A 57671-nucleotide genomic window follows, 5' to 3' on the forward strand; every position below is an offset into this window, starting at 1 on the left:
GAGTTCCGCACGTTCTTCGTTGTACCATTCCAATAGACCTTTGTTCCTCAAATAATCCCCGACGTCCGGTGAAAGTCCGACGAGCGGATCGGTGTCCGTGTCGCCCGTTAGGTTTCCAAACTCCCTGCGGTAATAAAGTAACCATAAGGGGTCGGCCTCCGTGACCAGACCGGAATAATTGAGGGCTTCGGTCACCGCTACATTGCGGATGGTGTCCGTATGCTTTTTATAGGCTTCGTCCGTTTGTTGCATGGCCAGTACCATACCCATGCGCAGGGTCTGTGGCCCTGTACCGCTCAACGGTCGGCGGTCGGTCTTGGGGTAGTTTGGATGCCACGCCCAGGTGAGCCAATATTGATAGTTCAACCCCAAAAAACCTTTGGTCGGCGTAAACTTCTTTCGATCCCATTGCTTATGAACCATGCGTTCCTGTTGGTTTACGATATGTTTATCGGTCTGTCGCTTCACGTTCTGCGCCATCGTTCCCGTGATGGAAAATAGGAACAGCAGTAGCCCTGTGATGTATTTTGTTTTCATGTTCAATCCTTTAGTAGATAATAGTTCCGTATGATTTCGTCGGCTTTGCGTTTGTCCATATTGATGAAATTGCGGTAAGGGTTCGCCATTTTCAGTACGCCGTTGATCTTCGCCCAATACATTGACCTTTCCATACTGAACACCAATGCGCGTATGACTTTCAGTTCGAGAATGATCTTGCGCATGAGGTGGTCTCTTTTTTCGTAATCCATCAGTACGTTTTTGCCCTCTTGGAGAACAAACTCGGAGACTTCGGCAGCAAGGTTTATTCCCCTGTCTTTGAGCTGGCGGGTGACGTCCTCGGCAAAGAGCAGTAACCACAGTTCTCCTTTGGCGGTCTCCAACATTTTAGTGCTGTGTGTGGCAATGTCCTGAACGAGCCTTGCAATATGGAGCGCGGAGCGGCCGGACTTCAACGCCCGATCCACTTCGGTCAGTGATCGGTGTATCATGTTCTGTACCAATACCACGGAAGATAGGTTGACGTTAATGTCGTCGATCCGTCCACGGATGTTGCCCAGCATATTGTTATGGGCCTGTTCGGAAACCAACCTGACCGCACCGTTCTCGTTTACAATGGCAAGGTGCTTGGCATCATAGATAATGGTAACGTAGCTTTGTCCAAAGGCAAGTGTCGAAAAGCATATAAACAGCGTGGATATAAGTTGTTTCTTCATGGCTTAAATTCCTCCAATTGCCTTAGAATATTATCGACTATGCGCTTGTCCTCGTTGATGTAGGCCGAAAACGGATTTAGGGAATCGAGCAGTTTTTTGCGTGTTGAATAGTACATGGTAACTGCAAGCCCCCGTGATGCTCCGGCGATTGCCCTAAGCTCCTGCAGGACGTGTCCGTACAGTATTCTCCTGTCACTTGCTTTCATCTGGTTGAGGTCGCCTATACTGATAAAAAGCCCGGTCAGGTAGCGTGCCAACTGCATGGCTTTCTCTGCCATATCCTTTTCCGCATCGATGGCGAGCAATAGAAATTCGGGGTGTGCGGAAACGATGCCTACAATCCTTTTTTGTTGGTTTATGATCTCGGTTACGATTGGCGCGGATTCCAGCCCCATGCTAAGCCCCTGCAATGCCGTTCCCAAAACTTGAAAACGGCTGTGCAGTTCTCGGTAACGGGTTTTGAGTTTTGACGTTTCTTCTTTGTTTACTTCCTCGTTTGCTGTGGTAATGGCCTGTCGGTTCCGTGCGGTGATCTGGCGGTCGTATTCATCTTTGCTGTGTTCGACCAATTGGTGGATCAGTTCCACATTGAGCTGTGCGTTTGCTGTGGTCAAGATGACCAAAAGCAATAGGGTTAGGATAATGTACCTCATCGTTTGAGCAGTCTTGAATTACGGATAATGTCATCGGCAATCTGTTTGTCGATATTGATAAAACCTGCGTATGGATTGAGGGAATTAAGGATACCGCGTTGCTTCGCCCAATACATACTTCTGTGCATCCCAAAGGCTACGCCCCGCAGGATGGTCAGTTCCGTACGTATCCGGTTGAGCAGCTTTGCCCTTTCTCCCGAATCCATCAGGTTGTCCTTTCCACCTTTCAGCACAAAGGCGCTGACCTCGGCGGACAAATTGGTTGCCCGTGTCTTAAATTCCCGTGCGCCCGCTTCGGCGAACAGCAGGAGTACCGGATTTCCCCTTGCGATGTTCATTGCCTTTTCCACGTCGTTAACGATGTCAAGGGAAATATTGGCAATGTCCTTTACGGTCAGCAGGGAACGGACAACGCCGGATACCTCGCTCAATCCCTTGTAAATCTTATCCTGCAAATCGTTCACGATCAGGAGCTGGCCCGTTACGGCCATCTGGCCGCGCTGGATGAGCGTAAGATTACTATTCACATTGTTGAGCTGGCTGTTCATCACACCTGCATGGACACCCGTCGCGGCTGCCACGGCGGGGTCGATGTAAATCTGTCCTCTTGCATAAAAAACGGCAAAGGACAGGATCGTTATTGCAATAAATCGTTTCATGTAAAATCAGGTTTAAAATATTCTCTTTGTGTTTCAACGGGCGCGTTGTTCTCGTTCACCCTTTGCACAAAATCGCCCAATGCAAGACCGCTCTTTTCCATGTCGGAGACGAACGCCGTTAGGGCGGCCGGGTAGCTGCCATGATGTTTGGCGTAAATCTCCACGGCACTTTTTTCGGGTTTTTCGGTCGTGAATGCCAAGTGGTGGTAAATGCTGACCTCCACACCGTACACTTCGCCCGTATTTCCCCGACGGATATAGAACTCGTTGAAACGGGCACGTCCGTCCTTGTTGTCAAGACGGTTGATCGTAAAAATCTTTTTCTGTTCGGCCTCGTTGATGGAGAGCAGTTCGGCGACCTTTCTAAAATCGGCTTCGTTCTGTTGCAGCAGGATGATGGTGTCCGAATTGTTTATGATGCTGTCCTTGATGATGGGGTTGCCGATGATGTCGTTGATCTCCTGTGTCACCTCGATGATTTCCCCCCAGAATTTCCGTACGGTCTTGTTCAGGTATAAAAGGAAATTTGCCATCATGGGCGACGAAATGGCCCGCCATGCTTCCTCCAAGATCAGCGTTTTCCGGCGGTTCTTCCGGTGGCGCATCTTCTGCACGAACAGATCCATGATTATGAGCGTGACAATCGGCAGGAGCGTTTTATTATTCTGTATATTGTCAATTTCATAGACTATGAATTGCTCGTTGAACAATGATTGGTCGGCTTCTTCGTTCAATATGGCTTCGTATTCGCCCCCTCGATAAAACTTCTTTAACACAAACCGAAATTCCTCCACGTCAAAAGCAATGCTTTCTTCATTCCTTATATCGGGGATTTTCCGAACGGCAAATTCATAAAAGGAATTAAAGTCCAGTTTGGCTATTCGGTTTTCGGTGGCCTTATCGAAATAATGAGCGTAATAGGCTGAAATGACATTGGAGATTACATCGCGCTCCACGGTGGTAACGGTACCCTCGGCACCTTTCCAGAGCAAGCAGATCAGCGTTATCAAAAAATCCTTTTTCTCGATGTTGTATTCTTCCTCGCTGATCGCAAAGGGGTTCATCGTAATGGGCTTTTCTTCCGAATAGGTGATGTACTTGCCCCCGTAGGTACTGCAAAGGCCGGAATAGGAATGCCCCACGTCCACGATCACCACGTCCATGTTGTATTGCAGGTACTGCTGACAGATCGCATTTATGGCATAACTTTTACCCGTACCACTGCTCCCTAAAACGAAGCGATTGCGATTTTTTATACGGCCTGTCCTCATAACAAGGTCCGATGGGTCTATTGCCACGGGTACCCCTTGACGGTCGGTAAACCTTAGCAAAAACTCCGATGGTTCGTCGGTCGGCAGCCGTTCCTTGAAAAAGAAACAAAGGGCGGCATCGGCCGTAGTCAGGAACCAATCGTATTTTTTTAGTTCCACGCCAACACCCGGTAAGGTATACCGGAACAGCTCCAATTGGTTGTACGCATTGCGTGAGGGAATAATCCCCTGTTGGAAAAGTGCGGCTTCGATAAAATTGGCCGTCTTGTCGATCCTGTCCGTATCGGCACATACGATCATGGAGTAATGGGCGTGTACCAAGAGCTGGTTATCACGGGCCACGTCCACCAATAAACGATCGATGTCCTCCACGCACATCAGGTTGGCCGGATCGGGTACGCTCGAATGCCTTTTGCGCTTGACTTCAAGTTTGCCGAGCGTAATCTGTTGGCTGGGAATCTCCAATAGCTGGTTATAGATAATGGTGCGATAACCGGGAACATGGTGCAGGAAAAACAGGTTGTCCACCGGAAAATCGCGCATACCGTTCGTTTCATTTTTAGCCGTGAACGTTCCGACCTTTTCGGGCAGGTCAACCGAATCGGTGTTGACCATACTGATACAGCGGACGGCCCGGTCGCCGATCTGCAACTGACGGTCTCCGCAGCGGAGATTGTCCAATGCGATGTGTGGCTGCTCAAACTCCACCGCGAGCACCCTGTTTACAAAACGGTTTATTTCCGCTTCAGTAAGGTATGAGGGATTAAGTGCGGCACCGGAAAGCAGGTCAAATACTTTGGCCATGTTCTGCCCGAAAGTGGCCAATACTTTTTTGTCATAGGTATAGAACGCTCCTTTTTTGACCTGACGGGTTACCGTTAGGTAGGTTCTGATCTCGGTATATTCCCGACCCTTGAAATGTTCCTGATATTTCTGTTCCAAAAACTCGGAAGCGGGTTTGGGCCGGTATTTCCGCTTGATGAATACGTCGTGTTTTTGGATGATATGCCCCTCGCCGAGTATCTTGATGACGTTAAGCAATACCTGTTGGAATGTGGTATAGGCTTCGGGATCGGCACCATACTGTAAGACGGGATTGGTCAGTCGCATAACGACTGAAAAATCACCACGGTCGCCGTACAGTATGGACATTCCCTGATAATGGTCAATACCCACATAGGGCATTTCAAAGGCTGTCTTTCTCTCTTTTTTCATAGCTGATCGATAAATGGACGGGATGGATAAATGCGCCTCGGTGGCGGGTTTTGTCATGGAGACCGTTACCCTGTTTCATGAATGTGTAGGCAAGTCCTGCACCCATCAGGGCAAGGGTTGCGAAGCCGCCCAGGAACAGGTTGGTCAATGCGCCGATAAGTCCACCGATGGCCAGACCACCGATAAGGGAGCCTATGCCCCAATAGATAAACTTACCCTTGAAACCGCGGTAAATAAGGGGCTTTTGCAGCCCCTTATAGATCGGATAACGCTCTTGTGTCATACCCCGAAAAACGCTTTGATGACCACCGACACGAGCACCAAGAACAGGCAGGAACCGCCCCACGACATCAACTCTTTATTGATGTCCTGATCTCCGCTGTTCCACTTGATGTAAACCCGTATTCCCCCGATGAGCCCGACGACCGCGCCGATCGCGAGAATTAAAGTCGAGATGGGGTCTACATAGCTGGTGAGCGAAGATGTGGCGGCATCGATACCCACGGTACCGCCCTGTGCGAATGTTGATTGGACCGCGGAAAGGCCAAGCGCGGCCATTGCAAACAGTTTTTTAGTGTTTACTGTCATAGAGATAATGGATAAAAAGTGAATGAAAAATGATTTGGCTGTTAGTGTACCCCGAAAAGGGCCTTTAGTGCGGCACCGACGAGCGACAGGAACAGGCAGGAAAAGAACCACCCCATGACCTGCACATCGATGTGGTGCTTGCCGGACTGCCAATTGCTGTACACCCGTAATCCACCGAGCAGTCCGCATACGGCGCCGATGACGAGCGCAAGATCAGAGAAGCTGAAATAAAAACGGTTGACTTCTCCGCTGACCTTATAAAACTCGTCAAGGCCGGGCTGGGCGGTGGCGTACAGGGCAAAAAAAATGACAGTAAGGAATACTGTCAAAAAACGGATTGGTCGCATAACGGATTTAATAAGGAATGGCTTTGGTGTACTCTATTACGTTGTTTTGGGCGAACGAAACAAGCTCCTTTATGGTTATGCCTCCCGTGGATTGCAGGGGGCCGGACGATATAACGGATTTTCCGTCTGTTACCATCGGTTCCCGTGCTGTTTTGGATGGCTTGGAAGCAACCTTTTCGGGCGGTGAATCTTCATCGAATACCAATTCGTTTCCGCCATCGCCCGTAGTCGGAGCACGGCGATGGATAAACAGGTCATACAGTACGTTTAGGGCATAGTAGATGCCATAGACGGCGATAACGCCGAGCAGGAATTGTGTCCAGTTCATAGATCAAGGGTTTTAATGTGTTCTTTGATGTATCGGGAAATTTCGGGATGGGTCTTTAGGAACAGGTGCAGGCTGTATGCGATGATCTTGTTCATGTCGATCCCTTTGGCGACTTTCAGTTGTTTGAGCAGGAAAAGGGTTTTGTCGTCCAGGCGGAGCAACAGTTTTTCCCGTCCGGTCAGCTCATGGTTTAGGATACTTTCAAACAGCCGATCCAATGCTTCCGCTTTTTTCTTTGGTGTATCCTTTGGTGGTTCTACCGAGGGGATTTCTTTTGCCTGTGGCGGTTTCCCTTTCCGCATGGAATCCCGGAGCTCATCGGCAAGGCTTTTTATTCCGCTCATGATGGTTCCTCCTTAGCAATGTATTGTTCATAGATCAGTTCTAAGAGCGGCAGCACAACGGGATACAGGATGATCGGTATCTGGAATGTATTTATCCGCTGGAAGTCTATGCGGTCTGGCAGACCGGGGGCGACCGTACCGAAGCCCCGCAGTACCTTTTCGACTTCCGTCCGGGTTTCGTATTTGACGGTGTTCTTGATACGGTTCGGCACGAATATAAGGGGCGCCCTCTTGTTGATCTTGCCGATGACCATTGCAAACAGCAATGTCGAATCCACGGAAAATTCGTCAAAGGCAAACGGACAGAGTACCGCATCGGCGGCGGCGAATATGGGTATCAACCCATCGTCGTCCATCTTGCCCGGCAGGTCTACGAGTACGATTTCGTTCCGTGATTTTTCCAGTTTCCGTTGCATTGCAGGAAAATGGCCAAGATCGGCAGGTACGATTTCGTACAGTGGTTCATTTTCCAAAATCTTTGCTTTTTCGGCTTTGGCGGAAAGTGATTGCTGATAGTCCATATCGAGCACCGTAACCCGCCGTTCTTGTTGCTGGGTCAGGTAGTTGGCGAGAAGCAGGGTGAGCGTACTTTTTCCCGCCCCGCCTTTTTGGTTTCCTATAAGTATGAGCATAGTGCATGGGGTTTAATGGTGTTGTTGATAAAGGGGTGTCAACGGGTATTTGTGCGGGCCTTGCGCTTACGTCTCCGGTTGCGCCCGTGGATCGCCTCGTCGTCGATGTCGTCGGAAATATCGATCTGGATATTCGGTATCCATTGATCGGCTGTCCCATGTACATGATCGGCAGCTATGGTGGTTTCTTCGGATACCGATTTCCGTTCTTTTTCGTTCGGTTCTGCGAAGTCGTCTTTGGCTGATTGCACATAACCGTTCTCGGTGACTGTTTCTTCGGGCCGGGATACCAGTCCTTTTACAGTCGGTTTCGTTATATCCGCTTTAGGCGATATTTCGTGTCTGTCTCCCGATGGTGTGATAAATTCTGCCAATTGCATGAGGTCTTTGCCTTTGTAGACCATTTTCCTCGAATGGTCAATGATCGTGTAGCCGTAGGGCGGTTTTCCGTCCTTACCGTGGAATATGATCTGTACCCCAAATTTGTCCGATAGCATTTGCGCCATTGCTGACGTATAACCTGATTGTGCGGATGACCTACCCGCGGGAAGTGGAGCCGAAGCGTGAACCACCGCCGGATCGTATTGGCTTTGATACTTCGCAAAGACAGCCCGGAGCTGTGCCAACCGATTAATGTCTTTGCTGAAAGTACCGATTTTGGTATCCACTTGTTCCAAAGAAACCGTGCCTTGTCTTTTGCCGAAACGGCTGATCTGATATTCCCCATCGGACAGTTTGAGCGAATAGCCCTGCGCTTCAAGCACCATCATGAATTGCGCCCGTGTGGAGAAACTATAATCCAGAGCCTTTTCGATGTCCTTATTGGCCTGTTGCTTTTCGTCCACGCCAACGACACGGTTTAACACTTCGTAAGCACGGATTTTCTCAAAACTGTCGTTTATCTTTTTGCCGTCTCGGCCTACCCGTGTGGAGACGATATGGATATGGTTGTTTGCGGTATCCTTATGGAATACCAATAGGTAAGGCTGTTCACCGTAGCCCATACCGCTCAACCATTGCTCGGCGATGGTGGTTAATTCTTCCTTACTATGGGAACGTCCTTTGCAGGAAATGACCGCGTGGAACTGTGGGTATTTCGTGCGGCTACTGGCTGCGGATTGGGCTTCCAGATAATTGACGTAATCCATTGGACGGAGATTTTGCAGGGCCTGCAAAGCACCGAAATTTGCCACTTTCATCAGTTCGCCTTTATCCTTATCCACTTTGTCCGTGTTGTAACGCACTCCTTTGAACGTGGTGGACGGGTCGAGTATCTTAACGATCATGTCTGCCCCCTTATAAGCCTAATGAGCTGCCGGATGGATTGTTCCAATCTCCGTTGCAATCTGATATATTCTGTTAGTAACGGGGCAAGGTCGCGGATCAGCGCGGAGTGAAACATTCCCTGTTGTTGCAGGGTATTGACGTGCTTCGCCAATTGGTTGATGTTGTTGCCGGATCGGCCGATCTCTGTACCGATACTGTCCAACAGTTTCATGATTTCGGTGGTATTGACCAGCATCTTTTTGGAATTTTGGAGTACCCGGATACGCACGATGTCCGCACGGCTTAGACCAAGTGATTTTTCAAGATCAAGAAACTGCGTGCGTTCTGCTTCGCTCAACCGGAGTTCAAAACGTCGGGATCGTTGTTCATGGGATGCGGGCTTTCTCTTTTTTATGCTGTTCTTCATGGTGCTTTGTGGTTTAGGGTGACGGACTGTATTGCCCTAAAGATTTCAAGGGCGACCTGCGGAACAATGGCATTGCCGTAGGCTTTTATGCTTTCGGCACGCCATGTCGGAAAGGTAACTCCGTCCAGTCTTTCGGGAAGCCCATCATCTCGGCCACAAAACGGGGATTCAATTGGCCATCCCGACCAGACGGGAACCTGGTGCCATCGATCCGCTCCGCTGTGGGCAATACCCGGAGCAGGCGCTGCTGGATAGGGCTCGGCATTGCCAGCGCCATTTCCTCCGGCGGTGTCGCTATGGCCAGCAACGTATGGTAGACCAGAAAATCCGTCAGGGATACCTGTCCGGCGTTGCCCTTGTCGTTCTTCCTGTCCTTTAGCTGCCGTCCGTCCTTGACCTGTTGTATGGTCATTTTCTGGTTGCTGATCTCGGTGGCGGTCGGTGTGGGCAACAAACCAAACCCGATCCCGTTGGTGTGGAGCGCCAACGGCAGCAGCCGGAATACACAGAACGATTGGCGTGCCGTCTTCAAGTGTCGGAAGTACATATCCTGCTGATCCGATTTCTGAAATGATGCTTCCGATGACCCGTCGTTGGAGTCGGATGATGGTGCTTGTTGCAGGTTGTTCACCGTCCTGACTAAAAAGCTCAATCGCTTTGATCTCCATTTCAGAAAGACTATCGGGTTCGAGAATGGTGAACAGTCCAGTAACGTTTTCAAGAACGATCCACTCCGGCCGTGCTTCCTTAATAATTCGGATAGTCTCCGGGAAGAGGTAACGGTCATCTTTCGCCCCCTTTCTCCGTCCGGCCTGACTGAATGGCTGGCAGGGAAACCCTCCGCTAATGATGTCGATATGTCCTCGATAGCGAGCTGCCCGAAAATCGTAGATGTCTTCATAGTGTGTTGTATTTGGCCAATAATGTTTGAGAACAGTTCGGCAGAACGGGTCTTTCTCGCAAGAGAAAACGTTCTGCCAACCCATCCATGAAGCGGCGATGTCAAAACCGCCGATGCCTGAAAAAAGGCTACCGTGTCTTAGCATGGTAATGGTTTTAAAGGTTTATGGATGTGTCGTCGCCCTGCGGCGATATGGTGCGCTTTGCAGGAGAAAAAGGGAGTTGCGACCTTTTTCCTACCCTGGTACAGACCTGCTCCATCGGAGTTTGTCTGTTCCGGGGCAAGTTGGTTTTTGTGGGTACGGCGAGAGCCGTACGTACAAAAACACAACTTGCACAACACGAAACAAAAAAGTGGGGTTATACCGCAAAGGGCAAAAAAGTGGGTTTAGGCGTGTTTTTAGCACATGGGTTCAGGGATGGTCAATATATATCTGAACATCGGGATATTTATGTACCCATATATCTGAACAGCTACATATCTGAATATCTGTGTATCCGTACACACCTGAACACCTACATATCTGAATATCGGGATGTCTATGTATCTGTGTATCTGAACAGCTACATATCTAAATATCTGTATATCCATGTATCTGAACACCTACATATCTAAACATCGGGATGTCTATGTATCCGTGTATCTGAACACCTACATATCTAAACATCTGAATATCTGTGTATCCATGTATCTGAACACCTACATATCTGAATATCGGGATGTCTATGTATCCATATATCTGAACAGCTACATATCTGAATATTGGTGCCTATACCCTGCAACTTGTCCGCTCCCTCCGAAAGTCACCGTCCGGGGCCTGCCCGTTGGTGCTGGATTTCCTGCTCGTTTAGGACAGCCCTTAGCATATCGTTGTAATCCTTGTACGCGCCATAAACACCGGAACGGTCTTTGGCGTGCGGGATGGCTTCGATCAGCCTTTGGGCACAGTTGCGACCGGGGTCATCGTTGTCGAAATACACGTCCACGATGGGTACGTTCTTGACCCGCTCGATGGCGTTCTTCAATTGGACAATGGAGTTCAGTACAATGGCGGTGGGTGCAGGATCCGGGCGGTTTACTTTGAGCCAGCTCAGGTAGTCCATATAGCCCTCAAAGAGAACGGCATGGTCTGGGTTGCCGGGCACCACGGATATTCCCTTTTTGCCGATACTGCTCTTGAAACCTTTGGCATTGGTAAACTCCCAACCCGCCTGATCGTTCTTCCAACCGATGGCATAGAAAGTGTTTTTATTTTCGTTGTCAAGGCGGTTTCTGTAATAGATTTCGTGCAGGTGGCCATGTGCAACGTCCAATACCCCCCGTTCTTCGAGGTATTTGGTCAGGACAAATTTTCTGCCGATAGGCTGTGTTCGGACGAGCTCAAATGCGTAGCCTTTTTGTTCCTGTTCCGTAGCCAATTGGACAGGTTTGTAGGCCGGGATCATGGCGACCTGCATATCGCACGTTTCCTTTATTTTATTGAGCACTTCGACAAACGAGAGCTGGGGCCAATAGGCAAGGCCGAGCTGGACGATGCCACCGCCCTGGATGCCCGTTACGTTCGGGCCACCCCGGTCAAGCCATTTGCCCCCCTCATCCCAAACGGTCAGCGATGGGGTGTCCTGCCTGGTTTCCCGCAGCATACTGTGGTAGAAAAGTTCCTTGCCCGATCTGCGTACCGGATGGTGGCCGAGCCGGGCCAGAAAGTCCGAGATCGGGACTTCCCGCAGGTCGTCCACGTTTACATATTTTGACATAAGCAGGGATTGGATAATTAAAGGGGTATAACTTCGGCATGCGGTAGTTTGTCCGTGAATACGTCTCTCGCTGATTGGTATCCGTTCCTCGTTTCATCGAAATAGAATAGTACCTTTTCAAAATGTCTGGCACGTTTCAGCGCTGCGGATAAAAATTCGGTATGGTTCAGTATAAGCACGGATGCGTATTGCAGATGTTTGTCATTCCGTCTTTTCAGATAGTCCACGTATTCGGGAAATATGGCAAGCACGGACCCGCTTACCGAAATAAAGGTCATTCCCTTTGTACCGATACAGCCTGTATAATTTTGGGCGCGCACTTCCCAACCTCCGTTTTCGTTCATCCAACCTGCGGCACAAAAATCCTTGCGCTTTCCCTTTTGATCAGTGACATAATAATAGACTTCCCGGATATTCAGATCGGCAAGTTCCCAAAGACCGCTTTCCATCAGAAAATCGGTAACCTCATTGTTGTATCCCAATGGGCGGGTACGGGCGACACGATAATCGGGTATCTTGGTTGCTTTTCGTTTGCGCAGGGGTCTATCTTTTTTAACGGATTGAGTCTGTATATCCCGAAGTTTTTCTTCGATCTGTCCGGGGGATAGATCGGGCCAATAGGTACGGGCAAAGTCCATGAGGTTGCCACCTTTGCCAAGTAGACCGAGTGAGCTGTCAAACCAGGTGTTCAATCGGTTATTGACCGTTAGGACTGTTTTGTTGTTGGTCCCGCTTGCGAACACGCTTGCGTACTGATATTCATCGCTGCCAGTCGATACAGGTTCGTGCCCCAATGCTTTGAGCAGGGAAACGAGGGTTAACGGTTCGTTGGATGATGAGTTGCTTTTGTTGGATGTCATAAGGATTTTTTTCGATGTGATGGGTAGGTTTTTACAGGTAGCGCATGGCTTCACGGGATTTGCTCACGGCTTCGATCTCCATCCGGTCGATCCGCCATGCTGCGGAATGGTCGCCGTCCTTTCGCGGGGTGATCAGTCCCAGACCGATCCAATGCTCTACGTTTTTTCGTCCGTACCGCTTGAATGCTTCTGATTTTTTGAGGTATGGCCGGATGTGTCCGGTTTTGGACAGGGCCAGTTTTGCGCCCATTTCGGCGGCATAGGAAAGCAATGTCTGCAATTGCAGCGGTGTCAATAGTATGTTCATGGCTTCTTTGGGGTTTAATGGTTTACTGATAAGGGGAAAAGGGATTTCCCATAATGGAACCGGCAACGGGCAACGAACCCGAAATGATCCGCTCTTGCCGATTAGGATAAGTTGTCGGAGCTACTCACGTCAGTCCGTACGGACCGGGCTATCGCCTGCCAATGCGCTTTCAATATATTGTTATCGCCAAGTTTTCGGCTTACCTCACTTTCGCAAAATTTCCCGTTCCTCACGGGATAATGTTTCACTCCTCGATGTCAAAGACCGTTCTTGCTCCGCTATCGCAGCGGATGCGCTTACCTGTCCGCTACGGGCAGGTAGGTGATCCGATTGCTCGAAGCCGCGACGGCTTCGAGTTCCGATCTGTCAAAAAAGATTTGGGAAGTGTCGGTAGGTTGTTGTTTGGAGATCAGCCCCTCACGGAGCCATCTATCTACATTACTACGACCATACAGGCGGTAAGCGTCGGCTTTGGTCAACTGATCTGGAACAGGTTGTTCTTCTTTGATTGCGTTTGCTGTTCCTTGTTCGGCTGCATTTTTTAGCAGCGTTGCCAGTTCCGTGTACTTCATTCTTCCCGATGGATTTATTCTTCCATTCGGGTACAAAGCACGAAAACGAGCCAACGCAAAAACAGTGTATGGGGGTGAAAAAAACGTTTCACCCTTTCGTTAAAAAGTGGGTTTAAATAGTGTTAAAATCTGTTTTTAGGGGTTTTCAAAAGTGCGGTATTTTATAAGAAAAGGTTCTGAATTGACTGGAAAAGTGGTAGAAATGTGGAGACCTTTGGGAATGGTCTGGTATTGGAAAGAATGTAATATAATCCGCCATACTGCCGTTAAGAAATAGAAACGTCATCTTTCACATTTGACTTGAAAAAGTTGTGATGACAGGATATTTATTTTTAATTTACACCACGTAATCTAATTTAAAAAATGACATCAACAGACATATTCTTAACCCACATCCAGAGCGATGTTGAGTTTATACAGCGTGCTAAACGTATGGGGTTGGAAACCGTGGGCGACATTATGGAGATTAAGCTGCCCGACTTGCGAAAGAAAAAAGATTTCACTTATCTATGGTATGCCGATATGTTGGCGATGCTGGATGAACAAGGATTTCTCGAAGAATTTGAACGGAGACAGCTTTGAATTTTGAGCTATCCGGTAGGTGGTAAAAAAAGAAAAAGGCGAATTTTGATAAACTCGCCCTTGTTCTATATTGTCGTAATAAATTTAAAAACTCGTATTACTTTTCTATTTTGATGCTGTCATATTCATCATTTAAAAATCTAAAAAAGAAATACACATCACAGTTAGATGCTCTAAAAAAAACCAAAGAAAATAAAAAGTAATTCCCATCTATAACATTTCTATTCCGTATCCGTCTACTTATTTTAACGGGATCATAATATCTCCATATAAAAGAGGAAAAATCGACAAACTGGACGGATCAGTTTCAACGGAATCAATTGCGTATACCCTCAAATTTATTTAAGTTTAAAGAGCGCATTAATAACGGAATGCTATATTGTTGAAAAAGTCAAAGTACAGGGTATATACCGACAATGAACTTGCTGAACTTATGTTTCAGGGAGACGGGAATGCCTATGCAGAATTGTATGACCGCTATTTCGCCGTTATTTATTCCTTTAATCGCAGGATGTTGCGAGATGACAGTCAAGCAGAGGATCTTACTCAAGAGATTTTCATGGCTTTGTATGAGAGTGCAACAAGTACTCCAATAGGCTCAATTCGATCATATCTTTATCAAAGTGCACGATATGCATTAATAGACTATGCACGCAAACAAAAAAGCCGAGATGACTATTTGACCAGTCTTCAGGATTACTACAACAAAGGTGTCTGGTCTACAGACGATACTGTGATCGAGCGTGACCTACAACAACAAATCGAAAGAGAAGTCGACAAGCTACCTTCCAAGATGAGGGCTATATTTGAATTAAGCCGAAAGCATTATCTAAGTAACAAGGAAATAGCGAACAATCTCAACCTGTCCGAAGGTACTGTCCGGCAACAGATACACAATGCGCTTGTGCGTCTGCGTTCTCGTCTAACCTGCTTCTTGCTCCTGCAAATAACCGGTCTCCTATCGTGGATTGGCCATAGCTGATAAATTATTTTACAGGCTATCTATAACATTACCCTGTCCTGTACGACTACACTATATATCAATGGGATCACTTTATGGAAAGTAACCAAGACAAAATGCAACAACTGATTGACCGCTATCTTCGTGGAGAGTGTACGAAAGACGAAGCTCGTATAGTCAACAGTTATTTCAACAAAATGGCGGAGAAGGCTCCTGAGCAGAGTCCTGCAAGGGATCTGTCAAAACGTAAAAGACGTGTCTGGAAAAATATAACCCCCAGCCGCAATATCTATCGCGCCATCGCCAAGTACACGTCCATAGCAGCGGTTCTGGCTCTTATGTTTTTGACTTGGCGATTTGTTTACCAATCGGATCAGGATGATGTAAACCAAACAACATCACAAACAGAAGACGTTGCGCCGGGTAGTTATGGTGCGACATTGGTATTAGCAGATGGGCGAACAATCAAGTTGGATAGTGCCAGACAGGGTGCTATCATGGGGCAATCTTTGACATACGATGACGGAAGCCCGATCTTCGGCGCTGACGGATTGCCATTGGATGATGTCGTTGATATTGTCGCTACCACAGCTAAAGGACAGGTATATTCCTTCACCCTTCCCGATGGTACAAAGGTATGGCTCAATGCCGATTCAAGACTGACCTTTCCATCTCGCTTTGTGCATTCGGATCGCCGCGTTAACCTCGAAGGAGAGGGATATTTCATCGTCCACGACGATCCCAAAAGATCATTCTTCGTCGAGAGCAAGGGACAATTGGTAGAGGATCTTGGTACCGCATTCAATATACAAGCCTATTCTGGAGAGTCCAGCTTAAAAACTACACTGGTAGAAGGTGCGGTAATGGTCAACGGAAGGTCGCTGATGCCTGGACAGCAGAGCGTTCTTTCCTCTGGGGGTGATATGCATATATTGGATGCTGACATTGATCAGGTGCTTGCATGGCAACAGGGCGATTTTGTTTTTCGAGGTGAAACGTTGGAAGAAGTATTCCGTTCCGTAGCGCGATGGTACAATGTCGAGATTCACTATGAACGCAAAGAAGCTAAAGCCATTACGGTAGGTGGTACTGTTTCCCGCTCACGAAGTATCCGTGCGGTACTCGATCTTATGGAAACAACGGGAAAGGTTAGGTTTAAGGTATCGGGTGATGTGATCACTGTCATGTAAGCCCATCCATGCAAATCTTAAACAGTAAACAAGAAGTATAATAATCAATCTTTAACTTAAAAACGCTATGTATGAATAAAGAATTACGATCAACCACAGGCTAAGTGCCAGAGAGGTGAGGCTAAAAAAACAAAAGCCGGAAGTGTTGGAAGCACTACCGGCCGGAGTTTGAGTCAACCTATCCCGCAAAACGGGAAAAACAATTTGTGACAATCATTCTGTAAAACTCAAACCAAAGCAAAATTATGCAAATAAACGCTTATTACAAAGGTGTGCAGTTTCGGCGCGTACCGTTTAAAATACCGTTGATTATGAAATTGATCATGGTCATGATGACAATGCTGCTCGTACAGGTGCAGGCCGGTGTACTGGCCCAGCAGGTGAGCCTCAATGAAAAGAATACTTCCTTACAGAAGGTGATCGACAATATCCGGAAGCAATCCGGATATGATTTCCTTGTGCTGGATTACCAATTGGTCAGCCGGGCCACCCCGGTGACTATACAGCTGAACAAGGCGACTTTAAAAGATGCACTGGACAAAATACTACTTCCGAGAGGCTTGGACTATACCTTGCGGGATAGATCTATTGTTATTAAAGAGAGGGATGTGCTGGCTGAAAGTAGTTCTGTTGAAATAGAAGCTCCTCAACAACAATCCATCCGAGGCCGTGTCACCAACGACAAAGGAGAACCGTTAATCGGAGCAACTATTTACGTATTAGATGACAACGACAAACGGACATCGGTGCAGACCGTTACCGATGAAGCAGGCAATTTCCAGTTAAGCAATATCTCGGAAGGTACACAATTAGACATTACCTACTTGGGGTATTCATCTCAAAGACTTTCTGCAATATATCAGATGGGCTCTGTTGTGCTTTTTCCTTTTACTGCAGAAATGGATGAAGTGGAAATCGTCTCAACAGGGTATCAAAAAATACCCAAAGAACGGGCAACAGGGTCATTTTCGACGGTGAGCAATGAACTGTTTAACCAGCAAGTGGGTACAGATATTCTTTCCCGACTGCCAGTTATTGCAAATAGCATGGTGATGGACAACGGAAGGCAAGGCGCACCACAAATGATGATACGGGGATTAAGTACCATAAGTGGGCAAAAAGACCCTTTGGTAATTGTAGACAATTTTCCATACGACGGCGATATTAACAATATCAATCCAAATATTGTAGAAAATATAACAATCCTTAAAGATGCTTCGGCTTCCAGTATTTGGGGCGCAAGAGCTGCCAACGGTGTTATTGTTATTACAACGAAGACAGGAAACTTTAACAGACCCATTTCCTTAGATTTTAATTCCAACTTAACTATCGGGGCTAAGCCGGATTTAGGTTATATACGGCAGATGTCATCCCGTGATTATATTGACGTAGAGCAGGAATTGTTTAACAGAGGTTATTACGATAGCGATATTAATTCCCCAAGCCATCCGATAATCAGTCCAGTAATTGATCTTTTAGAAAAGGCTCGCACGGGGGCATTAACACAAGAGCAGGCACAAAAACAGATTGATGCATTAAGAAATGTGGATGCAAGAGATCAATTCAATCAATACACGTACAAGCCATCAGTTAACCAACAATACTTTTTAAGTGCGCAAGGTGGAGCACACAAGTTTTCTTGGACTTCTTCGGTGGGTTACGACAATAATAAGGATAATTTGGGAAGTACTTACCAGCGCATTAATCTTCGCTTTCAAAACATCTACCGTCCAATTGAGCGGCTTTCTCTTAGTACTGGACTATATTATACGCAAAACCAAAATAAGTCAGGACGTTACGGCTACAATAATGTGTATATGAAAGGTGGTAGTTTTGTACCCTACATGCAGATCGCTGATGCAAATGGGAATGCCATTCCCGTTGCAAGGGATTATAATCAAAGCTATGTTCAGAATCTTGGTGATGGAAAATTACTTGACTGGAATTATTATCCGCTAACGGATTGGCTGTACCAAACCTCAAACGGCAGAGTATCCGATATACTGGCAACGACTACCATCGATTACCAAATTATTAAGGGATTAAATGCTATTGTAAATTACCAATACGAAAGACAGGTTGGAACAAACACAAGCCTTGCTGACGAAAACAGCTATATGGCGAGGGATTATATCAATCGTTTTTCTCAAATTGTGAATGGGAATATAATTTACATTGTACCTAATGGTGGCATATTGGATAACTCCAACAATGTTTTAAACGCTAATAATGTGCGTGGTCAGTTGAATTTTGACAACACCTATGGCAAGCACAATATAACTGCCTTAATTGGTGGTGAAGCACGTTCCGCTCACACCCAATCAAATCAAGCACGTTTCTATGGTTATAATCCGAACACTTTAACTACGGGAAATGTGGATTATACAAAAACATATCCAAATCTTATACACGGCGGAGCCGATTTAGTCTATCGAGGTCAACACCTCGGCGAAACAAGTACAAGGTTTATATCTTATTTCGCTAATGCTGCTTATACGTTTGATAACAGATATGTACTTTCGGCAAGCGCCCGGCGCGATGCAAGTAACCTTTTCGGTTTAAAAACTAACGATCAATGGAACCCCTTTTGGTCGGCAGGACTTGCATGGAAATTATCCAATGAAAAGTTTTACAAAGTTGATTTTTTACCATATCTAAATCTAAAGGCAACTTATGGTTTTAGTGGTAATATTGACCCCGCTATGGTTGCAGTAAATACAATTTGGTATCCCAACAATGTAAACATTTTTACAGGGGCCGCGTACGCACAATTTAATAATTACTACAATCCTTTATTAAAATGGGAAACTTCAAAAATGCTGAACCTCGCCGTAGATTTTCGTCTGCGAAATGACCGTTTATCAGGTTCTATAGAGTATTATAAAAAAAAGGGTATAAATCTTTTTGGAATGGCTCCAATGGATTATACAACGGGTGTACCACCCACAATGATGCGAAATGTAGCCAGTATGAAAGGAAACGGTTGGGACGTTCAACTGAAAAGTATAAATATTGATCGTGCATTTAAGTGGAGCACCATACTGAATTTTAGTTTATACAAGGATAAAATTGTCAGCTATCGAATAGAAAGAACATTGGCACAACAATATGTCAATGTTTCCTCTCCTCCCATATCGGGCATTGAGGGAAATCCTGTATATGCAATTTATGCGTATAAATGGGGTGGACTTGACCCCAATACAGGTGAAGCGCAGGGATACCTAAATGGAGAGGTAAGTAAGAATTATAGCAGTATTGTTGGAACTGGTACTAAGGTGGAAGATCTTGAATATTTTGGTTCGTCAATTCCTACCAAATTTGGTTCTTTAATCAATGCAGTGTCCTATAAAAATATCAGTTTGCAAGTTGGTGTTTCATACAAATTCGGATATTGGTTTAGACGTAACTCGATTAACTATACCAACCTATTTTATAACTGGCAAGGACATTCCGATTATGCACTACGTTGGCAAAAGCCCGGTGATGAGACACAAACAAACATACCTGTAAATCCATATACAACAGACCTTAATCGGGATGCATTTTACAATGGTTCCAGCGTTTTAGTAGAAAAAGGCGATCATATCCGGCTCCAATATATAAACCTCGCCTATGACTTTACAATGGCAGGGAACAAAGAAAAGGGTATCAAAGGATTGCAGGTATTTTTCAATGCAAATAATCTTGGGGTGTTATGGCGAGCTAACAAGGCAGGGATTGATCCTGACTTTGGTTTAGGTTTTTTCAACATTAAAACTCCTGCAAATTATTCACTTGGTCTTAAAGCCAAACTATAAAAGATATTACGATGAAAAAGAACGCTCAAATAATTACATTATTATGGTTACTAACAATGCTTATTTCAGGATGCGAAAAGTTTCTTGAAGAAAAATCGGATAAGAGTTTAGCCATTCCTACAACTCTACATGACTTGCAATCCTTACTTAATAATGCTTATGATATTAATCATATATTTTGTTCAATAGGGGAAGCAAGCTGTGATGACCATTTTTTAAAAGATGCAGATTATAACGGTTTGTTTTATGAAAGTGATAAACGACAGTACACATGGCAACCAGATTATGTAAGTCGTCCGCTGTCTTCGGCAGGTGATGAATGGTATAATTGTTATAGAATAATTTATATCTGCAATTCGGTTCTGCAAGGACTTGAAGAAAACAATTTGAATGGACAAGAGGCGGATTATATAAAAGGACAGGCTTTGGTTTTTAGGGCAGCCCGTTATCTTGATGGTGTACAAATATGGGCTCCCGTCTATAACGAGTCAACGGCAAATACAGACTTAGGAATGGTATTACGGTTGGACCCTGATATGAATATTCCTTCTGTAAGGTCATCCGTACAAGAAACCTACGAACGGATACTGAAAGATTTAACGGATGCACTTCCATTATTACCGTCGACAATTATTTCGCCTACATTACCGACTAAAGCTGCTGTTTATGGATTGTTGGCAAGAACTCATTTGATCATGGGAAATTATGCCGATGCATTGGATAATGCAGAAAAGGCGTTTGAAATAAGTAACGACTTGATCGACTTTAATGGATTAGACTCAAATGCAAACTATCCTATTCCTGCAGTAAATCAAATAAGTAAAGAAATCGTATTTCAAACACGAATGTTTTCATCTAATATTAACAACTTTAATATAGCAAGAATATCGCTATCACTGTATAACCTGTATGATGATGGGGATTTGAGAAAAAATATATATTTCCGTGAAGTTGCTGACGGCGAGTATAGATTTAAAGGTACGCATACGGGTGGTACTGCTCTTATTACAGGAATTACTACAAGTGAGTTACTTCTCATTATTGCAGAATGTAATTCCCGATTAGATAACCTTAGCGAAGCTGCGAAAGCGCTGAATAAATTACTGATAAAACGATGGGATACCAATCAATTTATACCTTACTCTTTTACTAATAAAGATGTCGCATTGAACACGATTTTAAATGAAAGAAGAAAGGAATTGGTGTATCGTGGCCTTAGATGGTCAGACATTAAAAGGTTGAATAGGGACGGATACAATATAACATTAACACGAATGGTTAACGGTCAAACTATAACCTTACCACCCAATGATTTACGTTATGCCATTGCTCTTCCTGAAACTGTTATAGAAATTGGAGAGATAGAACAAAACCCAAGATAGTATTGGCTCTTTTTCGGAACTCCAATACATATTTATTTTTTAGGCTATGATAAAATACATAGAATATACATTGTCTATTTTTCTTTTTATGATAATGTTGTACATACCTGTTTATGCGCAGCAAACAATTACTCCCCTTAAAATCGGTGATCCGATACCAGATGCGCTTTGGAATACGCCTTTACAAGTAGTCAATCATCCCGATGGCAAAGCGACAATTACGCTAAATGAGTATAAGGACAAGCTAATTATCTTGGATTTTTGGGCGACGTGGTGTGTGCCATGTATCCGCAACTTTCCTAAACTACACGATTTACAAAATGAGTTTGGCGATAAGATCAAGGTACTTGCTGTAACTAATCAAAATACGGATGTGATTACCACGTTCTTTACAACAGGAGTTGGAAAGGAACATACCTATGTTCATTCAGTAATTAACGATAATATTCTTTCGCAATATCTTCCCCACAAAAGTGTACCCCACATTGTTTGGATTTCGCCCGATGGTATCGTACTAAATACGACACACGCCGATCAAGTCAGTCAAGCTAATATAGAAGCGGTGTTAAATGACCGGAAAACGAACATGGTCGCAAAGGTCGATATTGATCGCAATAGACCTTTATTTCTTTCGGAACACTTTAGTGACAACTTACAATTAAATAGCTATTCCATTTTTGCAAAGGGTTATTATCCTGGATTACCGTCAGGAAATAATTTTAAGAAAACGAAAGACGGTAAAGTTTACGGTAGACAAATGACCAATGCGACAATGATGAGTATATATAATCCGATATTATACGAATTGTTTAGTAAAAATGGCGAGCAATTTAATTCAAAACGCATAATAACAGAAGTCGCAGAACCTGCATTACTACACCTAATAAAAAAAGACGGAAAATCCGATAAGTCTAATTTTTACAATTACGAGTTGATTATTCCTGAAGATAAAGCAGACAGCCTCTATTATTATATGCTCGCTGACCTTAACCGTTATTCTGAATACACGGGAACTATCGAGAAACGTATGGTTGATTGCCTTGTGTTGGTAAGAACTTCTGAAAAAGATAAAATTAAGAGCAAAGGCGGAGAACCAAAGATTGATTTTTCTGCATCGCCAATCATCTTGACCAATCAAAAACTTATTGCTATGGTGAATATGCTGAGTGAAAGAGCCAATATTAAGTTTCCAATAGTGGATGAAACGGGCTATACTAATAATGTTGATATTGAAATAACGGGGTTTACCGACTTAGCAAGTCTAAAAAAAGAACTGAACAGGTACGACCTCGACCTCATACCCGCAAAAAGAAGCCTTAATATGTTTGTGCTAAGAGATAAATAGTTTCAAACCAAAACTTCTTTCTATGATGTTGTTTCATGTGTTTGTTAAGCCTTCTGCTTGTATAAGCAGGGGGCTTTCTATTATTGACCCTATTCTGGCAGTACGATAGACATCAAAATTACTTACCCACTTTTCTCACACGGTCACTTCCGTTCAAAAATATTTCATAAATATTTTTTAGATAATAAACTAACCCTAAACTTTAATATGATTATGTCCATCATTGAAAAACTCAGAGAAGCTGTTACGCCGATCTGTTGGCGATGCTGGATAAGCATGGACTTCTTGAAGAATTTGAACGGAGACAGCTTTGAGTTTTGTGCTATCCGGAAGGTGCTAAAAAAGAAAGAGGCGAATTTTGATAAACTCGCCCTTGTCTTGTATTGTTGTAATAAATTTAAAAAAGCATATTATTTTTCTAATTCGATGTCATCATATTCCTCATTGAAAAATTCTGAAAAAGACAACTTAATAGCATTCAAAACTCGTACTAATACCCGTAATGTCAAATTATATTTTCCTGTCTCAATTTTTCCATATTGAGACCTATCTAAATCATGGTCATAAGCAAAAGCTTCATGACTTGTATATCCAAGAGATTTTCTGATCTGTCTAAATCTTATCCCAATTTTCCTTTGCTCAATTTCCAAATCTATTTCAGTAAAGTCTTTACGTGTTGCCATTTAATAAAGTACCATAAAAGTATTTTTAGATACCACTAAATATAATTCCACTAAATATTTTTAGTTTTATTGTATTTGTTTTATATTTGTGATGCATAATTGTTTTTGTTTGGAATATTGACATAAAAAGCTTTTATAAAGACAGAAAAATAAATTGAAACTATAACGAACTCTCGTAGCAAGATCTGGCGGTTTTAGCAATACGAGTAGTGAGTAACGCGTCAATTTATCCTATCTTTGAAAATATTATTTTCTTGGGTAGGATTGACGCTTGCTTTATCTATGTATTGCTCCACGGTTTCACGACCGTTGGTACTGAAAGTTGACCCAAGACGATGAGTAAAGGTTCCGCCAGAACCTATGCTACAAAGATAAGCCGGCAGTCAATCCACTTTTTGACTTGTATAGCTTTTGGGGTTCGTTTTTAAGACGAGCTTATGAGCATAACAGTCAAAAGGATAAAGCACCAGAACGTAGACCGTTTAATAATGGTTTACTCTGGTGCTTTGTTGTTTTTCCAACATGAGAAACTGTTTTTAATAAACCTAATTTGTCCCCCCGAATAACGTCGTCCTTTAAAACAATAAAGGATTAATCAATAAATATCATGGATCATTCAATTCTGAAAAATGACGTTATTATACGCCGGGGCATTACTTTGCCCAAATCAAAACAAGAATATTTATCAAGCCTGTCCGCATGGAGCACTGGCCATGTGCGGCAGGCATTTTTTAATAACATTATGTTTCATGTTGTTTAGTATCGGGGCAACCCGGTCGCAGTCTCCCGATCACAGGGGGGCTGTGAACAACACTGCAGCCCTTAATATCGGTGATCCGATACCCGATGCTCTTTGGAATACGCCTTTACAGGTAGTCAATCATCCCGATGACAAAGAGACAATTAAGCTAAATGAGTATAAGGACAAGCTAATTATCTTGGACTTTTGGGCGACGTGGTGCGGAGCCTGTATTGGTAGCTTTCCCAAAGTTAAAGAATTGCAAAATGAGTTTGGGGATAAGATCAAGATATTGGCTGTGACTAAAGAGGACAGCGAAAAGATCAACCACTTCTTTAAAATAGGTATAGGCAAAGAATACCCTTATATAAACTCTGTATTTAATGATGTTGCGCTTTCCCAATATTTTCCACACCGGATTGTACCACATATAGCATGGATCAGTCCAAATGGCGAAGTATTGAATATCACAAGTTCAATAGAGATTAACCGAGATAATATCCAAACCATTCTGAATGACAATGCCCCACAAATGCGCACCAAAGCGGATGCCCCTCCCATAGATCGTAATAGACCTATGTTTATTTCAGAAAATTTTGATACAGATTTAAACCTGCAATTCTATTCTGTTTTCGTAAAGGGATACCATCCGGGGTTGCCAATGGGCAATAAAATAAAAAAAACTAAAGAGGGTAAAATCTACGGCAGACAGATGAACAATGCCAGTATGATGAATATTTACCGCGCAATTCTCAACCCAATATTTGAAAAAAAAGGAGAAAAATTTAGTTCAAAGCGGGTGGTTTTGGAAGTGAAAGAACCGAATTTACTTGTAAGTCAAAAAGATGATAGAGGATATTATAAGCATGACCATCTATACAATTATGAATTAATAGTTCCCCATGACAAAACAGATAGTCTTTTCGATTATATGTTGGCAGACCTTAACCGCTATTCAGATTACATAGGTACTATTGAAAATCGTATGGTAGACTGCCTTGTATTGGTAAAGATTTCATCGTTGGATAAAATCAAAGCTAAGGGAGACAAGTCTATAACTTCTAATACATCTGGTATTACTGTTAGCAATCGTCCAATAAGCCATTTTGTCAATATCCTTAATAGTAACACAATGATTAACCTACCTATTATCGATGAAACCGAATATTCAAAGAACATAGACATCACCATATCGGATTTTACTGATTTGGATAGTCTTAAAAATGAGCTTCACGGATATGGTCTTGATCTTATCCCTGCAAAAAGAAGCCTCAATATGTTCGTCATCAAGGACAAGTAGCCTTTAATATTTTTTAACTATCTAAATATTTTATGAATGAAAACTATTTTACTTCTTATCACATCGCTCGTTTCTATTTCGCTATATGCGCAAGAGCGTATCTCCGGCAGGATTATCACCGCTAATGATAGTACATCTATCGAGGGGGTAAGCATATCCATGCAAGGAACAAACCTATCAGTCAGCACCAATAACAAAGGTGAATTTACGATACAATCGGCAAGTGGTTCTACTGCTATTTTGTTGGTTAATCATGTAGGCTATGAGCCTACAAGTGTGACGGTAAATCTTCCGCAAAGAGAGGTTTTAACGATCTCTCTGATCGCATCCACACAATTATTAGATGAAGTGGAAGTTGTATCGACAGGGTATCAGCAAATACCCAAAGAAAGAGCTACGGGGTCATTTTCTACCGTAAGCAATGAGCTATTTAATCAACAGGTGAGTACGGACATTCTTTCGAGATTACCCGCCATTGCAAATAGTATGGTAATGGATAACGGACGGCCGGGAGCACCACAGATGATGGTACGAGGGCTAAGCACCATTAGTGGACCGAAAGACCCGTTGATCGTCATAGATAATTTTCCGTATGATGGTGATATTACGAATATCAACCCAAATATTGTGGAGAACATAACGATCCTTAAAGATGCGTCGGCATCCAGTATTTGGGGAGCGAGGGCGGCCAACGGTGTTATTGTCATTACGACCAAAACCGGAAATTTCAACCGTCCTATTTCCTTAGATTTTAATTCCAACGTAACCATTGGTGCAAAACCGGACTTGGGATACATCCGTCAAATGTCATCCAATGATTTTATTGATGTGGAGCAGGAATTATTTTCCCGTAATTTTTACAATAGCCAAATCAATTCGACAAGCCGTCCGGTAATCAGTCCTGTTGTTGATCTGTTGAACAAAGCACGTTTGGGAGAAATTACATATGCAGAAGCTCAGCAACAAATTGATGCACTACAAACGATAGATGTAAGGGATCAGTTCAATCAATATGTTTATAAGCCATCCGTCAATCAACAATACTTTTTAAACGCACAAGGTGGGGTAGATAAATTTTCTTGGACTTCGTCTGTGGGATACGATCATAATAAGGACAATTTGGGAAATACCTACCAGCGCATCAATCTAAGATTTAGAAATACGTATCGTCCTATCGAGCAACTTTCTTTAACGACTGGTCTATTATATACACAAAACAAAAATCAATCCGGTCGTTTGGGTTACAATGCAGTTTCTATGAAAGCTGGTAATTTTGTCCCCTATATGCAGATGGTGGATAACAATGGTAATCCACTCCCTGTTGCCAAAGACCTTAATCAAAGCTACATCAGCAATTTTGGTGATGGAAAATTGCTTGATTGGAATTATTACCCCCTTACGGATTGGCAGTATCAAACAGCAAACAGCAATGGATCAGACATATTGGCCATAGCATCCCTTGACTACCGCATTATTAAAGGTCTCCATGCTACCGTAAATTACCAATATGAACGGCAGTTTGGGTTAACAACAAATCTGGCAGATGAAAACAGCTATATGGCAAGGGATTATATCAATAGGTTTAGCCAGATTGTTAACGGAAATGTGATATACATTGTGCCAAACGGTGGTATATTGGATAAATCAAATAGTATCCTCAATGCGAATAATCTACGTGGACAATTCAATTTTGACAATACATACGGCAAGCATAATATCACAGCGTTACTTGGGGCTGAAGTTCGTTCAGCGCATACACAATCACATCAGGAACGCTTTTACGGATATGATCCTAATAGTCTAACAACAGGGAATGTTGACTACACAAAAACTTATCCAAGCATTATCAATGGTGGGGGTAGCTTTATCCAAAGAGGGCAATATCTTGGAGATAAAACTACAAGGTTTATTTCTTATTTCGCTAATGGTGCATACACCTTTGACGACAGGTATATTTTTTCTGTGAGCGCCCGTCGCGATGCGAGTAATTTATTCGGATTAAAGACCAATGACCAATGGAACCCATTTTGGTCGGCGGGATTTGCATGGAAGTTATCCAATGAAAAGTGCTACAACCTTGATTTTTTGCCGTATCTAAATCTGCGCACTACGTATGGTTTTAGTGGGAATGTCGATCCGGCAATGGTTGCTGTCAATACGATTAGGTTTACACCTGCTACTTCTACTTATACAGGTGCTGCAATGGCAAATTTCAACAACTATTATAATCCGGAATTAAGGTGGGAAACCTCCAAAATGCTTAATCTCGCTGTTGATTTCCGCTTGAAAAATAATCGCCTATCAGGATCGATAGAACACTATCGTAAAAACGGTGAAAACTTATTTGGTGTAGCACCAATGGATTATACGACCGGAGTGCCTCCCACAATCGCAAGAAATGTAGCCCGTATGAAAGGGAACGGTTGGGATATTCAGCTAAATAGCATAAATATTGATCGTACATTTAAGTGGAGTACAACCCTTAATTTCAGTTTGTACAAAGATCAAATTGTGGAATATTTAATAACAAGAACATCATCTTCGGGCTATATTAGTCTTGGAGCACCTCCTATATCGGGTATTGAGGGGCATCCGGTATATACCATGTATGCCTATAAGTGGGCTGGCTTAGATCCCAACACAGGAGAAGCACAGGGGTACTTGGATGGTGAAGTAAGCAAGAATTACCAAAGCATCATGGGCACCGGAACGCAAGTAGATGATCTGGAATATTTTGGTTCTACTATTCCTACTCAATTTGGCTCTTTAATCAATGCCGTATCGTATAAAAACATCAGCCTACAAGTAGGGATTTCGTTCAAAGCTGGTTATTGGTTTAGACGTAGTTCCATCAACTATACCACACTATTTAATAATTGGACAGGACATTCAGATTATGCGCTTCGCTGGCAAGAACCGGGCGACGAATTGAACACAAATGTTCCCGTTAACCTATATACAACCAATACCCAAAGGGATGCTTTTTATAACGGTTCTGAGGTTTTGGTCGAAAAAGGCGATCATATACGTCTCCAATATATCAATATAGCCTATGACTTAGGCCCTGCTATCAATACCCAACGTGGTATAAAAGGATTACAAATATATTTTAATGCAAGTAATCTCGGTCTACTATGGAAAGCGAACAAATCTGATTTAGACCCTGATTTCAGTATGGGATTTTCTACTGTTAAAAACCCCACAAATTATTCACTCGGTCTTAGGGCCAAATTATAAAAAGGAGTTTAAGATGAAAACTAAAGCAATAATACTCATATTAACAACATCGTTTTTTCTTTCGGGTTGTGAAAAATTTTTAGAAGAAAAATCAGATAAAAGCATAGCTATACCAACCACATTGCATGATTTCCAGTCACTACTACATGATTGGGCCACAGTGAATTTTGGCTTTTCGGCAATGGGCGAAGCAAGCAGTGATGATATTTTTTTAACAGACGGAGATTATAATAGCTTGAACTATGAAAGTGATAAACGGCTGTACACGTGGCAACCGGATTATGTAAGTCGTTCCGTATCTTCCGCTGGCAATGAATGGTATAAATGTTATACTGGAATTTATGTCAGCAATTCTGTTCTGAAAGGAATTGAAGATAACAATCTGACAGGAGAAACAGCCGATTACATTAAGGGGCAAGCATTGGTTTTTAGAGCGGCCCGGTATTTAGATGGTGTACAAATCTGGGCACCCGTCTATAACAAGACAACGGCAAACACAGATTTAGGCATGGTGATACGGTTAGAGCCTGATATGAATATTCCATCTGAAAGGGTGTCGGTACAAGCAACGTATGACCAAATATTAAAAGACCTTACCGATGCACTACCATTGTTAACGACTACCAGTGTTGCAGCAACATTGCCCAATAGGTCTGCGGCGTATGGACTGTTAGCCAGAACACATCTGATAATGGGCAACTATGCAGAAGCATTGGAAAATGCGGAAAAAGCCTTAGAAGTTAATCATCAATTAATCGACTTTAACAACCTAAATCCAAATGTAAACTTTCCTATTCCGGTTACAAATTTTATAAGTTCGGAAATTGTTTTTTTTACAAGGATGTATGCCTCTGATCTTATCAATGCGAATAGAGCAAGAGTATCACCATCACTCTATAACCTATATGAAGATGGGGATTTAAGAAAGACTGTTTACTTCCGGTTGGTAGATGGATCACACGCTTTTAAAGGCACACACACAGGGTCAGCGGCGCTTTTGACAGGTATATCCATTAGTGAATTATACTTGATTGTTGCTGAATGCAGTGCCAGATTGGACGATCTTGGCAAGGCAGAGGAAGCGTTAAATAACTTGTTGATAAAAAGATGGGATACAAATCAATTCATCCCATATTCTTTTACCGATAAAGATTTAGCATTAAAAACCATCCTCACCGAAAGAAGAAAAGAATTGGTATTTCGAGGATTGCGTTGGTCGGACATTAAACGCTTAAATAGGGATGGTTATAATATCACGTTATCGAGAACAGTTAACGGACAAACTATAACCTTACCGCCACATGATCTCCGTTATGCAATCGCTATTCCCGAAGAAATAATAGAGCTCACTGAAATACAGCAAAATCCACGTTAAATTAAAAAAAGAGGCAAATAGGAAAATCCATTTGCCTCTTTTCACTTTTAACCTTTAATCCCTTGTATTGTCAGCCATTATCAAGACATCCTCATTATCTTTGCCGTCAAGTTGAGTGATTAAGTCTTGTTGATCTTCAACGGTAATTTCACAAGGATAGGTTTCTCCGGGAGTACATCCCCCTGTAACACCACCCGGCTCCCAATTTGCAGGATTTGCAAAGTTGCCCGGATCAGCAGTATCTGTATAATGAAATACTTGTGAACTGCTTGCCATTTTAAACGACATGGTTGCTACTCCGATCACCAAAGCAAGAACCATCATTAGATTTACTTTTAACTTTTTCATTGTCTTAGAATTTTGACGTTATAAAATATTTTATAGCTGTCTTTTGGCCGACCCGCCCTCGGTAGTTCCGTTTCCCACGTCACTACCTCGTAGTTTGTACCACAAGTAAAGCCCTAAAACGCTTAGGACTAAGAAAAATAGATTAAAGAAAAAATGCTGTGTCCAAGTCATTCCCCTAATTACTGATCCGCATCCACAAGGCAACTTCTCCCATGCGCCCAGGAGAGCCACGGCTACATAACCTGTAAAGACCGCCATTAATAAGATGGATAGGATTAAACCAATCCTGCGGAATTTTTCGGACACCAATGCAAATACGATCAACAGCTCGAAAGCTGGTAGGGTATAAATAAGGACATATCCTAAACTATCAGAAAAAGGTTGATTTAAGATACCATCTTTAAAGGCTGCGAAGTCTATTAGCTTGTCTATGCTCACGGGCACCCAAAGGAGTAGCAATAGTGCAATTACTATATTGAAAGCGATCTGTTTTCTCTTTCGTTGGTCTTGATATGTAATTATTGTTTCCATTGCTTTTGATTGCTAAGGATAGCTGTATCATCCTTTGGCATAAAGTTCACCAAAGCTGGAAACGTGGGAAAGAAAGAAACGGTAAAAATTGAGCAAACTTATGTTAAAATCTTACCATATCTTTCAATTTTCAAGAAAATGGTTACTCATTGCGCTTTTGGTAGCTCTCTAACGCATAGCGAAAAGTCCTTTCATCGGTATATCCAACTTTCATATACACGTCTTTGATGCTTATGCTCTCCTGATCCATTAGGTTGATCGCTTTCTCTATCCGTAGATCGGTGTAATATTGTTGTACGCTAAGGTGATATCTTCGTTTGAATATATTTGTCAAGGTTCGTTCTGTCATGTTGAAGTGATCGGACAAAAACTTAGTGCTTAATCTTGTATCGCGATAATTAGCTTCTACAAATGTTTTTATTTCAAAAGCTATATCATTGTCCTGATCTTCTAACGCCTTATCGTAGTATTCCAGCAATAGACTGATATACTTACGTAGGTTGCCGTCCAATGCTCCTTTATTGTCTCGTGAGTAACTATAAATTTTATAAAGCCACCGCTGTATTTTTCGATCCATTCGACGCATATACATGGTTTCAAAAAGGCGTTTACTATGCGTGAACCTTTGCAAAATACATTGGATATTTTTATAATCTTGGGTGATGCTTTTGATCCAATCCAGGTGCATGCTTACGACGAGTAATATATGCTTCCCTTCCTCGGCATAGGCGAAATATGAACCCTTGTCGTAGTACGACATCATGAGTGTGTTGGCCTGTGTTCTGACGATTGGTCTTCTATTTTCGGTGACATAGAGCAGACTACCGCTTAACGTAAAACACATAAAAAGCTGCCTATCGTGAACAACAAATGGAATGTAGCTGGGTCCTTCCACTTCAATATCAATAAGATCAATAAAGAACGGATTGTGAATCGAATGCTGACTAAACAATTGCAATTCCGTTGTTTTGTGAAGCCGTCTTTCTTTGGCAAAAGGCAATAGATATCGACACCAACCTGAAATATTTAAAGATTGATAACTAAGATTTACCTTTTCATAATCGATATTTATAGTATAGGGTATCTTCATCGGTTTGGTTCATTATCTCTGGGGGTATTATAGTGTTCATTAAGCCAGTTGACCATCCCGATCAGCATTCCTTTCATTTTCCGCGCTACAGCAAACTCTACATCGGTCGATTTTTTTTGTAAGCTTTCTGCAGACATGACTGCTGTCTTCGGGGTTCGAAAGTTCGCAGCAAAATGGGCAAAGGTTCCTCTTATGTCCTCTTTTAGCAATAGTCCATTTTCCATGAACAACCGGATCAATAAACCAAATTGTGCTACAGAAAGGTTGAATAATATTCGCCCACCAGATTCGGCAAGTTTGCTATCTCGGAGCTCGGCTCTTCTCAACTTGATTCGTTGGTTGACGTACCTTTTTTTTTCTTTAAGAAACGCTTTTAATTGCACACATATCGATTCATCATCTACCACACATCTCCTTTTCTCTTTAGGTGACAACCCGTTCACCCGATCTTCAATTCCGATCAATATTTCTATTTGGCGGTGTAGATTGGGTTCGTCCTGAAGTAATTTGTTGCTGTACCTTATCCAGTAATTAAGGAATGTAGGTGTATTGAAGTCCAATTGGTAGAGTAGGTCTTCCACTAAGTAGGTGTTTAATGATTCAGTAGCGTTCAAAGTATCCAGAACAGCGATAGTATAGCTTACCTCGGCCCGAGACAGCCCCTTTTTAGAAATTAAAATTTGTAGACCTCTGACCAGAAGGGAACACAATTCTCCATCAATATCCGCTATGATGATTTTACCTTGTAAAATGGCTAACCGTTGCCTCAATAATAATCGAACATTGACAATAGAATGGAGAGTCAGTGGAATATGGCCGATGATATTACTGTCAATCTTACCACAGTCTTCTAAAAGCATTTCAAATTGCGCAAGTATCTTAAGATACCGTCGGCGGATACTCTCAATTGGTTCACCTTCTTTTTGATATTTAGATGTTGTTATCAAAAAATCATAAACCTTATCACTCGCTATCACCAATTGCAACAATGCCGTTTTGGCTTGGGTATGAGATACCCCAAGCCGTTCGACAAAGTACGGTTTAAACATTCCTATACCAGCCTCCAATCTGTTTTCAACTTCGGATAGGTACGGCGTTTTCTTTATGGTTTTGATTAGACGTTGGGGTTTTAGATGATGTTCCAACGCATATATCCAATCCACAGACTTGCTTTCCATAACACGTAATAATTAGATGTGCAACCATGATCGGTAAAATTGCATGATGAAAAGGAGCTAAAACTAATTGCCGGTAGCGTATTTATCTACGTATCGATAGCGTATTGTTTTATGGGATTAAATATTATCGATCCTCATAGTCGTTCATTTTTTTGACGAGTTGAGACCGGGAATTAACGAGAACTTTGTTGAAAATATTCTGTACATGCTTGCTAACCGTACGATCAGAAATAAACAGCTTATCAGCTATTTCCTTGTAACTCAACCTTTGACAGATCAAATGTACAATCTCTACTTCCCTAGCACTCAGTGCGAAGAGTTTACGGTTACGCTCGATAGCTTCAAGATTGATCGGTACGAGTTCGAGTTCGGTTAATAATTTTTGTTCGGCACGGCTTACATTTAGTGTTCTATACAAAAGCAACGCACTAATAGCAACAAACCCTACATTGGTAAACAATGTTTCTATCAGCTGACCCCATTGAAAATAAACTACCGGAGCCAGAAATGCCCAAGGTATAATTGCGATATATGCTGCCACCTCTTCGACGTAACGGTTTCTGTTCTTATTCTCACGATAAGTAGCCCAAATGGCCTTTCCGGTTAAAATCAATAGAATGAATGAATAACATGTTGGTATAATGTATCCATATCTGTGGGTAAAAGTCAAATCACCGTGAACAGAATAGCCAACGACGAAAAAAGCAAGATAGGGCAACACTATAAACAACGGTACCCCATAGATCGCGAGAAACCGTAGTTTTTTCAACCCAAACGCTCGGTAGAAATAGAATGGAAAGTAGGATACGATAGCAAAACCTATTCCGTTGACAATAATATGTTGCACATAGATAGGAATACTATATGTCTCATCAGGAAAAAGCCCGTTAGCGATATTAAAAATTAATAGTAGAACTAACAGAACAAGATACCATAATCTGGTGTGTTCCCGTAATCGGTTCAGGTATAATGCACTTTGTGCGCCAATAGCAACCAGTTCAATTACAATAGCCAAAAATGTGACAGGATGCATTTGTGTACAGCTTATCTGCATATCAATAAGTTTTTAAATGAATAACCTACAATAAGCACTGGCTTTACTGATGCTCAACAAGGTACTGGTAGACTCGATATGCAAAACAGAAAAGCCCGCACTTAAGGCAGGCCAGCACATGTTTCCGTTTATTTTTTTAAAGACGATCCGTATTTATCAAACGGGAACGTATGCATTAATTATAATAAGTTTACTTTTCGGATGACTGGAAGTGATCGACCTTCTCTGAACTTCAACATCCATTTATAGCAAGTTATTTCCGGTCTTATTGATTTCATCGGAAATAACTTACTGATTTCTATAACCTAAAATATTTGCTTGTCCTTCAGTATAGGAGACATTAAAAGCATTTATAGTCGATATGATATACCATCGAATCGATAGATTCAGAAGAATTCACCTCTTTTATTTTATTTACATTCTTTTCATCATCCGATCCGTAAATTAGCTCATACGTGCCTATCGTCTTAATTCGGTTTTTAGAGAGCTTACCAAAGTATCCTCCGTTTGAAAGAACTGCCATACCTACAGTGTTATTTATCGGCGTAGGTGTACGATGTAAAGAACCAACGTGATATAACGGTGTAACACTATGAATAGGGACAGCTGCGTACTCAGTGTCAGGATAATAAGTTAGCAAGATATCATCATTCCGTCCATTCAAACCGTCATGAATCTTTGTTAAGTTGCTATTTTCGTAATTGAAAGTGATTTTGTTATCATTTTCTTTAATCTCCGTTAAATACCCCTCATCGTCATACACAAAATCCAAGACAAGGTAGTCTTTGAACTCAGTATCCCATGGAGCCATCCACTCTCTTTTGAGATGTACAATAAATCCTTTGTCATTTAGGGTGTAATAGTCCGTCACCGTATTAGGTGCCGGGTTTGCGTATTTTAAGACAATCTTATCTTCATAATATTCAAATGAAATCTGGTTGCTACCGGCAGGTGCAAGTACTACGCGATCCTGTGCATCATAAGTGAACTTTGTTTCGGACGGATTGCCTGAACGATCTCCCATATACCAGTTGCTTGTATAGGAATTTACATGGCAGTGTTCCTCTAGTTCGGGTTCAGGCTCTATAACCGGACTATCATCGGAACAGCCTATAGACAAGAATGTTATCAAAACAGCGACAAATAAGTGTGACTTAATGTTAAATAGCATGGTTATGTGATTATTTTAACGTAAAAAATTTATTCGAAAAATTATCTGAAATAGCTTTCATCTGATCCTGTTGTTGTGCTCCTACGACAGGTACTTCCCAACTGTCAAATGATTGTAGAAGACTAAGTACGTCACTCTTAAGTTCAATTTTTGAGGTCGTTGTTCCTCCAAGATTGACAGGAGATTTAAGATCAATTCGTACTTTCCGGAAACTATCGTTCAGACCGGTTTCAATTTTAAGAACCTTAGTAGTACCGTCTTCTGCCATACCTTTTAATGAACTGAATATATAACTCGTGTGCCACATCCATGAAATATTGGTCATACCTGTCATGGCAGAAAGCTCCCCTGCGGTAATACTAAGATTGTCGTTCAGTTCGCTATCCACTCCTATGCCAAATTCAATGGCTGTATAGGTATCCAAAGGGAGATTATTTAAATCGATCTGTTCCCGTTTTCTTGCCGGATACGTATATGCACCATCTTGAATGGCAATGTCTTTGGTTTCCTCAATCAGGTAGTAAGAATTTGGGATTTCAATCCATTCACCATTCTGTTTTTGCAAGCGGATGTTACTTACCCAATATCTAAAACTCTCGAAGCTATATTTTTTACCATTGACGTCGAAGGGTCTATCAAGTGCAAAGTCCTGATTGCCCATTACATTGTCAAATTCGATGGATAAATTTCCACCAACCACTTCAACCAATTCTGTGTCCTTAGAACAGGATGCCATTATCGCCAATAGTGCGATGGATAAAAAACACTTTTTGATCATTTGTTAATTGTATTTATATAATTTATTTGGATGTACGATATCGGTTTTCTACTTCTTGCCAGTTGATGATTTCCCACCATTTATTGATATAGTCGGCCCGCTTATTCTGATAGTTCAGGTAGTAAGCATGCTCCCAGACATCGAGAGCCAAAATAGGAGTTCCTTTAAATGGAGACACGTCCATCAACGGGTTGTCCTGATTGGGTGTTGATCCGATTTTTAACTGATTGCCGTCTTTTACCAGCCATGCCCATCCCGAGCCAAACTGACCCATTGCTGCTTTGGCAAACTCTTTTTTAAATGATTCGAAAGATCCAAAACTGCTGTTGATTGATTGGGCAAGTTTCCCTGTCGCCATATTGTGCTGCGACGGTTTACGGAGGATAGACCAAAATAATTCGTGGTTGAATGCTCCTCCCGCGTTGTTGCGGAGCTACGCAGAATATTTCGATATGCGAGAAAACAAATCCTTGGCATCGGTCGCCGACATATTTTCGTCCGAGATCGCTTCATTGGCATTCTTTACATAGGCACCATAGTGACGCTCATAGTGTATCTGCATAGTTAATGCATCAATCACAGGTTCAAGATCATTAAATGAATAGGTAAGCTTCGCGAGCTCGAACTTAAAATTACTGTTTACCGTTGCCCCCACGATATTATCTGCAAATGACTTATTGGCCAGTAATAGACCCGTAGCGAGTGTTAAACTTTCTTTTACAAAGTTTCTTCTATTTGTGGTTTTCATGATAAATAGATTTTCATTATCAATTCGTTTTTGCGTCTTCCTGTCTTAAGTATTCCAATATGGATTTTGCTTCTTTTTCATTCAGACCTACGCTAACCATCATACTCTGGAAATCTTCTTTGATAGCTAACGCATCAGTATCCTTTTCGAACATTTCTTCAGTATTCAGCATCAGGTTTAAAATCCACTCTGGTGTTCTTTTTTTCGTTATGCCTTTTAACGCAGGGCCAAGTTTATCTTCCGAATACTCGTGACACATCGTGCATTTGACAATAAAAAGTTTGTTGCCCTCATCTGCTACCGCTTGGTCAAATGCAGGTTGAGTAAAGGATGCTATAGGCCCGATCCCTTTATTGCCCTCCTTAAGATAGTCATGGATCACCATTTCTTTTGGTTCGTCAGTTGTTGACTCCGTTTGAGCTTCTGAACTGTTTGTATTCGGATTGTTGTTACAGGCAATAGCCGTAGCGAGAACACCAACGGTTAATAAAACACTTAATCTCTTCATATCTATTTATTTTAGTAGTGAAATCAAAAGGAAAACGATACATGGGTCATAAAACGATTCTCCGCTTTTATACGTCCATCTGCAAGATTTTGGCTGATCGGTGTCTGAAAGTTTCCGCCAATAGATAATCTGCCGACATTGACCTCTATACCTGCAATGCCCATGGTGGAGTGTCCACCGGACTGGGCTACATCAAAACGGTTGTAAAGCACGTCTTTTGGTTGTGTTTCATAGAGTACACCTACATTGGGAGAAATCCGTACCTTGTTCTGAATATTAAATTTATAGTACGCCAAAGCATTTACTGTAAACTTGTTGGCATAACGGTATTCGTGCTTATTTTCGGTATTGATTTTGTAGGTCGCATTCACGTTGATACCGGCATCCATCAACCGGATGTCGTAAGCGGCGTTGATCATAAAATCGGTACTCGCTGTCCCTAACTGGAAATTGTTTGGTGCCCCCATCTCTGCACTAGATTGCTCGCTGGTATCATACTCGCCTGTAGGTGTCTTGATCCCAGCACCGATCCAAAGGGATTGCATCAGCAGTTTGTTGGAACTCGTCGTGCGGACATCATCCAAAAGTTTGTAATGCCCCATCACAACAACATCTCCGAGACCGTTCTTACTTCCCGTTTCGGTGTTGCCGTTACCGATAGTACGCTCGTTAAAACTATACGGAACGATCGCCATCACGCGCCAGCGCTCCCCAAAGTTCCAAGCCCCCCAAAGTTCCATTGTACGATATGTCTCATTCGTTGAATTAGGCGTACGGATGCCGTTTGAACCCAAGTGGGTCTGCAACCTATTCTGCTGATAACGTAAGCCAATAAAACGTTTATTAAAGTCCGGCAAGATACCCATATAGTAGCTTCCTACACCGCATCCGCAGACATCACAGGCTGCCGACTGCGGTATATTTGCAAAAAGTGCAACAGTGGACAAAACCAATAGTATAATTTTCTTTTTCATATCCTAATCATTAATTGACGATAAAATCAGAACCAAATGGCTCTGCGAGTAATTTGTTTGACAGAAAGGTCGGGTCTTCCAGTGTTTTTAGGAAAGCCATCAGATCTGCTTTCTCTTCTTCGGTCATGATGATGCCCAAGCTACCGTCAGCTTGACGGAACAAGGGATCCAATGTAGGCGAATCCACCATATCATGACGGTAATGGTCAAGCATCCTGCTCACGGTCAGATAGCGTCCATCGTGTGTGTACGGTGCTGTGAAGGAGATGTTACGCAGTGAGGGCACCTTGAATTTATATTCATCGTTTACATTACCAGTCACGATTGCTCGTCCTTTGTCGTCACTACGGTTGGGACGAATTCCGTTGTTGCGGTAGCTCAGATCCGTAAAAAGAGGTTCCTTGTGACAGTTTGCACAGTTATTCTTAAAGAACAGGTAACCCCGTGCTTCCGACTCTGTAAATGATGCACCATCTTCTTTGCGCATCACCTTGTCGTATTTGGAATCACTGCTCGTCGCCATCAGCATAAACTGTGAGAGTGCTCTAAAAAACAGGACGTCGGTAATTTCCTCTGTTCCAAAAGCTTTCTTGAAGAGAGCGGGATATTCCGGACGTGCCCTTAATTTTAGCAGGACGTTGGTTACAGTCTCGTCCATCTCTACTGCACTGTGTATCGCGTTTACGGGAGAAAAATCTAAATCAAATACACCGCCATCCCAAAAGAACTCCGTGTGCCAGGCTAGATTCATGATGGGCATTGGATTACGTGTTCCCAATCTGTCATCGATCCCATGACTTACATCATGCCCATGATGCGTAAATCCGGCACCTTGTATATGGCAGCTTCCACAAGCAATGGTATTGTTGCGGGAAAGCCGTGGTTCATAAAACAACTTTTTCCCTAATTCAAAACCGTCTTTGGTCACTGGATTTCGAGAAAGGTCATAAGCAGGTTTCGGAAAATTGGAAGGTTGTACAAAACCCGCAAATATGTCCTCTTCCTCTATCATATCATTTCCTTTCTTACAGGCCCATATCAGGCCTAGAATTAAAGTAAGTACCCATATCTTCTTCATCTCGTTTTAATATTGTTAGTTAGCCGATAGCTCTGCCTCACTTTTTACATAGTTTTCACTATGGTCGTGTGTAAACAGGGATGCAAAATTCCCGGCAATCTTACCGCTATCTTCTTTGTTAAACATCACATTGGGTTTATTCGCAATGCTCCATTGGTTCGGACCATTAAATATCTGCATCACATCCACCATCAGATGCACATTGCTTCTTAATCCTTCCCTTACATGAGCCAAATGATCACCGCTTGTCTTCGTAAGGTCGACGCTTATAACCTTAATATTATTCATCGCTTCTGGATCATCAAATGGATATCCAAAACCACCGATGTGATACTTGAATTGCTTATTTCCTGTAGGGTCACCTTGCTGATCGTCTGATACAACATCACTATTCCCTTCCAACTTGAAGAATATATATCCCTGGCTCCATGTCCAGAACATACCTGCATGTCCTTCTCCGGGATTAAAAGAAAGCACGCCCGTTCTACGCTCCATCGGCATCATATTGCGTTCCTGATCGACACCGATCATAAACTCGACTTTTGTATAATCGCCTTCCGGAACCCTGACCTTAGTAAAACGTGTGGTTCGATCATCTGCATTCACTAAAAAATAACTATCATCCTGTGGTACAGTATAGCTACTTCCATCTGTTTTGTAAAGTTTGATATTGCTGATATAGTACATTAAGATTCGTATACTAAACTGCTCGCCTTTAGCATTTCTATACAGATAGGTGGGATCGATATAAAACCGGTCTTCACCGACGATGTGGTCAAATTCAATAGAAAACTCGCCCATCTTATTTTCATCGATAATATCATCGTCCTTTTTACAGGCTGATAGCAGTAGGCAAAACGTTATGCATGCGATTAAAATGCTCTTCCAGTCTCGTTTTATCATTTTCTCTCTCATATCTTTTATTTAAAGGGATTTGAAAACTCCCTGTTGTTTAAGAATTTTTCATCAGTCAGTGCATGCAGAAAAGCCTTAATCTCTTCGACTTCTTGGTCTGTCATGGGTATCCCTACCTGATCATTGTTCTGGTATAATGCAGTAGCGGTAACAGGTGTATCTTTGATGCCAAAACGATAATGATGCAGTACTTCATCAATGGTCTTAAATCTCCCGTCATGCATATAAGGAGCGCTCACCATCACATTGCGTAATGTAGGCGTCTTGAAAGCACCCAGGTCCAGTGGGTTGTAGGTGATGCGGTACCTGCCCCAATAAATACCCTCATGCGATCCATCGCCGAAGTCATTATCTATTCCGTTATTGTGAAATCCGTTATCGGTAAATAATTCTCCTCCATGACAACTGCTGCACTTTTGACGCACTAGGTTTAGCCCACGAAGTTGCTCGGGAGATAATGCCTCTGGTTTTTCTCCTCTTCGGTATAGGTCGTACGGAGCATCTGCAGAAATCAATATGCGCTGAAATTGAGAAAGAGCCATAGCTGTTCGATGTTCGCTCGGTAGTTCTCCAAATGCCTTCTGAAATAATGCCACATAAGTAGCATCCGCACGCAAACGTTCAACCAATACAGGTAGATACATTCCCATCTCATCCGCATGAGTCAGCGGACCAAATGCCTGAGATTCCAGATTGGTCGATCCACCGTCCCAAAAGAAACCTTTGTCTGTCCATGCGAGATTGATCAATGTAGGTGAATGTCTTTCCAAAGCTTTGCCTGAAACACCAGCCGTGGTAATAGCCACACCATCGGAAAAGCCCTTGTTTTGATGGTGACAACTTGCACATGACACTTGTTTGTTAGCAGACAGAATAGGGTCGTAGAAAAGTCTTCTGCCCAATTCAACCCCCGCTTTGGTCAGTGGATTTGACGGTAGACCGGTCTTGGGGTCAATAGCGGATTCGACCGCTTTTGGGAAAAAGGCAGGCTGGCGAAAGACAAAAGGAGTCTCCTCCTCTTCAGTAAAAGACGGTTCATCATATTTTGAGCAGGATAATAGGACGAACAATCCCACCAAAAAGGTAAAGACTCCAGTGATATATCTATTTCTTACTGAGATATACATTATTTTGCTTCCACGGAAACAGAACTTGCTTCTTTGAATGTCAGCGATTTGCTCAAAAACGTATCGCGAAGAGCTATCATCAGGTCTTTTTTGTTTTGACTGATACTGTTATTGACCCACGGTAGATCGGTCGCCGATAGCAATTCTTTTACGTCCACGTTGAAAGTGATTTTTCCGGAGTTTTGGGCATCAATTTTTAGTGGCGCATTCAGTTCTACGGTTTTTTCAGCACCATTAAATAAAGCATTTGAGCCAGTTTCCCAAGACAGCGCTTTTGAAGTCGGTGTACCACCTGCCCAATGAATACTTCCAGCGACGGTTAGGAATTTGTAACTGGTGAACCACATCCAACCGTCACTAACTCCCATACCGTTCAACGAACCCAGTTCGCCAGCAGTCAAAGCAATATTGTCATTATATTTTTGATCGACACCTATAGAGAATTTGATAGCCTTATATTCTCCTGAAGGGATATCTTTGATCGTCACTTCCTCACGCTTTGTTGCGGGGTATTTTTCTCCATTGACCAAATGCTGTACAGCTATTTCATTGGTTTCCTCCACCAAATAATAAGATTCCGGTATCGCATGTTCTTTATTGTCTTTATCGATCAATTTGACATTGCTCACCCAATAACGTAGACGGCTAAATTCGAATTCCATATCATAGGTTCCACTCGAATTAATTAATTGATAGGGATATTTTTTATTTAGTTCAAAATCTGAATCACCATATTTGGCATCAAATGTCAACGATAAAGATCCCGCTTGGTCTGCGTAGACAATCTTTTCAACTTCTTTAATTTCGGTTTTTTCACAGGATGTGAATACCAGCGCAGCAACGGCTGCAAAAAATAAATTCTGCTTTTTCATTTATTTAATTTTTATTGATAGGCAATGAAGCTGTCATGATTGCATTGAGAATTTTTGAAGATCATGACGGTTTCATTTTTCTAGTAATTGTATATATTGATTTGTTATTTAACTTCTACAGGAAATACCAGTTCCTCCTGTGATACTTTTTCTCCTTTTTTGAACAGATTCACTTTGATTGTCCAAGGGCCTTTCATGGTGAAATTGACTACCCCACTATACCGCCCATTACTTTTGCCTACGGCAGCCTTATTATCAGGTGAACCATGTCCCATATCCGGCATAAAAGGCTCTATTTCTACCGTATAGTTGTCCAGCGGTGGGAAAACCTCATGCTCCATTCTGTGCAGTGTGAAGTCAATGGGCTGACTTCCTGTTTTTACTTCATTGGGTAGCAATAGACTGACGAACACACGGCCATCATCTTTGGTACCAACAGGGATAGTCCTTGCATACTTTGCCTCTGAAACGGGCAGCAGAAAGGATAAACTATCTGTTTTATTGAGGATAGTATTCAATATCCAACCCTCGCCCATATCCTTCATATTGGCCATGATAAAGACTACCTCAGCTTTATAAAGACCATTACCCAGATCAACCAAAGGGTAATATGGTCCTCCGTGCGACATCATACCCATGTCCATGACAACATTATAGTCAAGCTGGGCATCAGTAGCAGGGCTTCCGTCTTGATCCGTGACCTGAATGTAGATGGTTTCGTTTTTGCTGGTTAGGCTGTCCTGTACCAGTACACTGATCTTTTTGTTTGTCAGTGTCGTATCTGCTATTTTTGTCAAAGCGGTTATATCAACCAAAGCACCTGCCGTGTCAACCGTGCCTTCTTGCTGTTGGTTATGTGTATTGTTTCCGCACCCGGTCAAACTGTATATCAATGCCATAGCCATTACGCTAAAAAGCATGGATGACTTTCCAAAGTAAAATGGTTTCATTCTCGATTTTATTCAATGCCAAAATCGCTGTATTGCCCACCGAGTATAAAGCCTCTTAGGTCAATACAGCACTATTAATTATTATAGAAAAAATTAGGCGTTGAATCGAGGAGGGCGAAAGTTATTCTTGAAATGTATAAAACTGTAGTAAGCTTTATAATAGGCTACGTATTTGTTCACTAACTGGATGGATATGCTTTCTGGCATCACCAGCCATTCCTGCATCACGCAGAGAAAAGTTTCGTGTTTTGCGTTCTGCGGAAGACTTTTATCGGATGATTTCTCTTCTAATGCTTTGAGCTTTTTCATCAGTACGCATTGACCATTACAGTGCATCTGAGGTCTTGCTCTATTTTCGCAAAGTTCTTTTGCAATATAGGATCGGTTGCTTTCAAACCACACAAATACCCCCATACTTCCCAAACATTGGTAAGCGAGAGATACAAGTAGTAGGAATGAAATGATCCTTTTCAATTTAGTTTATATCTTTTTAAAATTGTGCTAATAATTTACGAATGTCTTCTATGGCCTTTTTCGCTTCATCTTCACGGGTGCCATCGTAAACTCCTCTTACGTGTCCGTTAGTGTCTACCAATGTAAATGCACCGCTATGATCAAAGCCTCCGGGAATGTCGGGGTTTTCCTCCGCATACGAAAAGTAACCCTCTTTTCCTGCAATATGATAGACAGCCTCCTGTGGGCCATTTAAGAAGAGCCAGTTTGACGGTGCACCAAGTTTAGTGGCGTAATCTTTTAGCACAGCCGGCGTATCGTGTTTCGCATCAATGGTGTGCGATAATATCACTAAACGCTCCTCGTTTTCAAACTCTTTTGCGATGGTCAACATATTTTTAGCAAGTAGCGGACATATAGTCGGACAGCGTGTAAAAAAGAAATCCGCCAGGTAGATCTTATCAGCAACATCTTCATTGGAAATCCATACACTGTCCTGATCCACAAAACGGAATTCAGGTATGCTGTGGTAGATCGTGTCATTAACCGTCTTGCCATCTTTCATCATTGAAACGATTTCTTTCTCGCCCATAATAGGAAGATCCTTATCATCGCGTTGTTGACCACAAGAGGCGAGAAATAATATGCCCAATGGCAGGATTTTGAAAATTTGAAAATACATTGCTCTCTACTGGTTTATTAACTTTGCAAAGTTACAACACTATATAGCTTTCATGGTTTACATAAGCGTGCTATGTGTTTAGGTTTTAGTGCATATCAGGTGTTGTACGGGACACTCGAGGTATTCAATCGATATTTAAGAGCAATAAAATGTATATTTGGTATTTAAATATCGTAGCGAAGAACTAAATCGGCAACCATTTCTTTAGTCTAGCGTTTTCTTTCTTCAGATCCGTTACTTCATCACTTGTAGCTTATCGTATCACATCTCCGTTTAACCGATTTTCCCCAGCTTCCATAAATTCTTTGTTCCATACATAAAATTGAGATTGTGAAACTGAATGCTTTCTACACAATTCTGCTACCGAAGTCTCTGCGCGTAGGCCTTTCCATCACAATGAGAATCTTCTGTTCGGCTGTGTAAGTCTTACGGGTGTCTTTAACAAACTTTTCTGTACTTTTTTTCTTTGAAGTGTCCATAATTAAATCTAATGCCTTTTTGATAATAACACTCCGATCTTTTTAATATTTAGTGTCCACTTTTTGCTGACGATTTACAGGGGCAAAGACAGGGGTTTCAAATTCCAATTGATACTTCCCCTTTTTTAATTCCAATGAAAAACTACCCTCTTCATTGGAAGTCGTTTTGATAGAACTGTTCAATACAGTAACGTTCGTATGGGCAATAGCCTTGCCCGTTCGCGATTTAATAGTTCCCCATATGCTCTGGGCAAAACTGCTCGTTGCCGAAAGACACAGCAAGATTGTTATGATGTTCTTTAAACTCATTTTAAATTTTTATAATAATACTTGCCGCAATTCTCCCCAGCATTCCCGGAGTAAATGTTCCGTAACCACCATAGTAATATTTTTTATTGCCTAAATTTTCAGCATTGATGCTGAAACGGTAATGCGGCTGGTCATAAAAAAGATTAGCATTTAAAAGGGTGTATTCGTTGGTATAGAACTGTCCGTTCGTGGTATTGTTGATGAGATAGTTTTTCCCGTTAAAATTACCTCCAAAACCAAACCCAAGCCCTTTGAAAATGAGACCTCCAAAAGTATAGGAAGCATACCAGTTTACTGCATTTTTAGCACCGGAATTAACAGGACGGCGTCCGTTTACGGATTCTACGGCATTGGTATATTTACTGTCATTGTATGCCCAGCCGGCTTTCAGAAAAAGACCGGCTATTGGACTGGAAACCAAATCCAACTCAACGCCTTTGCTGTACTGATCGCCTTCCTGAACGGTATATGTCGGCTGATCTACATCGGCACGAAGCGTGTTTTTTACACGGATATCGTAATAACTCAAAGTTGCCGTCAGTTTGTTTTTCAGTAAATCTGTTTTAAATCCAAATTCTGTTTGATTGGCATACTGTGGTTTGAAAACAGATACCGTTCCGTCCGGTTGTGTTACGGGTGCCACATTTTGAAAACCATTATTGTAATTGGCAAAAACAGAAAGTTCATTTTTTAAAATTTCATAAACAACGCCTAATTTGGGAGAAAAGGAATTCTGATTGTAGTTTCCCGAGGTAACTCCTGTTATCAGATTGGTAGAGCCATCATTAAAGAAACGGTCAAATCTAGCACTAAGCATTACGGATAATCTTTCAATGGGATTAAAAACATCTGAAACATAAATACCAAGGGTTTGCTGTACCGTTTTGGTCGATGTCGAACTGTATGAAGACAATGCTTCATCAATCAGAAAAGGATTGATATTATTATAATTGCTGTTGCTGTCTTCTATATTCAATTCATCAAAAACAGGCCTTCCACCTCTTCCGCTTAAGGCATTGATTTCTGAATTGTTGGAATTTCTGTAGTAGTCAATCCCTGCAACAAGACGGTTTCGGACAGAACCAATTTTAAAATCTCCAATAAAATTCTGCTGAAGCTGAATGGTTGTAATCTTGGATGTTGGATATTGGGACACTTTTCTCTGGATTATCGCATCGCCGGATTTAATTCCAAAAGTCAGGTAATTTCCGGTATTGGAAGTGTAGCCATTTACGATGTTGGTCTGCATTTTCCAATGATCAGAAAGTTTATAATCTATTTTTCCAAAGAAGTTTCGGGCAGGATCTTTTAGTTTGACAGAGTTGTTGGAGAAAGATTTTTTATAATCAATATTCAGTTCTTCGGGAGTAGATGCCCATGTTTCCGTGCTACCGGTCTGTTTCGGACCAACAGGTGAAAACTGTGGTTGGGAAGTTCCTTCTCTTTCGTAGATTTCTGCATCCAGAGATAAGGTTAAACGCTCATTGACTTTATATAGTAAACTTGGAGCGATAAAAGTACTTTTCAAAAATCCGGCATCCTGAAATGAACCATCGTAGGTATGGGAAGCATTGAGTCTGAAAAGTGCTGTTTTTTCCTTATTTAAAGGCAAATTAACATCAGCAGTGAATCGGCTTAAGTCGTAACTTCCAAACTGATAACCGACTGCTATTTTTCTTTCTTCAAAAGGTTGTTTGGTAACTCGGTTAATAAGTCCACCAAATGAAACTGAACCGGAGCCGAAAAGCGTACCAACAGGCCCTTTTACAACATCAACCTGTTCAATATTTACAGGATCCATATCCGAAGCTGCATAACTGATCATTCCATTTCGGATATAATTTCTAACCGTAAATCCCCTTGATGTATAATAAGGCGAAACCGACGACCAATTTCTTCCGATACCGGGAATATTTCTTAGAATATCTGGAAAATTGGTAATCCCCTGTTGCTCGATAACTAAATGATTAACGGTATTAAGAACCTGCGGATTTTCTATGTTTTTAAGCGGAATCTTGGAAGCGGTTTTGCTGGAATAGTCTAAAGCTTTTCTTTCTGCTTGGATAACTACTTCCTGAAGATTTTGGACTTGTAAAGAATCACTGGTTTGTGCATTCAAGTTTATAGCAAATAATAAAGTTACTATGGATATAATTGTTTTGTTCATTTTGATTTTAAAAAGTTTAATTTGTTTGTTTTTCACTGCGGTATCTCATTCCTTTGGGGGCAGTTGGCCAAGTTTCATTCTGACCGTAAGTATACTGTAAAGCACGGTTAATCATCCCCTGAATCGTCTCACCACTATGTTGCCCAACGATATGCAGAGCTGCATCAATTCCGGAAGTAACGCCGGATGATGTGATAATTTTCCCTTCATCTACAAAGCGTACATTTCGTACCAACTGAATTTTCGGATACTGCTCTTCAAAGTCGTCTGCCACAAAATAATGGGTAGTCGCTTTTTTACCGTCCAAAATTCCAGCTTTAGCTAAAAGGTAAGATGCTGTACAGACCGATACAATTTTTGTTTTCGGATCTGCATTTTCTTTTTTGAGAAAAGATGTTAATAATTCATTTTCCGTCAGTTTCTGTATAATAGGCATGCTTGCACCCGGAATAATGATATAATCAGCTTTCGGAAAATGTGCCAATGTATAATCTGCAGTGATTTTAAGTAGATTGTTTTCGGTATGAATTTCTTTGGAACTTAAACCAACCGTAAACGTTCTGAATTTTCTTTTGGTGAGATTCTGTGCCTTGTTAAAAACCTCAATAGGGCCAGCAAAATCCTGAAGCACTACATCATCGTACAGAAGAACAGCAACAGTTATTGTGTCTTGCTGTATTTTTTTTACAATGGAATACATTTCTTGCTGATGTACCCGCAAGGAGCCTTGTCCATAGGTTGTCAGTCCCTGTAATATAAGTAGTAGTAGGTTAATTGCTTTCATTTTATCTTCGTATTTTGCTGGTTTATGCCAAAAAAATCTATAGTGTGTTTAAAAAAAGGGCTTGCTGCAAGCGAAATGAATGCGTATGATCAAAGCCTCCGGGAATGTCGGGGTTTTCCTCCGCATACGAAAAGTAACCCTCTTTTCCTGTAATATGGTAGACAGCGTCCTGTGGGCCATTTAAGAAGTGCCAGTTTGACGGTGCGCCAAGTTTAGTGGCGTAATCTTTTAGCACAGCCGGCGTATCGTGTTTCGCATCAATGGTGTGCGATAATATCACTAAACGCTCCTCGTTTTCAAACTCTTTTGCGATGGTCAACATATTTTTAGCAAGTAGCGGACATATAGTCGGACAGCGTGTAAAAAAGAAATCCGCCAGGTAGATCTTATCAGCAACATCTTCATTGGAAATCCATACACTGTCCTGATCTACAAAACGGAATTCAGGTATGCTGTGGTAGATCGTGTCATTAACCGTCTTGCCATCTTTCACCATTGAAACGATTTCTTTCTCGCCCATAATAGGAAGATCCTTATCATCGCGTTGTTGATCACAAGAGGCGAGAAATAATATGCCCAATGGCAGGATTTTGAAAATTTGAAAAGACATTGCTCTCTGCTGCTTTATTAACTTTGCAAAGTTACCACACTATATGGCTTTCGTGGTTTATATAAGCGTGCTACGTGTTTAGGTTTTCGTGCATATCGGATGTTGTAAGGGACACTTAAGGTATTCAATCGATATTTAACAGCAATAAAATGTATATTTGGTATTTAAAATAGGATAGTATTTATCTCAATGAAATATGTAAGCTTCTCCTTATTCTTAGTTTTGACTATATGCTCCATGGGCTGTCAACAAAAAAAACTTCCCTATCTCGGCAATCCGGTTACGGAAGGGAGTGAGCTAATTTATCCTAAGATCGATGAATTTAGCATGCTTGATCAGGACAGTATACCCATCTCTGATCAGAGCCTGATCGGTAAGATCCATATTGCTTCATTTATCTTTTTGTCATGTCCAACCATTTGTCCGCAAATGAACGCGCAGATGAAGGAAGTGTACGATGAAACGATGGGAATGGAAGATATTGTTCTCCTTTCTTTCAGTATTGACCCTAAACGCGACACCATTCCGGCATTGAAAGCCTACGCTGACAAGATCGGGGTTAAAAGAGAGAAATGGCATTTTCTTTATGGAAGCCCACAAGATGTATTAAATCTTGCTGAGAAATCCTATTATGCTATTGCCTATCCGGATAGTACGGCTCCCGGCGGATTTACACACAGCGGTGGATTTCTTTTGGTCGATAAGGATTTACATATCCGGGGTGTATACGACGGAACTTCGCAGGATGAAACAAAGAGATTATTAGCAGATATTGATATTTTACGAAAAGAGAAATAAATTTAATACATTCGCACCATTTTGAAAAGATTCATGTACATATCGTTGCTTGTGGCTGTATTGATACAGTCAACGAGTAGTATGTGGATTTTTGTAGGCTTTCAGCTCAACCGGGACTATATAGAAAGCCAGTTGTGTATCAATAGATTTGATACTATTCCAGTATGTAAAGGGTCGTGTTATCTAGAGGAAAAAATTAAAGAGGACCAGCAGCATAATGATGCACCTGTGAAACTTAAGTTGCTGGAAGTAACAATGATATTATCAGTCTTCACTTTGAACAATACGCAGCCTATTCAAAAGGATGTTGGAGACCTATTAACCCAATCGGTTTCTACTGACCCGTTATCAGATGGGTTTTGCTTTTCTATCTTCAAACCGCCTATTGCCTGATTTAATTGAGCTATCGATTATTTAAATAAGGTAATATTATTATGGTTGTCAAGACAGAAGAAATAAGAGTTTTGACACTGGAAGATTTTGAAAGTCCCGATTTAGGTTTTTTCATCACTTCGCTCCAATCTTATAATCAGCATTACTGTAGTCTTTTCTCGTTGCCAAACCAGAGAAGATTTTACATGATAATCTTTTTAGAAGACCAAGCCGGAAGGTTTGTTGTAGATCAGTCTTCTACACAAATCCATAAAGGAGAAGTATTGAGTGTAAGCCCTACCAGTGTCTGTACATTTGAAATAGATAAACAAGCCAAAGGCTGGATGGTATTGTTTACGGACGCTTTTTTTTCAAAGCGATATAACGACAATGTTTTATACGATTTTTCATTTCTAAAAAGCAATAGCGTATGTAAACAGTTGGAGTATACGGAAGATATGCCCCGTTGGCGCATGATGATGGATGCAATGTACGATGAATTCAAGCGCTCAGGAGCTGATTCAAGAACGATATTGCGCTCCTACCTGAATATCGTATTGGGTATTATGGAGAGACACAATGGTATAGCTGTTGATGCTCCCTACAATAGAGAGAAAGAGAGTAAAGTACGACTGTTTGAACAATTGTTGGAACAGTACTACAAAAGAGAACGATTCCCTTCATTTTATGCCGAAAAGTTGAACATATCAACGAATTACCTAAACCGTATCTGTAAAGAACGGCGGAGCAGGAGTGTCGGAGAAATAATAAGAGACCGAATACTCATGGAGGCAGAAAGGTTGCTCTATCACACGTTCAAAACGGTATCGGAAATATCATTTGAACTTGGATTCGACAGTTCTTCTTACTTCATTACTTTTTTTAAAAAGAAGCATGGACTTAGCCCAGAAGAGTTTAGAAAGACGCAGAGATAAAGGTAATATCTCCACTGAATTAATTTAAGCGGTTCCAGTTAGTTGGGACTGCTTTTTTGTTATATGCGGCAATCCATTTCTCCAAATGAAGGCAGTTACGAATAGCTAAACTATTATCCTATAAACCGCATAATTCTGTTCCAAAAACAGAAGCCATTCGCACCTATATTCCCTCCGCTCTTCGCCGTAATGTCGGAATTTTGTCAAAAATAATAAACGAGAGAGATTTATGGATTTTCCAATGTTCCACTTGGACTGGTTAAACGACCGGTTTTTAATAGCGGTCATCGCTATCATCCACGTTATGATTAACCACGGCCTTGCTGTAGGTTTTATTCCCTATATCACCTGGTTGGAGTATAAAGGAGTGAAGAATGCCCCACCAGATCAAGTTACAGATACTAAATGGGATACCCTTATTTATAATAAAATGAAGGTAGCATTTATCATAACAACGACAATAGGTGCCATGACGGGAGTAGGTATCTGGTTCTCCGTAGCTTTAGTAAGTCCAAGTTCTATCGGTAGTCTTATCCGCGTATTCTATTGGGCATGGTTCACCGAATGGGTAGTTTTTGTAACGGAAGTGGTGCTCATTATGATTTATTACTTGACATGGAAAAACTCCAACAAATCATTAAATGCAAAGCTAAAACACATTCGATTCGGTGCATTTCTGAGCTTGGCTTCGTGGATTACAATGGTTATTATCGTATCTATCCTCGGTTTTATGATGGATCCGGGCAACTGGAATACGGATAAGAGTTTGCTCAACGGTTTTACCAATCCGATTTATCTCCCTCAATTGGCCTTCCGCACACCAGTAGCCATGTTGATAGGTGGAATATTCGGAATGCTATTGACCACCATATTTTCAAAAAGAGGCTCCGAAATACGGATTCTGGCCATCAAATATGCGGGTAGATGGATACTATTCTGGACACCATTTGCCATAGTGGGAGCGATATATTATTGGAATGTGATGCCGGAGGCGATGAAAGCCAATATGAGTACAGCAGTCGGTTCGATGGATTTTGAAGAATACTATGACCTGCTGAAATACTTTATCATCGGAGCAGCATCGTTATCCATCGTTCTGGCATTGTGGGCTATTTTCAAACCCAAGAAAGTTAGTTTCGGTCTTGTGGTCATACCCTGTCTCTTTGTTTTCGGCTTTTTAGGAATATTCGAGCGAGTCAGGGAATTTGTTCGGAAACCCTACGTAATTGGTAATTATATGTATTCAAATTTGCTTCGTGAGGAAGATTACCCATTGTACAAAAAAGATGGGATACTAAAGCATGCTACATACACATCTGTTCATGAGATTACGCCCGATAATAAAGTCATGGCCGGACGGGACGTTTTTATGCTGACCTGTAGCCGATGCCACACGACCAATGGTGTCAATTCTATCGTAGATGTTTTCGAAAACATGTATGGCAAGGATAAGCCTTTGAACGAACAAGCTATGGCGAGCTATATACCGGGTATGCATCAAGGGCGGGCATTTATGCCGCCATTTCCGGGAAATAAAAAAGAACTGGAAGCGCTGGTTGCCTACATTAAGCAGTTACAGAGCTCAGGCGAATCATTGCAAGGCGCACAGACTGACGGCGTTGCCGTCAATGCAGACAATGCGGTAGACGCTGTTGCGAAGCGTATAGAGGCGGAAAAAGAACAAGAAAGCGAAAACAACTAAGATTTTTATATACATGTTATTACAGATAAACACACCAGTACCAAAAGATATTCCATTGGATTTACCCCTGCCCGAGTGGTTGTTGGTAACACTACTGATCGTATCTTTTTTATTTCACATTGTCTTTATCAACTTGATGGTAGGTGGTAGTATAGTCACCCTTTGGGCACAGATCAGAGGTTTAAAAGAAAAACAATATGATATATTCGCCTATGAAATTGCTAAGACCATCACGGTCAATAAAAGTATAGCGGTTGTGCTTGGTGTTGCACCTCTCCTGAGTATTAACACCCTTTACACCGTATATTTTTACTCCGCAAATGCCCTGACAGGCTTTGCCTGGATCATGATTATCCCCTTGGTTACGATTGCGTTTTTGCTGACTTACCTGCATAAGTATACATGGGAAACCATGAAGAATCACAAAGCTTTGCACATTGGTATCATTGCGCTGTCTGTAGCCATATTCTTATTTATTCCATTGATATTTTTGACGAATGTGAACCTGATGATGTTTCCCGAGAAGTGGGGAGCCGTCAAGGGATTCCTGAGTGCACTGGTTTTGCCTAATGTGTTCCCGAGGTATTTTGAGTTCTTAGGTGCCTGTATCGCTGTAACGGGTATATTCATTGTATGGTACAACGGACGTAGGAATTATCCATTCGAGGAAATCTATATTTCATTGACAAGAGCTCAAGTCAAGCGGGTCGGTTACCACATTGCGTTGATTGGGCTGGCCGCTCAGATTGTATTTGGAGCGATTGTCTTGATGACCTTGCCCGCAAAAGGCGTAAGTTTTGAAGTCATTGAAATTATGGGGGTAGCTGGTGGACTGCTCGTACTGGCACTTTGGTGGATATGGAAAACAATAAAGGATACTGACGAGCGTCTCGATAAGCATTTTTGGAAAATTACCATCGCTATGCTTGCCTTTATGATTTGTTATGGAGGCAGCAGACAGATGTACCGTCATAATGCGCTGGATAAGCACCAGAAGATGGTGGCAGCACATACAGCCTCGTTTCAAGCGATGAGCAAAGAAGCACGGGAAAACTATGTTGAGGAAGAGGGAGCTTTAGTAATCGACGAGTCATTAGGTGATTTAGCAAAAGGGACAGCACTATTTCAAGCAAGTTGTGCAGGATGTCACCAAATGGATCAACAATTGGTAGGACCACCAATCAAAGAAATGAAACAGATCTATGAGGGAGATGAGGCTAAGTTGATCGCTTGGATAAAAGCACCGGGAAGAAAACGTCAGGAACTTATGCAGATGCCCGGCTTTCCTCAGATCCCAGACGAGGATTTAAAAGAAATTGCGAAGTACATTCTTTCTGTTGAATAAGTTACAGAAGAATACCATGATCAACGAAAAAGAAAGAACCTTACAAACGAGAATAGTTGATGCCATACTCATCGGTTGTATGACATTAAAAATCGCTTACATACTATTTAATCTGTTTTTTTAAAGTCTTATGATACGTAACATACCCAAAATTAAAACGATATTTTTACTCGTACTTACCATACTGGCATCGCTACTCTTTGCGGTGCTATGGTACACGGAAAAAGAACCTCGGATTTGGATTCTTTTTATCGGACTTGTATTTGGCGTAATAGCCATTTTAGCACAGTGTCTCAATCTAATTTTTATAACGATTTTCACTGCTAAAATGCCCGAAGTCGGTTACAAAGAAAATGATAGAAACAAAACGTACGAGTTTATTCGAGGGCTTTACTAAAATTAATATGCAAAGTGGACACGAATAAGAGAACCTTCAGATCACTTTGCCCATTCCTCTTGATTTTGGCCAAACGGGCTCAAAACCATATTGAGCATATAAATCATAGGCATTTCCGTCTGCAATAAGATTTACGTAGCAGGACGATGGCAGTTCACGTTCGATAAAATCATTTAGCATCTGCATGATACGCTTTCCCAATCCTTTTTTCTGATGGGCGGGTAATACGCATATATCCACTATTTGGCAATGGCAGCCACCATCGCCAACCAATCTTCCCATACCTATCACTTCGTTTTGGTTGTTTGTGTCTAATACGATGACACTGCAAAGTGAATTTCTTAGCGCTATTGTTGCAGCTTTTTCCGACTTTGGAAAAAGCCCGCAAGTCTCTCTTAAAAATCGGTACTTCTCCACCGTTGGAGAGTCGTAAACAGCTTTGTATGTCATATTTATCAGCTTTGCTTAAAAAATCTATTCGAGTACTATCACATGGTCCGGCGGTTATATTACTTGCAGGAAAATTAATCACCGTAGTTAATGCTTTGGATAATAATTGTTCTAATTTGGGTGAACGCCTAAAAATGAAAATCATCTTCTACGTCTTTTTGGCGTTGTCGTAGTCCATATAAATATAAACCACATACCAAAAGCTACGGCAAATCCTATCCACGGTGTTTTCATAGATAAGGCTGCAAAGAATCCAACCGTTGCAATGATACAGGTAATAAAAAACCAAACTACATTTTTCATCGTTAGTCAAATTTACATGTTTAAATACTTAGAACGAATTACATGGAAAAAATATTCCCATGTAATTCATTCTATTTTATTAAGCGGCGACTTTTTCTGTTTTGTTTACTTGTGGTATTTCTATTCCTTTAGTCTTTTCTATACGTTTCAGCATTCTAATTTCAACTTTTCTAAATAGGGCGATAACTTTCCGCTGTACGTCATCCACAATCTTCCAGTCTTTCGCAATATAAATATCAGTTGTTCGATTACCCTCATCGACATGGTTGAGCGCAAGGGCTATATCATCTTTGCTCATACGGCATTCATTCCGTGCTACATTGGCAAATGTATGTCTGGCCCAATAATACGTTACCTCGGATAGACCAGTCAAGCGACATATTTCTTCCATCCCTTTGCTCAAAGCCTTATTTAGATTTCCGATAGTAGCATATCGCTCTGCCAGCTTACCCATATATTTTTCTAACAATGGTTTGGCTTCATCCACGATTTTGATACTTATAAAGGCTTCATCTTTTCTTCGATCTGTGGTTTTTGAACGTTTGTATTCAAGCCGGTCACCTTTAATATTTTGTTGATTGAATTTGTAAAAATCTACGGCATTTGTACCACATAGGTAAAACGAAAGCATATACAGATCTCGTGCAAGTTCTGCACGGCTACCGGGTTTCGTAATGCAATTCTTTATAAGAAAAACTTCTTCAAGATTATTATGCTTTTCTTTAGTCCTTGCAGGAGGTGAACCAACTTTATACTTCTTGAATGGATAATGCTTTATTCGGAATATCCCAATATCTTCTTCGTTATAACGGTTTCTCGCAGCGTTGAACAGGGTACGAAGATCACGCATATAATTATGAACAGCCGAACTACTTATGCCTTTTGAAATGGTCGTAACGGGTTTACCGAATTGATTAAGTCGGTTAATCGTGCGCTCCGACTTCAAAAAACGCTCATAAGATAAGAGCATGGTGTAATGAATTTGGTTTATAGAAAAGGATTCCATCTTAAAATAATCCACAAGACTGTTTCGCACTACATTGAAGTTTTCAGCACTCTTGGTTCTTCCTACCTCTTTTAAACCCTTTATATGTTCGTCGCAGAATTTCACAAAATCAACTTCCTCGTCCATATCTCTTAAAAAATCCCGTAAGGCCTCCGTAGAAAAATGGTCAAGTTTTGCCTCCAAATCACTGATAGTGTTTCGGTATTTCCTCAACTGTTGCTCGACTATATCCGCAACAAAAGGATCTTTAATTTTGAAATCTTTGGTCAGTTGCTTCCTGACTACAAAATGGGTCGTGTCGATGTACTTTCTGTCTCCTTTGTGATAGACCCTGATTTTTACGTTGTAAGTGCCATCAGCTTTCTTGTGATGTTCAAAGATTTTTGCGCTTACGGTTGCCATAATTTTTTCCTTAAGCACGCAGGAATTTCTGTACCCTATTTGTACCATTCCTACGTGAAGTTCAACAAAAAACTATGTAAATCACGCCATTTCGGAGAACCCGACTTGGCAAACGCAGACGTTCCTAATCTGCCCTAAAACGCAAAAAAAGCCGTTTTTTGATATCAAAAACGACTTTTTTTATTGGCTCCTGAAGCTGGGCTCGAACCAGCGACCCTCTGATTAACAGTCAGATGCTCTAACCAGCTGAGCTATTCAGGAATCTTCATAAGAAAGATGACTATATATCTTTCTCTTTTGATGCCACAAAAATAGCTAAATCCAACGTATTTCCAAATCTTTTTTAAAGATTTTTTACTTTTTTTTCATCTAAATATTCATCATATTTAGATTATCAAATTGTAGCGATTGAAAACAAGGCAATTACATAGCTTAACCATCACTATAAATTTCTTACATAACCGATTTTCATGAATAAACCACTTTTAAAAACAATCACATTGCTTTTATTTGCGCCTATGCTGTTCAGTTGCAGTAAAAAAAATCTAGAGGAAGAAAAGCCAAAGGAGAATGTTGTAGAACCAGAACCTGAAAAAAAAGTCAGTCGCGTAGATCGATTAGCTGACTCACTATTCTACTATGCACAGGACATTTATTTCTGGAACGACCAATTACCCACGTATGAAGTATTTAACCCGAGACAATTTAGCAAAGGAAGCGTCGAATTCAATAGCTTGAATAAAGTACTATTCAATATTACTAGATATGGTACAAACCCTGCTACTGGAAAACCCTATGAATACAATGAAATCGATAATAACGATACAAAATACAGTTACATCGACAAAGAAAGCTACGATGGAAGTAAATCATTCATTAAAAAAAATGAATTGTCAAACCTCGATTTAGAAGGAAATGGAGACGATTTAGGTCTGAAGATAGGTCTATACGGGGTCGAGCAAAATTACAAAATCCTAGTTCAATTGACTTATCCTGGATCACCAGCTGCAATTTCGGGATTACAACGTGGAGATATCATCACCGAAATCAATGGAGTTAAGTATGGCACCAATTTCAATCATGAAGTACCCTCCTTAAGCAACGCGCTTTTTGAAAGCCAATCTGCAATTATTAAAGGAAAAAAAAGTAGCGGTACCCCATTTGAGATAACTTTGAACAAGATAAAATATCAAACAAAATCAGTCATTAAAGACAGCATATAT

Annotated in this window: 60 protein-coding genes, 1 tRNA gene and 1 pseudogene (2 of these 62 only partly in view); 17 read left to right on the forward strand and 45 right to left on the reverse strand. The window is 41.6% G+C overall.

The features are described 5' to 3' along the window. The 14 genes in view from JAZ75_RS02175 to JAZ75_RS02240 are tightly spaced (at most 41 nt apart) and all read right to left on the reverse strand, a layout consistent with a single transcriptional unit that may run on beyond the window. A protein-coding gene (locus JAZ75_RS02175; RefSeq protein ID WP_208700013.1) for a hypothetical protein crosses the window boundary here: on the reverse strand, window positions 1-537 show its 5' portion. The gene continues 252 nt to the left of window position 1, outside the view; only the first 537 of its 789 coding nucleotides appear in the window; it begins with the start codon at window positions 535-537; its stop codon lies beyond the left edge, outside the window. Between the two features lie 2 nt (window positions 538-539). Next, window positions 540-1214: a hypothetical protein gene (locus JAZ75_RS02180; RefSeq protein ID WP_208700015.1), complete on the reverse strand. Its 675-nt coding sequence runs from the start codon at window positions 1212-1214 to the stop codon at window positions 540-542. After that, window positions 1211-1867, reverse strand: a complete 657-nt coding sequence (locus JAZ75_RS02185) for a hypothetical protein (protein ID WP_208700017.1) — start codon at window positions 1865-1867, stop codon at window positions 1211-1213. Before JAZ75_RS02185 ends, JAZ75_RS02180 begins: the two co-directional genes overlap by 4 nt. Next, window positions 1864-2526 (reverse strand): hypothetical protein, encoded by a 663-nt coding sequence (locus JAZ75_RS02190; protein WP_208700019.1) that lies wholly within the window; start codon window positions 2524-2526, stop codon window positions 1864-1866. The genes JAZ75_RS02185 and JAZ75_RS02190 overlap by 4 nt, the downstream gene beginning before the upstream one ends. Beyond that, window positions 2523-5012, reverse strand: a complete 2490-nt coding sequence (locus JAZ75_RS02195) for a TraG family conjugative transposon ATPase (protein ID WP_208700021.1) — start codon at window positions 5010-5012, stop codon at window positions 2523-2525. Before JAZ75_RS02195 ends, JAZ75_RS02190 begins: the two co-directional genes overlap by 4 nt. Beyond that, entirely contained in the window at window positions 4984-5295 is a 312-nt protein-coding gene (locus JAZ75_RS02200; RefSeq protein ID WP_208700023.1) for a DUF4133 domain-containing protein, read from the reverse strand. The genes JAZ75_RS02195 and JAZ75_RS02200 overlap by 29 nt, the downstream gene beginning before the upstream one ends. Continuing rightward, a complete protein-coding gene (locus JAZ75_RS02205) occupies window positions 5292-5600 on the reverse strand; it encodes a DUF4134 domain-containing protein (protein ID WP_182983537.1) in 309 nt (102 codons plus the stop codon). The genes JAZ75_RS02200 and JAZ75_RS02205 overlap by 4 nt, the downstream gene beginning before the upstream one ends. Before the next feature lie 41 nt (window positions 5601-5641). Next, a complete protein-coding gene (locus JAZ75_RS02210; protein WP_208700025.1) occupies window positions 5642-5947 on the reverse strand; it encodes a DUF4134 domain-containing protein in 306 nt (101 codons plus the stop codon). 7 nt (window positions 5948-5954) lie between these two features. Next, complete coding sequence (locus JAZ75_RS02215) at window positions 5955-6275, reverse strand: hypothetical protein (protein WP_208700026.1); 321 nt, start codon at window positions 6273-6275, stop codon at window positions 5955-5957. Next, window positions 6272-6619 carry a hypothetical protein gene (locus JAZ75_RS02220; protein WP_208700028.1) on the reverse strand — a complete coding sequence of 116 codons (348 nt, stop codon included), beginning with the start codon at window positions 6617-6619 and terminating at the stop codon, window positions 6272-6274. Before JAZ75_RS02220 ends, JAZ75_RS02215 begins: the two co-directional genes overlap by 4 nt. Continuing rightward, window positions 6616-7251, reverse strand: coding sequence for a ParA family protein (locus JAZ75_RS02225; protein ID WP_208700030.1), 636 nt, complete (start codon window positions 7249-7251; stop codon window positions 6616-6618). Before JAZ75_RS02225 ends, JAZ75_RS02220 begins: the two co-directional genes overlap by 4 nt. A 38-nt stretch (window positions 7252-7289) precedes the next feature. Then, window positions 7290-8537, reverse strand: coding sequence for a relaxase/mobilization nuclease domain-containing protein (locus tag JAZ75_RS02230; protein ID WP_208700032.1), 1248 nt, complete (start codon window positions 8535-8537; stop codon window positions 7290-7292). After that, a complete protein-coding gene (locus tag JAZ75_RS02235; RefSeq protein WP_208700034.1) occupies window positions 8534-8944 on the reverse strand; it encodes a hypothetical protein in 411 nt (136 codons plus the stop codon). The genes JAZ75_RS02230 and JAZ75_RS02235 overlap by 4 nt, the downstream gene beginning before the upstream one ends. Then, window positions 8941-9990 carry a DNA cytosine methyltransferase gene (locus JAZ75_RS02240; protein ID WP_208700036.1) on the reverse strand — a complete coding sequence of 350 codons (1050 nt, stop codon included), beginning with the start codon at window positions 9988-9990 and terminating at the stop codon, window positions 8941-8943. Before JAZ75_RS02240 ends, JAZ75_RS02235 begins: the two co-directional genes overlap by 4 nt. A gap of 26 nt (window positions 9991-10016) precedes the next feature. Here JAZ75_RS02240 and JAZ75_RS02245 point away from each other — a divergent pair, with 26 nt between their 5' ends. After that, entirely contained in the window at window positions 10017-10460 is a 444-nt protein-coding gene (locus JAZ75_RS02245; protein WP_208700038.1) for a hypothetical protein, read from the forward strand. A gap of 188 nt (window positions 10461-10648) precedes the next feature. On the opposite strand, the gene JAZ75_RS02250 is transcribed toward JAZ75_RS02245, so the two are convergent. The 4 genes from JAZ75_RS02250 to JAZ75_RS02265 form a co-directional block, all read right to left on the reverse strand. Next, on the reverse strand, window positions 10649-11602 hold the full coding sequence (locus JAZ75_RS02250) for a toprim domain-containing protein (RefSeq protein ID WP_208700040.1): 954 nt from the start codon (window positions 11600-11602) through the stop codon (window positions 10649-10651). 17 nt (window positions 11603-11619) lie between these two features. Further along, on the reverse strand, window positions 11620-12345 hold the full coding sequence (locus tag JAZ75_RS02255; RefSeq protein ID WP_208700042.1) for a hypothetical protein: 726 nt from the start codon (window positions 12343-12345) through the stop codon (window positions 11620-11622). Between the two features lie 148 nt (window positions 12346-12493). Next, window positions 12494-12769 carry a hypothetical protein gene (locus JAZ75_RS02260; protein WP_003005553.1) on the reverse strand — a complete coding sequence of 92 codons (276 nt, stop codon included), beginning with the start codon at window positions 12767-12769 and terminating at the stop codon, window positions 12494-12496. 296 nt (window positions 12770-13065) lie between these two features. Then, the gene (locus tag JAZ75_RS02265) at window positions 13066-13341 is read right to left on the reverse strand and encodes a hypothetical protein (protein WP_037533307.1); all 276 of its coding nucleotides are present in this window, start codon (window positions 13339-13341) and stop codon (window positions 13066-13068) included. Between the two features lie 363 nt (window positions 13342-13704). On the opposite strand from JAZ75_RS02265, the gene JAZ75_RS02270 reads away from it, so the two are divergent. The 6 genes from JAZ75_RS02270 (at window position 13705) to JAZ75_RS02295 (ending at window position 22598) form a co-directional block, all read left to right on the forward strand. Then, window positions 13705-13923: a hypothetical protein gene (locus tag JAZ75_RS02270; RefSeq protein WP_134776676.1), complete on the forward strand. Its 219-nt coding sequence runs from the start codon at window positions 13705-13707 to the stop codon at window positions 13921-13923. A gap of 382 nt (window positions 13924-14305) precedes the next feature. Beyond that, a complete protein-coding gene (locus JAZ75_RS02275; protein WP_208700044.1) occupies window positions 14306-14905 on the forward strand; it encodes an RNA polymerase sigma factor in 600 nt (199 codons plus the stop codon). 323 nt (window positions 14906-15228) lie between these two features. Next, window positions 15229-16074, forward strand: a complete 846-nt coding sequence (locus JAZ75_RS02280) for a FecR family protein (protein ID WP_208700046.1) — start codon at window positions 15229-15231, stop codon at window positions 16072-16074. A gap of 245 nt (window positions 16075-16319) precedes the next feature. Further along, on the forward strand, window positions 16320-19871 hold the full coding sequence (locus JAZ75_RS02285; protein ID WP_208700048.1) for a SusC/RagA family TonB-linked outer membrane protein: 3552 nt from the start codon (window positions 16320-16322) through the stop codon (window positions 19869-19871). An 11-nt stretch (window positions 19872-19882) separates the two neighbouring features. Then, the gene (locus tag JAZ75_RS02290) at window positions 19883-21253 is read left to right on the forward strand and encodes a RagB/SusD family nutrient uptake outer membrane protein (RefSeq protein WP_208700051.1); all 1371 of its coding nucleotides are present in this window, start codon (window positions 19883-19885) and stop codon (window positions 21251-21253) included. 94 nt (window positions 21254-21347) lie between these two features. After that, a complete protein-coding gene (locus JAZ75_RS02295; RefSeq protein ID WP_208700053.1) occupies window positions 21348-22598 on the forward strand; it encodes a TlpA family protein disulfide reductase in 1251 nt (416 codons plus the stop codon). 410 nt (window positions 22599-23008) lie between these two features. Here the strand turns inward: JAZ75_RS02295 and JAZ75_RS02300 are convergent, their stop codons facing one another. Then, window positions 23009-23281 (reverse strand): helix-turn-helix domain-containing protein, encoded by a 273-nt coding sequence (locus JAZ75_RS02300; protein WP_208700055.1) that lies wholly within the window; start codon window positions 23279-23281, stop codon window positions 23009-23011. A gap of 629 nt (window positions 23282-23910) precedes the next feature. Between JAZ75_RS02300 and JAZ75_RS02305 the strand changes: the two genes are divergently transcribed. The 3 genes from JAZ75_RS02305 to JAZ75_RS02315 are packed head-to-tail and all read left to right on the forward strand — an operon-like array spanning window position 23911 to window position 29932. Further along, complete coding sequence (locus tag JAZ75_RS02305) at window positions 23911-25320, forward strand: TlpA family protein disulfide reductase (RefSeq protein WP_208700057.1); 1410 nt, start codon at window positions 23911-23913, stop codon at window positions 25318-25320. 36 nt (window positions 25321-25356) lie between these two features. Further along, the gene (locus JAZ75_RS02310; protein WP_208700059.1) at window positions 25357-28557 is read left to right on the forward strand and encodes a SusC/RagA family TonB-linked outer membrane protein; all 3201 of its coding nucleotides are present in this window, start codon (window positions 25357-25359) and stop codon (window positions 28555-28557) included. Window positions 28558-28570: 13 nt separating this feature from the next. Continuing rightward, window positions 28571-29932, forward strand: coding sequence for a RagB/SusD family nutrient uptake outer membrane protein (locus tag JAZ75_RS02315; RefSeq protein WP_208700061.1), 1362 nt, complete (start codon window positions 28571-28573; stop codon window positions 29930-29932). A gap of 54 nt (window positions 29933-29986) precedes the next feature. Here the strand turns inward: JAZ75_RS02315 and JAZ75_RS02320 are convergent, their stop codons facing one another. From JAZ75_RS02320 to JAZ75_RS02425, 23 genes and pseudogenes are all read right to left on the reverse strand, one after another. Then, entirely contained in the window at window positions 29987-30256 is a 270-nt protein-coding gene (locus tag JAZ75_RS02320) for a hypothetical protein (protein ID WP_208700063.1), read from the reverse strand. A 54-nt stretch (window positions 30257-30310) separates the two neighbouring features. Continuing rightward, window positions 30311-30811, reverse strand: coding sequence for a MauE/DoxX family redox-associated membrane protein (locus JAZ75_RS02325; RefSeq protein WP_232789337.1), 501 nt, complete (start codon window positions 30809-30811; stop codon window positions 30311-30313). Between the two features lie 142 nt (window positions 30812-30953). Continuing rightward, a complete protein-coding gene (locus JAZ75_RS02330) occupies window positions 30954-31901 on the reverse strand; it encodes a helix-turn-helix domain-containing protein (RefSeq protein WP_208700064.1) in 948 nt (315 codons plus the stop codon). After that, window positions 31898-33079 (reverse strand): hypothetical protein, encoded by a 1182-nt coding sequence (locus tag JAZ75_RS02335; RefSeq protein WP_208700066.1) that lies wholly within the window; start codon window positions 33077-33079, stop codon window positions 31898-31900. The genes JAZ75_RS02330 and JAZ75_RS02335 overlap by 4 nt, the downstream gene beginning before the upstream one ends. Window positions 33080-33203: 124 nt before the next feature. Beyond that, window positions 33204-34133: a response regulator transcription factor gene (locus JAZ75_RS02340; RefSeq protein ID WP_208700068.1), complete on the reverse strand. Its 930-nt coding sequence runs from the start codon at window positions 34131-34133 to the stop codon at window positions 33204-33206. Window positions 34134-34473: 340 nt separating this feature from the next. Further along, the gene (locus tag JAZ75_RS02345) at window positions 34474-35304 is read right to left on the reverse strand and encodes a DUF4595 domain-containing protein (protein WP_208700070.1); all 831 of its coding nucleotides are present in this window, start codon (window positions 35302-35304) and stop codon (window positions 34474-34476) included. Window positions 35305-35314: 10 nt separating this feature from the next. After that, window positions 35315-36082 carry an MbnP family protein gene (locus JAZ75_RS02350; protein ID WP_208700072.1) on the reverse strand — a complete coding sequence of 256 codons (768 nt, stop codon included), beginning with the start codon at window positions 36080-36082 and terminating at the stop codon, window positions 35315-35317. A 22-nt stretch (window positions 36083-36104) separates the two neighbouring features. Further along, window positions 36105-36440 (reverse strand): Fe-Mn family superoxide dismutase, encoded by a 336-nt coding sequence (locus JAZ75_RS26120; protein ID WP_317192286.1) that lies wholly within the window; start codon window positions 36438-36440, stop codon window positions 36105-36107. Window positions 36441-36515: 75 nt separating this feature from the next. After that, window positions 36516-36830: a hypothetical protein gene (locus JAZ75_RS26125; protein ID WP_317192287.1), complete on the reverse strand. Its 315-nt coding sequence runs from the start codon at window positions 36828-36830 to the stop codon at window positions 36516-36518. Window positions 36831-36849: 19 nt separating this feature from the next. Next, window positions 36850-37338, reverse strand: coding sequence for a c-type cytochrome (locus JAZ75_RS02360; protein ID WP_208700074.1), 489 nt, complete (start codon window positions 37336-37338; stop codon window positions 36850-36852). 23 nt (window positions 37339-37361) lie between these two features. After that, a complete protein-coding gene (locus tag JAZ75_RS02365) occupies window positions 37362-38033 on the reverse strand; it encodes a transporter (RefSeq protein WP_232789338.1) in 672 nt (223 codons plus the stop codon). A gap of 289 nt (window positions 38034-38322) precedes the next feature. Next, window positions 38323-39390 carry a cytochrome-c peroxidase gene (locus tag JAZ75_RS02370; protein WP_208700078.1) on the reverse strand — a complete coding sequence of 356 codons (1068 nt, stop codon included), beginning with the start codon at window positions 39388-39390 and terminating at the stop codon, window positions 38323-38325. Window positions 39391-39405: 15 nt separating this feature from the next. Next, window positions 39406-40305, reverse strand: coding sequence for an MbnP family protein (locus JAZ75_RS02375; RefSeq protein WP_232789339.1), 900 nt, complete (start codon window positions 40303-40305; stop codon window positions 39406-39408). Between the two features lie 5 nt (window positions 40306-40310). Then, window positions 40311-41432, reverse strand: coding sequence for a cytochrome-c peroxidase (locus tag JAZ75_RS02380; protein ID WP_208700080.1), 1122 nt, complete (start codon window positions 41430-41432; stop codon window positions 40311-40313). Further along, window positions 41432-42304: an MbnP family protein gene (locus JAZ75_RS02385; RefSeq protein ID WP_208700082.1), complete on the reverse strand. Its 873-nt coding sequence runs from the start codon at window positions 42302-42304 to the stop codon at window positions 41432-41434. Before JAZ75_RS02385 ends, JAZ75_RS02380 begins: the two co-directional genes overlap by 1 nt. A gap of 104 nt (window positions 42305-42408) precedes the next feature. Beyond that, on the reverse strand, window positions 42409-43254 hold the full coding sequence (locus tag JAZ75_RS02390; RefSeq protein WP_208700084.1) for a FixH family protein: 846 nt from the start codon (window positions 43252-43254) through the stop codon (window positions 42409-42411). 93 nt (window positions 43255-43347) lie between these two features. After that, window positions 43348-43728: a hypothetical protein gene (locus JAZ75_RS02395; protein WP_208700086.1), complete on the reverse strand. Its 381-nt coding sequence runs from the start codon at window positions 43726-43728 to the stop codon at window positions 43348-43350. A gap of 16 nt (window positions 43729-43744) precedes the next feature. Then, window positions 43745-44389 (reverse strand): SCO family protein, encoded by a 645-nt coding sequence (locus JAZ75_RS02400; protein WP_232789340.1) that lies wholly within the window; start codon window positions 44387-44389, stop codon window positions 43745-43747. Window positions 44390-44642: 253 nt separating this feature from the next. Continuing rightward, window positions 44643-44756: pseudogene (locus tag JAZ75_RS26165) on the reverse strand (transposase); the annotation flags it as partial. Window positions 44757-44910: 154 nt separating this feature from the next. After that, window positions 44911-45177: a carboxypeptidase-like regulatory domain-containing protein gene (locus JAZ75_RS02410; protein WP_208700090.1), complete on the reverse strand. Its 267-nt coding sequence runs from the start codon at window positions 45175-45177 to the stop codon at window positions 44911-44913. 1 nt (window position 45178) lies between these two features. Further along, the gene (locus JAZ75_RS02415) at window positions 45179-47344 is read right to left on the reverse strand and encodes a TonB-dependent siderophore receptor (RefSeq protein WP_208700092.1); all 2166 of its coding nucleotides are present in this window, start codon (window positions 47342-47344) and stop codon (window positions 45179-45181) included. A gap of 16 nt (window positions 47345-47360) precedes the next feature. Continuing rightward, window positions 47361-48128: a DJ-1/PfpI family protein gene (locus JAZ75_RS02420; RefSeq protein ID WP_208700094.1), complete on the reverse strand. Its 768-nt coding sequence runs from the start codon at window positions 48126-48128 to the stop codon at window positions 47361-47363. 37 nt (window positions 48129-48165) lie between these two features. Continuing rightward, window positions 48166-48738 (reverse strand): SCO family protein, encoded by a 573-nt coding sequence (locus JAZ75_RS02425; protein WP_208700096.1) that lies wholly within the window; start codon window positions 48736-48738, stop codon window positions 48166-48168. A gap of 237 nt (window positions 48739-48975) precedes the next feature. Between JAZ75_RS02425 and JAZ75_RS02430 the strand changes: the two genes are divergently transcribed. The 6 genes from JAZ75_RS02430 to JAZ75_RS02455 all read left to right on the forward strand — a co-directional run bounded on the left by JAZ75_RS02430 (window position 48976) and on the right by JAZ75_RS02455 (window position 54287). Further along, window positions 48976-49536, forward strand: a complete 561-nt coding sequence (locus tag JAZ75_RS02430; RefSeq protein WP_165290379.1) for an SCO family protein — start codon at window positions 48976-48978, stop codon at window positions 49534-49536. 33 nt (window positions 49537-49569) lie between these two features. Further along, window positions 49570-49929, forward strand: coding sequence for a hypothetical protein (locus tag JAZ75_RS02435; RefSeq protein ID WP_208700098.1), 360 nt, complete (start codon window positions 49570-49572; stop codon window positions 49927-49929). A 41-nt stretch (window positions 49930-49970) separates the two neighbouring features. Continuing rightward, window positions 49971-50843 (forward strand): helix-turn-helix domain-containing protein, encoded by an 873-nt coding sequence (locus JAZ75_RS02440; protein ID WP_165290378.1) that lies wholly within the window; start codon window positions 49971-49973, stop codon window positions 50841-50843. 229 nt (window positions 50844-51072) lie between these two features. Beyond that, window positions 51073-52545 (forward strand): c-type cytochrome, encoded by a 1473-nt coding sequence (locus JAZ75_RS02445; RefSeq protein WP_208700100.1) that lies wholly within the window; start codon window positions 51073-51075, stop codon window positions 52543-52545. 13 nt (window positions 52546-52558) lie between these two features. Further along, window positions 52559-53890, forward strand: a complete 1332-nt coding sequence (locus JAZ75_RS02450) for a cytochrome c (RefSeq protein ID WP_086946620.1) — start codon at window positions 52559-52561, stop codon at window positions 53888-53890. A 130-nt stretch (window positions 53891-54020) separates the two neighbouring features. Beyond that, a complete protein-coding gene (locus tag JAZ75_RS02455; protein ID WP_208700102.1) occupies window positions 54021-54287 on the forward strand; it encodes a hypothetical protein in 267 nt (88 codons plus the stop codon). Window positions 54288-54323: 36 nt separating this feature from the next. On the opposite strand, the gene JAZ75_RS02460 is transcribed toward JAZ75_RS02455, so the two are convergent. The 3 genes from JAZ75_RS02460 to JAZ75_RS02470 all read right to left on the reverse strand — a co-directional run bounded on the left by JAZ75_RS02460 (window position 54324) and on the right by JAZ75_RS02470 (window position 56709). Continuing rightward, a complete protein-coding gene (locus JAZ75_RS02460) occupies window positions 54324-54704 on the reverse strand; it encodes a GNAT family N-acetyltransferase (protein ID WP_232789341.1) in 381 nt (126 codons plus the stop codon). A gap of 415 nt (window positions 54705-55119) precedes the next feature. Further along, window positions 55120-56448, reverse strand: coding sequence for a phage integrase SAM-like domain-containing protein (locus JAZ75_RS02465; protein WP_208700104.1), 1329 nt, complete (start codon window positions 56446-56448; stop codon window positions 55120-55122). A 184-nt stretch (window positions 56449-56632) separates the two neighbouring features. Continuing rightward, window positions 56633-56709 (reverse strand) — tRNA-Asn (locus tag JAZ75_RS02470). 209 nt (window positions 56710-56918) lie between these two features. On the opposite strand from JAZ75_RS02470, the gene JAZ75_RS02475 reads away from it, so the two are divergent. Beyond that, window positions 56919-57671, forward strand: partial view of a S41 family peptidase gene (locus tag JAZ75_RS02475; RefSeq protein ID WP_208700106.1) — the 5' portion only. 828 nt of this gene lie beyond the right edge of the window; 753 of the gene's 1581 nt are visible here — the first part of the coding sequence; it begins with the start codon at window positions 56919-56921; the stop codon falls past the right edge of the window.

Source organism: Sphingobacterium sp. UDSM-2020, from assembly GCF_016132525.1.
In the GTDB taxonomy this organism is placed as follows: domain Bacteria; phylum Bacteroidota; class Bacteroidia; order Sphingobacteriales; family Sphingobacteriaceae; genus Sphingobacterium; species Sphingobacterium anhuiense.

Excerpts from the sequence above, each read along its gene's own strand:
- JAZ75_RS02340 (WP_208700068.1), bottom strand. The coding sequence starts at position 34,133 with ATGCAGATAAGCTGTACACAAATGCATCCTGTCACATTTTTGGCTATT.
- JAZ75_RS02315 (WP_208700061.1), top strand. The coding sequence starts at position 28,571 with ATGAAAACTAAAGCAATAATACTCATATTAACAACATCGTTTTTTCTT.
- JAZ75_RS02325 (WP_232789337.1), bottom strand. The coding sequence starts at position 30,811 with ATGGAAACAATAATTACATATCAAGACCAACGAAAGAGAAAACAGATC.
- JAZ75_RS02180 (WP_208700015.1), bottom strand. The coding sequence starts at position 1,214 with ATGAAGAAACAACTTATATCCACGCTGTTTATATGCTTTTCGACACTT.
- JAZ75_RS02410 (WP_208700090.1), bottom strand. The coding sequence starts at position 45,177 with ATGAGTTTAAAGAACATCATAACAATCTTGCTGTGTCTTTCGGCAACG.
- JAZ75_RS26125 (WP_317192287.1), bottom strand. The coding sequence starts at position 36,830 with ATGAAAACCACAAATAGAAGAAACTTTGTAAAAGAAAGTTTAACACTC.
- JAZ75_RS02390 (WP_208700084.1), bottom strand. The coding sequence starts at position 43,254 with ATGAAACCATTTTACTTTGGAAAGTCATCCATGCTTTTTAGCGTAATG.
- JAZ75_RS02300 (WP_208700055.1), bottom strand. The coding sequence starts at position 23,281 with ATGGCAACACGTAAAGACTTTACTGAAATAGATTTGGAAATTGAGCAA.
- JAZ75_RS02225 (WP_208700030.1), bottom strand. The coding sequence starts at position 7,251 with ATGCTCATACTTATAGGAAACCAAAAAGGCGGGGCGGGAAAAAGTACG.
- JAZ75_RS02425 (WP_208700096.1), bottom strand. The coding sequence starts at position 48,738 with ATGTCTTTTCAAATTTTCAAAATCCTGCCATTGGGCATATTATTTCTC.
- JAZ75_RS02250 (WP_208700040.1), bottom strand. The coding sequence starts at position 11,602 with ATGTCAAAATATGTAAACGTGGACGACCTGCGGGAAGTCCCGATCTCG.
- JAZ75_RS02335 (WP_208700066.1), bottom strand. The coding sequence starts at position 33,079 with ATGGAAAGCAAGTCTGTGGATTGGATATATGCGTTGGAACATCATCTA.
- JAZ75_RS02220 (WP_208700028.1), bottom strand. The coding sequence starts at position 6,619 with ATGAGCGGAATAAAAAGCCTTGCCGATGAGCTCCGGGATTCCATGCGG.
- JAZ75_RS02205 (WP_182983537.1), bottom strand. The coding sequence starts at position 5,600 with ATGACAGTAAACACTAAAAAACTGTTTGCAATGGCCGCGCTTGGCCTT.
- JAZ75_RS02365 (WP_232789338.1), bottom strand. The coding sequence starts at position 38,033 with ATGGCGATCGTTCCGTATAGTTTTAACGAGCGTACTATCGGTAACGGC.
- JAZ75_RS02295 (WP_208700053.1), top strand. The coding sequence starts at position 21,348 with ATGTTGTACATACCTGTTTATGCGCAGCAAACAATTACTCCCCTTAAA.
- JAZ75_RS02185 (WP_208700017.1), bottom strand. The coding sequence starts at position 1,867 with ATGAGGTACATTATCCTAACCCTATTGCTTTTGGTCATCTTGACCACA.
- JAZ75_RS02380 (WP_208700080.1), bottom strand. The coding sequence starts at position 41,432 with ATGTATATCTCAGTAAGAAATAGATATATCACTGGAGTCTTTACCTTT.
- JAZ75_RS02385 (WP_208700082.1), bottom strand. The coding sequence starts at position 42,304 with ATGAAAAAGCAGAATTTATTTTTTGCAGCCGTTGCTGCGCTGGTATTC.
- JAZ75_RS02285 (WP_208700048.1), top strand. The coding sequence starts at position 16,320 with ATGCAAATAAACGCTTATTACAAAGGTGTGCAGTTTCGGCGCGTACCG.
- JAZ75_RS02330 (WP_208700064.1), bottom strand. The coding sequence starts at position 31,901 with ATGAAGATACCCTATACTATAAATATCGATTATGAAAAGGTAAATCTT.
- JAZ75_RS02260 (WP_003005553.1), bottom strand. The coding sequence starts at position 12,769 with ATGAACATACTATTGACACCGCTGCAATTGCAGACATTGCTTTCCTAT.
- JAZ75_RS02430 (WP_165290379.1), top strand. The coding sequence starts at position 48,976 with ATGGGCTGTCAACAAAAAAAACTTCCCTATCTCGGCAATCCGGTTACG.
- JAZ75_RS02420 (WP_208700094.1), bottom strand. The coding sequence starts at position 48,128 with ATGAAAGCAATTAACCTACTACTACTTATATTACAGGGACTGACAACC.
- JAZ75_RS02465 (WP_208700104.1), bottom strand. The coding sequence starts at position 56,448 with ATGGCAACCGTAAGCGCAAAAATCTTTGAACATCACAAGAAAGCTGAT.
- JAZ75_RS02345 (WP_208700070.1), bottom strand. The coding sequence starts at position 35,304 with ATGCTATTTAACATTAAGTCACACTTATTTGTCGCTGTTTTGATAACA.
- JAZ75_RS02200 (WP_208700023.1), bottom strand. The coding sequence starts at position 5,295 with ATGACACAAGAGCGTTATCCGATCTATAAGGGGCTGCAAAAGCCCCTT.
- JAZ75_RS02310 (WP_208700059.1), top strand. The coding sequence starts at position 25,357 with ATGAAAACTATTTTACTTCTTATCACATCGCTCGTTTCTATTTCGCTA.
- JAZ75_RS02440 (WP_165290378.1), top strand. The coding sequence starts at position 49,971 with ATGGTTGTCAAGACAGAAGAAATAAGAGTTTTGACACTGGAAGATTTT.
- JAZ75_RS02270 (WP_134776676.1), top strand. The coding sequence starts at position 13,705 with ATGACATCAACAGACATATTCTTAACCCACATCCAGAGCGATGTTGAG.
- JAZ75_RS02455 (WP_208700102.1), top strand. The coding sequence starts at position 54,021 with ATGATACGTAACATACCCAAAATTAAAACGATATTTTTACTCGTACTT.
- JAZ75_RS02445 (WP_208700100.1), top strand. The coding sequence starts at position 51,073 with ATGGATTTTCCAATGTTCCACTTGGACTGGTTAAACGACCGGTTTTTA.
- JAZ75_RS02235 (WP_208700034.1), bottom strand. The coding sequence starts at position 8,944 with ATGAAGAACAGCATAAAAAAGAGAAAGCCCGCATCCCATGAACAACGA.
- JAZ75_RS02350 (WP_208700072.1), bottom strand. The coding sequence starts at position 36,082 with ATGATCAAAAAGTGTTTTTTATCCATCGCACTATTGGCGATAATGGCA.
- JAZ75_RS02400 (WP_232789340.1), bottom strand. The coding sequence starts at position 44,389 with ATGTATTTTCAAATTTTCAAAATCCTGCCATTGGGCATATTATTTCTC.
- JAZ75_RS02190 (WP_208700019.1), bottom strand. The coding sequence starts at position 2,526 with ATGAAACGATTTATTGCAATAACGATCCTGTCCTTTGCCGTTTTTTAT.
- JAZ75_RS02290 (WP_208700051.1), top strand. The coding sequence starts at position 19,883 with ATGAAAAAGAACGCTCAAATAATTACATTATTATGGTTACTAACAATG.
- JAZ75_RS02215 (WP_208700026.1), bottom strand. The coding sequence starts at position 6,275 with ATGAACTGGACACAATTCCTGCTCGGCGTTATCGCCGTCTATGGCATC.
- JAZ75_RS02195 (WP_208700021.1), bottom strand. The coding sequence starts at position 5,012 with ATGAAAAAAGAGAGAAAGACAGCCTTTGAAATGCCCTATGTGGGTATT.
- JAZ75_RS02265 (WP_037533307.1), bottom strand. The coding sequence starts at position 13,341 with ATGAAGTACACGGAACTGGCAACGCTGCTAAAAAATGCAGCCGAACAA.
- JAZ75_RS02360 (WP_208700074.1), bottom strand. The coding sequence starts at position 37,338 with ATGAAGAGATTAAGTGTTTTATTAACCGTTGGTGTTCTCGCTACGGCT.
- JAZ75_RS02450 (WP_086946620.1), top strand. The coding sequence starts at position 52,559 with ATGTTATTACAGATAAACACACCAGTACCAAAAGATATTCCATTGGAT.
- JAZ75_RS02305 (WP_208700057.1), top strand. The coding sequence starts at position 23,911 with ATGACGTTATTATACGCCGGGGCATTACTTTGCCCAAATCAAAACAAG.
- JAZ75_RS02240 (WP_208700036.1), bottom strand. The coding sequence starts at position 9,990 with ATGCTAAGACACGGTAGCCTTTTTTCAGGCATCGGCGGTTTTGACATC.
- JAZ75_RS02415 (WP_208700092.1), bottom strand. The coding sequence starts at position 47,344 with ATGAACAAAACAATTATATCCATAGTAACTTTATTATTTGCTATAAAC.
- JAZ75_RS02320 (WP_208700063.1), bottom strand. The coding sequence starts at position 30,256 with ATGATGGTTCTTGCTTTGGTGATCGGAGTAGCAACCATGTCGTTTAAA.
- JAZ75_RS02230 (WP_208700032.1), bottom strand. The coding sequence starts at position 8,537 with ATGATCGTTAAGATACTCGACCCGTCCACCACGTTCAAAGGAGTGCGT.
- JAZ75_RS02370 (WP_208700078.1), bottom strand. The coding sequence starts at position 39,390 with ATGAAGAAGATATGGGTACTTACTTTAATTCTAGGCCTGATATGGGCC.
- JAZ75_RS02210 (WP_208700025.1), bottom strand. The coding sequence starts at position 5,947 with ATGCGACCAATCCGTTTTTTGACAGTATTCCTTACTGTCATTTTTTTT.
- JAZ75_RS26120 (WP_317192286.1), bottom strand. The coding sequence starts at position 36,440 with ATGGCGACAGGGAAACTTGCCCAATCAATCAACAGCAGTTTTGGATCT.
- JAZ75_RS02375 (WP_232789339.1), bottom strand. The coding sequence starts at position 40,305 with ATGAGAGAGAAAATGATAAAACGAGACTGGAAGAGCATTTTAATCGCA.
- JAZ75_RS02435 (WP_208700098.1), top strand. The coding sequence starts at position 49,570 with ATGTACATATCGTTGCTTGTGGCTGTATTGATACAGTCAACGAGTAGT.